Origin of the sequence: Variovorax sp. H27-G14 (assembly GCF_046156345.1) — a bacterium.
Lineage (GTDB): Bacteria > Pseudomonadota > Gammaproteobacteria > Burkholderiales > Burkholderiaceae_C > Variovorax.
Genome location: NZ_JAYLVN010000021.1, coordinates 55080 through 109791 on the forward strand (window position 1 = coordinate 55080; position 54712 = coordinate 109791).

56 protein-coding genes (2 of these 56 only partly in view) are annotated in these 54712 nt (G+C 68.8%); 25 read left to right on the forward strand and 31 right to left on the reverse strand.

The window, feature by feature from the left end; genetic code table 11:
• Positions 1-184 carry the 5' portion of an ABC transporter substrate-binding protein gene (locus VLK31_RS30875; protein WP_409172301.1) on the reverse strand. It extends 773 nt beyond the left edge of the window, so only the first 184 of its 957 coding nucleotides appear in the window; it begins with the start codon at positions 182-184; the stop codon falls past the left edge of the window.
• Positions 181-960 carry a TetR family transcriptional regulator gene (locus VLK31_RS30880; RefSeq protein WP_409172302.1) on the reverse strand — a complete coding sequence of 260 codons (780 nt, stop codon included), beginning with the start codon at positions 958-960 and terminating at the stop codon, positions 181-183. Before VLK31_RS30880 ends, VLK31_RS30875 begins: the two co-directional genes overlap by 4 nt.
• A 100-nt stretch (positions 961-1060) precedes the next feature.
• On the opposite strand from VLK31_RS30880, the gene VLK31_RS30885 reads away from it, so the two are divergent.
• Positions 1061-3091, forward strand: a complete 2031-nt coding sequence (locus tag VLK31_RS30885) for an acetoacetate--CoA ligase (protein WP_409172303.1) — start codon at positions 1061-1063, stop codon at positions 3089-3091.
• A gap of 48 nt (positions 3092-3139) precedes the next feature.
• Here the strand turns inward: VLK31_RS30885 and VLK31_RS30890 are convergent, their stop codons facing one another.
• Positions 3140-5080 carry an adenylate/guanylate cyclase domain-containing protein gene (locus tag VLK31_RS30890; RefSeq protein WP_409172304.1) on the reverse strand — a complete coding sequence of 647 codons (1941 nt, stop codon included), beginning with the start codon at positions 5078-5080 and terminating at the stop codon, positions 3140-3142.
• Between the two features lie 202 nt (positions 5081-5282).
• Positions 5283-5993, reverse strand: a complete 711-nt coding sequence (locus tag VLK31_RS30895; protein ID WP_409172305.1) for a 2OG-Fe(II) oxygenase — start codon at positions 5991-5993, stop codon at positions 5283-5285.
• An 83-nt stretch (positions 5994-6076) separates the two neighbouring features.
• On the opposite strand from VLK31_RS30895, the gene VLK31_RS30900 reads away from it, so the two are divergent.
• Positions 6077-6580, forward strand: coding sequence for a GFA family protein (locus VLK31_RS30900; RefSeq protein WP_409172306.1), 504 nt, complete (start codon positions 6077-6079; stop codon positions 6578-6580).
• Positions 6581-6684: 104 nt separating this feature from the next.
• Here the strand turns inward: VLK31_RS30900 and VLK31_RS30905 are convergent, their stop codons facing one another.
• From VLK31_RS30905 to VLK31_RS30915, 3 genes are all read right to left on the reverse strand, one after another.
• The gene (locus tag VLK31_RS30905) at positions 6685-7374 is read right to left on the reverse strand and encodes a nucleotidyl transferase AbiEii/AbiGii toxin family protein (protein ID WP_409172307.1); all 690 of its coding nucleotides are present in this window, start codon (positions 7372-7374) and stop codon (positions 6685-6687) included.
• A 19-nt stretch (positions 7375-7393) separates the two neighbouring features.
• A complete protein-coding gene (locus tag VLK31_RS30910; RefSeq protein WP_409172308.1) occupies positions 7394-7888 on the reverse strand; it encodes a helix-turn-helix domain-containing protein in 495 nt (164 codons plus the stop codon).
• A 72-nt stretch (positions 7889-7960) separates the two neighbouring features.
• Complete coding sequence (locus VLK31_RS30915) at positions 7961-8887, reverse strand: LysR substrate-binding domain-containing protein (RefSeq protein WP_409172309.1); 927 nt, start codon at positions 8885-8887, stop codon at positions 7961-7963.
• A gap of 184 nt (positions 8888-9071) precedes the next feature.
• Between VLK31_RS30915 and VLK31_RS30920 the strand changes: the two genes are divergently transcribed.
• The 5 genes from VLK31_RS30920 to VLK31_RS30940 all read left to right on the forward strand — a co-directional run bounded on the left by VLK31_RS30920 (position 9072) and on the right by VLK31_RS30940 (position 13322).
• Complete coding sequence (locus tag VLK31_RS30920; protein ID WP_409172310.1) at positions 9072-10271, forward strand: acyl-CoA dehydrogenase; 1200 nt, start codon at positions 9072-9074, stop codon at positions 10269-10271.
• A gap of 5 nt (positions 10272-10276) precedes the next feature.
• Positions 10277-11515: a CaiB/BaiF CoA transferase family protein gene (locus VLK31_RS30925; RefSeq protein ID WP_409172311.1), complete on the forward strand. Its 1239-nt coding sequence runs from the start codon at positions 10277-10279 to the stop codon at positions 11513-11515.
• 286 nt (positions 11516-11801) lie between these two features.
• On the forward strand, positions 11802-12239 hold the full coding sequence (locus tag VLK31_RS30930) for a hypothetical protein (RefSeq protein WP_409172312.1): 438 nt from the start codon (positions 11802-11804) through the stop codon (positions 12237-12239).
• Complete coding sequence (locus tag VLK31_RS30935) at positions 12236-12649, forward strand: organic hydroperoxide resistance protein (RefSeq protein WP_409172313.1); 414 nt, start codon at positions 12236-12238, stop codon at positions 12647-12649. The genes VLK31_RS30930 and VLK31_RS30935 overlap by 4 nt, the downstream gene beginning before the upstream one ends.
• Before the next feature lie 88 nt (positions 12650-12737).
• Positions 12738-13322 (forward strand): hypothetical protein, encoded by a 585-nt coding sequence (locus VLK31_RS30940; RefSeq protein ID WP_409172314.1) that lies wholly within the window; start codon positions 12738-12740, stop codon positions 13320-13322.
• A gap of 5 nt (positions 13323-13327) precedes the next feature.
• Here VLK31_RS30940 and VLK31_RS30945 read toward each other — a convergent pair whose 3' ends face one another.
• On the reverse strand, positions 13328-13786 hold the full coding sequence (locus VLK31_RS30945) for a CopD family protein (protein ID WP_409172315.1): 459 nt from the start codon (positions 13784-13786) through the stop codon (positions 13328-13330).
• A 56-nt stretch (positions 13787-13842) separates the two neighbouring features.
• Positions 13843-14814 (reverse strand): LysR family transcriptional regulator, encoded by a 972-nt coding sequence (locus VLK31_RS30950; RefSeq protein WP_409172365.1) that lies wholly within the window; start codon positions 14812-14814, stop codon positions 13843-13845.
• Positions 14815-14941: 127 nt separating this feature from the next.
• Between VLK31_RS30950 and VLK31_RS30955 the strand changes: the two genes are divergently transcribed.
• The 5 genes from VLK31_RS30955 to VLK31_RS30975 all read left to right on the forward strand — a co-directional run bounded on the left by VLK31_RS30955 (position 14942) and on the right by VLK31_RS30975 (position 20475).
• Positions 14942-16315: a DUF3100 domain-containing protein gene (locus VLK31_RS30955; protein ID WP_409172316.1), complete on the forward strand. Its 1374-nt coding sequence runs from the start codon at positions 14942-14944 to the stop codon at positions 16313-16315.
• Between the two features lie 28 nt (positions 16316-16343).
• On the forward strand, positions 16344-17522 hold the full coding sequence (locus VLK31_RS30960) for a M20 aminoacylase family protein (protein WP_409172317.1): 1179 nt from the start codon (positions 16344-16346) through the stop codon (positions 17520-17522).
• A gap of 4 nt (positions 17523-17526) precedes the next feature.
• The gene (locus tag VLK31_RS30965; RefSeq protein ID WP_409172366.1) at positions 17527-18912 is read left to right on the forward strand and encodes an L-serine ammonia-lyase; all 1386 of its coding nucleotides are present in this window, start codon (positions 17527-17529) and stop codon (positions 18910-18912) included.
• 68 nt (positions 18913-18980) lie between these two features.
• The gene (locus VLK31_RS30970) at positions 18981-19820 is read left to right on the forward strand and encodes an oxaloacetate decarboxylase (RefSeq protein WP_409172318.1); all 840 of its coding nucleotides are present in this window, start codon (positions 18981-18983) and stop codon (positions 19818-19820) included.
• On the forward strand, positions 19807-20475 hold the full coding sequence (locus VLK31_RS30975) for a uracil-DNA glycosylase family protein (protein ID WP_409172319.1): 669 nt from the start codon (positions 19807-19809) through the stop codon (positions 20473-20475). The genes VLK31_RS30970 and VLK31_RS30975 overlap by 14 nt, the downstream gene beginning before the upstream one ends.
• Here VLK31_RS30975 and VLK31_RS30980 read toward each other — a convergent pair.
• The 7 genes from VLK31_RS30980 to VLK31_RS31010 form a co-directional block, all read right to left on the reverse strand.
• Positions 20421-22097 (reverse strand): amidohydrolase, encoded by a 1677-nt coding sequence (locus VLK31_RS30980; RefSeq protein WP_409172320.1) that lies wholly within the window; start codon positions 22095-22097, stop codon positions 20421-20423. The two genes, VLK31_RS30975 and VLK31_RS30980, sit on opposite strands and share 55 nt — an antisense overlap.
• A gap of 1 nt (position 22098) precedes the next feature.
• On the reverse strand, positions 22099-23097 hold the full coding sequence (locus tag VLK31_RS30985; RefSeq protein ID WP_409172321.1) for a tripartite tricarboxylate transporter substrate binding protein: 999 nt from the start codon (positions 23095-23097) through the stop codon (positions 22099-22101).
• 63 nt (positions 23098-23160) lie between these two features.
• Positions 23161-23517: a cupin domain-containing protein gene (locus VLK31_RS30990; protein WP_409172322.1), complete on the reverse strand. Its 357-nt coding sequence runs from the start codon at positions 23515-23517 to the stop codon at positions 23161-23163.
• A 28-nt stretch (positions 23518-23545) separates the two neighbouring features.
• Positions 23546-24538, reverse strand: coding sequence for a zinc-binding alcohol dehydrogenase family protein (locus tag VLK31_RS30995; protein ID WP_409172323.1), 993 nt, complete (start codon positions 24536-24538; stop codon positions 23546-23548).
• A 341-nt stretch (positions 24539-24879) separates the two neighbouring features.
• Positions 24880-25764 (reverse strand): 3-keto-5-aminohexanoate cleavage protein, encoded by an 885-nt coding sequence (locus tag VLK31_RS31000; protein ID WP_409172324.1) that lies wholly within the window; start codon positions 25762-25764, stop codon positions 24880-24882.
• On the reverse strand, positions 25761-26525 hold the full coding sequence (locus tag VLK31_RS31005; RefSeq protein ID WP_409172325.1) for an SDR family NAD(P)-dependent oxidoreductase: 765 nt from the start codon (positions 26523-26525) through the stop codon (positions 25761-25763). Before VLK31_RS31005 ends, VLK31_RS31000 begins: the two co-directional genes overlap by 4 nt.
• Positions 26526-26545: 20 nt before the next feature.
• Entirely contained in the window at positions 26546-27412 is an 867-nt protein-coding gene (locus tag VLK31_RS31010) for a dioxygenase (protein WP_409172326.1), read from the reverse strand.
• A gap of 130 nt (positions 27413-27542) precedes the next feature.
• Between VLK31_RS31010 and VLK31_RS31015 the strand changes: the two genes are divergently transcribed.
• Positions 27543-28607 (forward strand): LacI family DNA-binding transcriptional regulator, encoded by a 1065-nt coding sequence (locus tag VLK31_RS31015; RefSeq protein WP_409172327.1) that lies wholly within the window; start codon positions 27543-27545, stop codon positions 28605-28607.
• 60 nt (positions 28608-28667) lie between these two features.
• Here the strand turns inward: VLK31_RS31015 and VLK31_RS31020 are convergent, their stop codons facing one another.
• The 3 genes from VLK31_RS31020 to VLK31_RS31030 are packed head-to-tail and all read right to left on the reverse strand — an operon-like array spanning position 28668 to position 30982.
• Entirely contained in the window at positions 28668-29024 is a 357-nt protein-coding gene (locus tag VLK31_RS31020) for a hypothetical protein (RefSeq protein ID WP_409172328.1), read from the reverse strand.
• A 14-nt stretch (positions 29025-29038) separates the two neighbouring features.
• Complete coding sequence (locus VLK31_RS31025; RefSeq protein ID WP_409172329.1) at positions 29039-30733, reverse strand: hypothetical protein; 1695 nt, start codon at positions 30731-30733, stop codon at positions 29039-29041.
• A 54-nt stretch (positions 30734-30787) separates the two neighbouring features.
• Positions 30788-30982 (reverse strand): DUF1127 domain-containing protein, encoded by a 195-nt coding sequence (locus VLK31_RS31030; RefSeq protein WP_409172330.1) that lies wholly within the window; start codon positions 30980-30982, stop codon positions 30788-30790.
• Positions 30983-31112: 130 nt separating this feature from the next.
• Between VLK31_RS31030 and VLK31_RS31035 the strand changes: the two genes are divergently transcribed.
• Positions 31113-32003 carry a LysR family transcriptional regulator gene (locus VLK31_RS31035; protein ID WP_409172331.1) on the forward strand — a complete coding sequence of 297 codons (891 nt, stop codon included), beginning with the start codon at positions 31113-31115 and terminating at the stop codon, positions 32001-32003.
• A 24-nt stretch (positions 32004-32027) separates the two neighbouring features.
• On the opposite strand, the gene VLK31_RS31040 is transcribed toward VLK31_RS31035, so the two are convergent.
• From VLK31_RS31040 to VLK31_RS31050, 3 genes are all read right to left on the reverse strand, one after another.
• Entirely contained in the window at positions 32028-33065 is a 1038-nt protein-coding gene (locus VLK31_RS31040) for an aliphatic amidase (RefSeq protein ID WP_409172332.1), read from the reverse strand.
• A 178-nt stretch (positions 33066-33243) separates the two neighbouring features.
• On the reverse strand, positions 33244-33771 hold the full coding sequence (locus VLK31_RS31045) for a hypothetical protein (protein WP_409172333.1): 528 nt from the start codon (positions 33769-33771) through the stop codon (positions 33244-33246).
• Positions 33768-34742 (reverse strand): LysR family transcriptional regulator, encoded by a 975-nt coding sequence (locus VLK31_RS31050; protein ID WP_409172334.1) that lies wholly within the window; start codon positions 34740-34742, stop codon positions 33768-33770. The genes VLK31_RS31045 and VLK31_RS31050 overlap by 4 nt, the downstream gene beginning before the upstream one ends.
• Positions 34743-34837: 95 nt before the next feature.
• Between VLK31_RS31050 and VLK31_RS31055 the strand changes: the two genes are divergently transcribed.
• Positions 34838-35839, forward strand: coding sequence for an NAD-dependent epimerase/dehydratase family protein (locus tag VLK31_RS31055; protein ID WP_409172335.1), 1002 nt, complete (start codon positions 34838-34840; stop codon positions 35837-35839).
• Positions 35840-35852: 13 nt separating this feature from the next.
• Here the strand turns inward: VLK31_RS31055 and VLK31_RS31060 are convergent, their stop codons facing one another.
• The 3 genes from VLK31_RS31060 to VLK31_RS31070 all read right to left on the reverse strand — a co-directional run bounded on the left by VLK31_RS31060 (position 35853) and on the right by VLK31_RS31070 (position 38748).
• The gene (locus VLK31_RS31060; RefSeq protein ID WP_409172336.1) at positions 35853-36806 is read right to left on the reverse strand and encodes a glutaminase; all 954 of its coding nucleotides are present in this window, start codon (positions 36804-36806) and stop codon (positions 35853-35855) included.
• Between the two features lie 5 nt (positions 36807-36811).
• Positions 36812-37720: a DMT family transporter gene (locus VLK31_RS31065; RefSeq protein WP_409172337.1), complete on the reverse strand. Its 909-nt coding sequence runs from the start codon at positions 37718-37720 to the stop codon at positions 36812-36814.
• Between the two features lie 74 nt (positions 37721-37794).
• Positions 37795-38748, reverse strand: a complete 954-nt coding sequence (locus VLK31_RS31070) for a LysR family transcriptional regulator (RefSeq protein ID WP_409172338.1) — start codon at positions 38746-38748, stop codon at positions 37795-37797.
• Between the two features lie 111 nt (positions 38749-38859).
• On the opposite strand from VLK31_RS31070, the gene VLK31_RS31075 reads away from it, so the two are divergent.
• The 5 genes from VLK31_RS31075 to VLK31_RS31095 all read left to right on the forward strand — a co-directional run bounded on the left by VLK31_RS31075 (position 38860) and on the right by VLK31_RS31095 (position 43022).
• The gene (locus VLK31_RS31075; RefSeq protein WP_409172339.1) at positions 38860-39984 is read left to right on the forward strand and encodes an aryl-sulfate sulfotransferase; all 1125 of its coding nucleotides are present in this window, start codon (positions 38860-38862) and stop codon (positions 39982-39984) included.
• Entirely contained in the window at positions 39981-40958 is a 978-nt protein-coding gene (locus tag VLK31_RS31080; RefSeq protein WP_409172340.1) for an ABC transporter substrate-binding protein, read from the forward strand. Before VLK31_RS31075 ends, VLK31_RS31080 begins: the two co-directional genes overlap by 4 nt.
• Entirely contained in the window at positions 40955-41728 is a 774-nt protein-coding gene (locus VLK31_RS31085; protein ID WP_409172341.1) for an ABC transporter ATP-binding protein, read from the forward strand. Before VLK31_RS31080 ends, VLK31_RS31085 begins: the two co-directional genes overlap by 4 nt.
• Before the next feature lie 11 nt (positions 41729-41739).
• Positions 41740-42543, forward strand: coding sequence for an ABC transporter permease (locus tag VLK31_RS31090; RefSeq protein ID WP_409172342.1), 804 nt, complete (start codon positions 41740-41742; stop codon positions 42541-42543).
• Positions 42544-42689: 146 nt separating this feature from the next.
• Positions 42690-43022 carry a DMT family transporter gene (locus VLK31_RS31095; RefSeq protein ID WP_409172343.1) on the forward strand — a complete coding sequence of 111 codons (333 nt, stop codon included), beginning with the start codon at positions 42690-42692 and terminating at the stop codon, positions 43020-43022.
• A 42-nt stretch (positions 43023-43064) separates the two neighbouring features.
• On the opposite strand, the gene VLK31_RS31100 is transcribed toward VLK31_RS31095, so the two are convergent.
• Together VLK31_RS31100 and VLK31_RS31105 are read right to left on the reverse strand one after the other, a co-directional pair.
• A complete protein-coding gene (locus tag VLK31_RS31100) occupies positions 43065-43574 on the reverse strand; it encodes a flavin reductase family protein (RefSeq protein WP_409172344.1) in 510 nt (169 codons plus the stop codon).
• A gap of 495 nt (positions 43575-44069) precedes the next feature.
• The gene (locus VLK31_RS31105) at positions 44070-45299 is read right to left on the reverse strand and encodes a nucleoside recognition domain-containing protein (RefSeq protein WP_409172345.1); all 1230 of its coding nucleotides are present in this window, start codon (positions 45297-45299) and stop codon (positions 44070-44072) included.
• Positions 45300-45371: 72 nt separating this feature from the next.
• On the opposite strand from VLK31_RS31105, the gene VLK31_RS31110 reads away from it, so the two are divergent.
• From VLK31_RS31110 to VLK31_RS31130, 5 genes are all read left to right on the forward strand, one after another.
• A complete protein-coding gene (locus VLK31_RS31110) occupies positions 45372-46955 on the forward strand; it encodes a phospholipase D family protein (RefSeq protein ID WP_409172346.1) in 1584 nt (527 codons plus the stop codon).
• Positions 46956-47066: 111 nt separating this feature from the next.
• On the forward strand, positions 47067-48641 hold the full coding sequence (locus VLK31_RS31115) for a metallophosphoesterase (RefSeq protein ID WP_409172347.1): 1575 nt from the start codon (positions 47067-47069) through the stop codon (positions 48639-48641).
• A 14-nt stretch (positions 48642-48655) separates the two neighbouring features.
• Entirely contained in the window at positions 48656-50023 is a 1368-nt protein-coding gene (locus VLK31_RS31120; RefSeq protein WP_409172367.1) for a cytochrome-c peroxidase, read from the forward strand.
• A gap of 88 nt (positions 50024-50111) precedes the next feature.
• Positions 50112-51278, forward strand: a complete 1167-nt coding sequence (locus VLK31_RS31125) for an ABC transporter substrate-binding protein (protein WP_409172348.1) — start codon at positions 50112-50114, stop codon at positions 51276-51278.
• A gap of 97 nt (positions 51279-51375) precedes the next feature.
• Entirely contained in the window at positions 51376-51753 is a 378-nt protein-coding gene (locus VLK31_RS31130; protein WP_409172349.1) for a hypothetical protein, read from the forward strand.
• Between the two features lie 49 nt (positions 51754-51802).
• On the opposite strand, the gene VLK31_RS31135 is transcribed toward VLK31_RS31130, so the two are convergent.
• From VLK31_RS31135 to VLK31_RS31150, 4 genes are all read right to left on the reverse strand, one after another.
• Entirely contained in the window at positions 51803-52537 is a 735-nt protein-coding gene (locus tag VLK31_RS31135) for an ABC transporter ATP-binding protein (protein WP_409172350.1), read from the reverse strand.
• The gene (locus VLK31_RS31140; protein ID WP_409172351.1) at positions 52530-53297 is read right to left on the reverse strand and encodes an ABC transporter ATP-binding protein; all 768 of its coding nucleotides are present in this window, start codon (positions 53295-53297) and stop codon (positions 52530-52532) included. Before VLK31_RS31140 ends, VLK31_RS31135 begins: the two co-directional genes overlap by 8 nt.
• Positions 53297-54259, reverse strand: a complete 963-nt coding sequence (locus VLK31_RS31145; RefSeq protein ID WP_409172352.1) for a branched-chain amino acid ABC transporter permease — start codon at positions 54257-54259, stop codon at positions 53297-53299. Before VLK31_RS31145 ends, VLK31_RS31140 begins: the two co-directional genes overlap by 1 nt.
• A 310-nt stretch (positions 54260-54569) precedes the next feature.
• Positions 54570-54712 carry the final stretch of a branched-chain amino acid ABC transporter permease gene (locus tag VLK31_RS31150; protein ID WP_409172353.1) on the reverse strand. Its footprint extends 718 nt past the window's final position, so 143 of the gene's 861 nt are visible here — the last part of the coding sequence; its start codon lies off the right edge, out of view; the stop codon is at positions 54570-54572.

Sequence of the window (54712 nt, forward strand, 5' to 3'; positions counted from 1 at the left end):
CCAGGTTGCGCTTCTTGAAGTAGCCCTCCTCGGCCGCCACGAACACCGACGCGAAGTCGGTCACCGCCGTGTAGCCGAACACGATTTTCGTGTTCGACTGCGCCAGCGCGGGCAACGCGGCAGCAGCCGACGCCGCGGCCAGTGCAGACAGCAAGGTGCGCCGTTTCATCGAAGTCTTCGTCATGTCTTCTGTCTCCGGGGGGTGGTTTTTGTGGGGGGTGTCTTGGTGCTCTTGGTGCCGTTGGTGCTGTTGCCGCTCTTCGGCCGCGGCAGCGCGGCGCGCAGCCCGCCGACGATGAAGTTCACCAGCATGGGCGCCACGGCCGGGTCGGCGCGCTTGTTCTCGCCGCGCGAGAGCCGTTCGATGCGGCTGTCGTTCAGGTGGTGCAGCAGTGCGCCCAGCGCGAACTGGTAGCCCCAGGCGGCCTGGCTGCGCGTGGCGTGCGGCAGGGCGACGTGCAGTGCGTCGATGTAGGCCTCCGCCAGCGGGTCGAAGTAGGCGCGCAGCACGCGGTCGGCCTCCTCGGTGGCGTGGTACAGCTCGCGCGCCACCAGCAGCGCGTAGTACTCGCCCTCCGCGCTCGCGCGCAGGGCCAGCACGGGCGCGGTGAAGGCGTCGATGATGCGCGGCAGGGTGCGCGCGTCGTCGGGGTCGATGGTTACCGCGGCCAGGCCCGCGAGCCGCGCCTCGATGCTGTGGCCCCAGTGCGCGAAGATGGCGTGAAACAGCTCGTGCTTGGCGCCGTAGTAGTAGCCCACCAGCGCCAGCGGCACGCCGGCCTCCTCGGCAATCTGGCGGATCGTGACCACGTGGTAGCCGTGGCGCGCAAAGAGTTTTTCCGCCGCCAGCAGGATGGCCTGCTTGCGGTCGGGCCGCGCCGTCTCCGTGGCGACTGCTGCGGGTGGAGGCGTGGGGGTGCGCGAGGCGCTGCGCCTTGCGGCAGGTGTGCGGGTGCTCATCGGGGGGTATTGAACGCTTGTACAAAAACATTGAACACGCGTACAAACCCTGAGGTCAACCCCCATTGAGCATGCCGGTTCGCGGCGCTACGCTCGTGCCATGCCAGTCTCCAACCTCTCTCCCGAACTCGCTCCCAACATCCCCCAGATCCGGCTTTATCAGAACTGGCTGCACGAGACGCGCGGCCTCTCGTTCGACAGCTACGACGCCCTGTGGCGCTGGTCCGTCACCGAGCTCGACGCCTTCTGGCAGAGCATCTGGGACTACGCCCGCATCGAATCGCCCACGCCCCATACCGCGGTGCTCGCCGAGTCGCGCATGCCAGGCGCGCGCTGGTTCCCCGGCGCCCAGGTCAACTACGCGCGCGAGGTGCTGCGCCACGTCGACGCGGCGCACGCGGCCGGCATGCCCGCCATGGTGAGCGACAACGAGCGCGGCGAAGTGCGCGAAATGTCGTGGCCTGAAATGCGCCGCCAGGTCGCGTCGGTGGCGCTCACGCTCAAGTCGCTCGGCGTGCAGCGTGGCGACCGCGTGGCGGCCTACCTGCCCAACGTGCCAGAGACCATGGTGGCGTTCCTGGCGTGCTCCAGCATCGGTGCCGTGTGGAGCGTGTGCGCGCCCGACATGGGCACCGCCGCCGTGGCCGACCGCTTCCGCCAGATCGAGCCCAAGGTGCTGATCGCGGTGGACGGCGTGCACTACGGCGGCAAGCCGCTCGACCGCAGCGCCGTGCTGCAGGAGCTGCGCGGGCAACTGCCCAGCGTGAAGAAGCTGCTGCTGGTGAAGTCGCCCTACGCCACGCAGGCCGTGCCGCACGACGTGGAATGGGTGCACGCCACCGACCGCTACGACGACAAGGTCGCGGCCTTCGAGCCCGAGTGGCTGCCCTTCGACCATCCGATCTGGATCGTGTATTCGAGCGGCACCACCGGCCTGCCCAAGCCCATCGTGCACGGGCAGGGCGGCATCATTCTCACCATGCATGCCTGTGGACTGCACAACGACGTGGGCGCGAGCTACGGCGCCAACAACTTCGGCGAGCGGTATCACTGGTACAGCTCCACCGGCTGGGTTATGTGGAACTCGCAGCTCTCTGGCATGGCCTTTGGCGCGACCATCTGCATCTACGACGGCAACCCGGCCGGCAGCAAGGACAAGCCCGACTGGGGCGTGCTGTGGCGCTTTGTGGCGCGCCACAAGGTCACCTTCTTCGGCGCGGGCGCGGCCTACTTCACCAACTGCATGAAGGCCGGCCTGGTGGCGAAGGACTGCGGCGACCTGTCACGCGTGCGCGCACTCGGAAGCACCGGCTCGCCGTTGCCCGAAGAGGTGCAGCGCTGGGGCTCGCGGCAGCTGCTGGAGGCCGGCGCCAAGCACGTGTGGTGGTGCAACATTTCAGGCGGCACCGACTTCTGCGGCGCCTTCGTCGGTGGCAACCGAGACCTGCCCGAAGTGCCGGGCCAGATGCAGTGCCGCGAGCTGGGCCACGCGGTCGAGGCCTGGAACGAAAGCGGCCAGCCGGTCATCGGCGAAGTGGGCGAGCTGGTCTGCACGCAGCCCATTCCGTCGATGCCGCTGTACCTGTGGGGCGACGAAGGCAACGCGCGCTACCTGTCGAGCTACTTCGACACCTACCCCGGCGTGTGGCGCCACGGCGACTGGATCAAGATCGGCACGGACGGCGGCTGCGTCATCTACGGCCGAAGCGACGCCACCATCAACCGGCAGGGCCTGCGCATGGGCACCAGCGAGATCTACAGCGCGGTCGAAGGCCTGCCCGAGGTGCTCGATTCGATGGTGGTCGATCTCGAATACCTCGGCCGCGACAGCTACATGCCGCTGTTCGTGGTGCTGCGCCCGGGCGTGGCGCTGGACGACGCGATGCGCGCAAAGCTCAACAACGCCATCAAGACCTCGCTGTCGCCGCGCTTCGTGCCCAACGATATCTTTGCGGTGGCCGAAATTCCGCGCACGCTCTCGGGCAAGAAGCAGGAGCTGCCGATCAAGAAGCTGCTGCTGGGCCAGCCGATAGAGAAGGTGGTCAACCGCGAGGCCATGGCCAACCCGGCCAGCCTCGACTGGTACGTGGCGTTCGCGGCGCAGCGCGCGGCCACGGCCGCCGCTGCATGATGCGGCGCGCACGAGGGCGCAAAGGCGCGAATGCGCTTTCGCGCCGCCTTAGGCCGTCATCAGCTCGTAGAGCACCATGCGCGTCTGCCGCCCGCGCAGCTCCACCAGCTCTTCGATGCGCCGTGCGTGCAGCCGGCCGGCCAGGCCGGCAAAGGTTTCTTCCGACATCAGCATCTGCGTGCCCAGCTGCTTGTTGATGCCTTCGATGCGGCTCGCCACGTTGATGACGTCGCCGAACGCGGTGTAAGAAAGCCGGTCGTTCGAGCCCAGCACCCCCGCGATCACCGTGCCCGTGTGAATGCCCACGCGCGTGCGGAACTCTGGCAGGCCTTCTTGCTGCCACTTGCGGTTGAGCTCGTTCATTTCCACATGCAGCTCCAGCGCGGCCAGGCAGGCCTGGTACTCGGCGTCGGGCAGGTCGGCGGGCGCGCCCCACAGCACCATGATGCCGTCGCCGATGAACTTGTCGACCACGCCGCCGTGCCGCGCGAAGATGCCGGTGGCCAGGTTGAAGTAGTCGGTCAGCATGCCCACCAGCACGTCGGTGTCGAGCGACTCCGAGATCGAGGTGAAGCCCTCCACGTCGGTGAACATCACCGTGATGCGGCGCGGCGAGCCTTTGGGCGCAATGGCATGGCCTTCCGCAATCAGCTGGTTGATCACGGCCACCGGCACGAACTTGCTGAAGGCCCGCAGGCTGCGCGCCGAGTCGTCCAGCGCCTGGTCGAGGTGCTGGATCTCCAGCACGCGGCTGGGCTCGCGCGGCAGGTTGTCCAGCTCAAGCAGGCCGATGCGCCGCGCGATGTGCGAGAGGTTCTCCACCGGCGAGGTCACCAGCCTGGACAGCTTCAGCGACATGAACAGCGCGCTCGCCAGAAAGCCCAGCGCCAGCAGCAGACCCCACAGCACCGCGCGGCGCAGGTCGCCCAGCAGCATGTCTTCGGGCACCCAGCTCACCAGCTGCCAGCCGGTGGCGGGAATGCGCGAGGTCTGCACCAGGTAGCGGCGCCCCTCGTGGGCGAACGAGAACGCGGTGTCCTCGCTGCTGCTGGCCGTGCCGTCGGCCACCATGTGCGCATGCAGCGCGCCAAGCACGCCGCTGGGCGCGTCCAGCCTGTGCAGCACGCCGGGCGTGTCGCTGCGCGCGAGCACGCGGGCATCGGCGCTCAGCAGCGCGCTGTCGCCGTAGCCGGCGCTGTTGAACTGCCGCACGAAGTCGGACAGCCGCCCCAGCGACACGTCGCCCGCCACCACCAGCGACTGCGGGCTGCTGTCGGCATAGCGGCGCTTGCTGGGCAGCGCATAGGTCACGCCCAGCTCCTGCGCGGCGGCAAACACGTAGGGCTGCGTCCAGATGGGCCCTTGCTTGCTGCTGGCCTGCAGGTACCAGCTGCGCTGCGTCGGGTTGTAGCTGCTGCGGTACGAGGCAATGCGCTGCGTGGCGTAGCGCTGCTGCACATCGGCCTCGGCGTCTGGCGGCAGCTTGTATTGCCAGGTCTCGGTGGTGAAGCTGGCGCCAAGCTCGATGTGGCGCATGGCCGGCACCGGGTAGCGCAGGGCCATCAGCATCTGGCCCTGCTCGTTGCTCACGTAGATGCTGTCGAGCTCGGGCGACTGCTGCAGCAGCGTCCACAGCAGCTCGGCCGTGCGCTCCGACTGATCGCCCGCGGGCCGCAGGGTGGGCGCCGTGCCCACCGCGTTGACGACCGATTCGGCCTTCAGCAAAAAGGCCAGCACCTTGTCCTCGGTGCGGTCGTGGCCCGACTTGTGCGCCGACACGCCGATGCGCGACACCAGCCGCTGCGAGCCCCAGTAGCCCAGCGACACCAGCAGCAGCGACTGGGCCAGGGCCACGGCGCTCACGATGGTGCCCACGTCGACCCTGAAACGGCGCGAGCGCCCGGGCGGTGGTGCCGCCGGCGCAGCGGTGGCGGGTTCGATCGGCGGCTTTCCCGCCCTGCCCGGAGGTCCGGACGAGTTCTTGTGCATACAGCTCCCTGACGTTCACGCGAACACACCCGCAACGCCAGGGCTGTGGGTCGGCCTGCGGCGGGGCTCACGGCCCTGATCGTGCGTGTCGGGGATCCGGGTGAGTGCCGAAGGCGGGCGGATTTTCGCTTGTCCAGGGTTCTTCTCGTGCGAAGGGTCTTGGGCGCGGCCCGCTCGTGGGTTGCCACATGAAGTGCCCGCGCTAGCGCGCGTCGTGAAAGATCAGCCCCAGCGTGTGCCGCTGCCCCGAGCGCAGGCGGCTCACGCCGTGGCGCATCGTCACGCGGTAGCTGCCGCGCGTGCCCGCCACCGGCCGCTGGTTGACCGCGAAGATCACCGCCTCGCCCTGGGCCAGCGACACCACCTCGGCGCGCGACTGCATGCGCGGGCGCTGCTCGGTCAGCACGAACTCCCCGCCCGTGAAGTCGCGCCCCGGCTCGCTCAGCAGCACCGTGAGCTGCAGCGGAAACTGCAGGTCGCCGTACAGGTCCTGGTGCAGGCAGTTGTAGTCGCCCTCGCCGTAGCGCAGCAGCAGCGGGGTGGGGCGCAGTTGCCCCGCCGCATGGCAGCGCGCCAGGTAGGCCGCATGGTCCGGCGGGTAGTCGCCCGGCTGGCCCATGGCGACGGCCCAGGCATTGGCCAGCGGCGCCAGGCGGGCATACAGCGCGCCGCGCCACGCGGCGAGCTTCTTCGGCAGCGGGTTCGCAAAGTACTGGTACTCGCCCTGGCCGAAGCCGTGGCGCTGCATCACCACGCGGCTGCGAAAGCGCGGGGCCTCGTCGTACATGGCGGTGAGCGCGGCGCATTCCTCGGGCGTGAAGAGCGCGCCCGTGGTGGCGCAGCCGCGTGCGGCAAGGTCGTTTTCGATGCGGGGCCAGTCGAGTGCGTCGACCTGGGAGGCGGGAGATGTCATGGCCGCAGTGTCTCGTTTTCGAATGCGAAAGACGCGCCGTTTTCGGACGTGGTTTTTCGATGCGCGCGGGTTAGATTCAACGCATGAGCACACCCGATACGTCCTTCGATTCCACCGCCGCCGACTGGCAACTCCCCTGGGAGGGCGGCTGCCGCTGCGGCCAGGTCCGCCTGCGCATCACGGCGGCGCCGCTGCTGGCCATGGCGTGCCATTGCACCGGCTGCCAGCGCATGACCGCGAGCGCCTTCTCGCTCTCGCTCGCCATCCCCACGCCGGGCTTCGAGGTGACGGCCGGCGAGCCGGTCATCGGCGGCATGCATGGTGACTCGCACCACAGCTTCTGCCCGCATTGCAAGAGCTGGCTGTTCACCCGAACCGAAGGCCTCGACTATTTCGTGAACCTTCGCGCCAGCGCGCTCGACCGTCACGAGTGGTTCGTGCCCTTCGTCGAAACCTGGACCGACGAGAAGCTGCCATGGGCCGCCACCTCGGCCAGGCACAGCTTTGGCGCCTTGCCTGCGATGGACGCCTTTCCGGCGTTGATCGAGGCGTTTGCGACGGAAGGTGCGCGGCCTGCGAAGGGCTGAAGGCTGGCCTGATTCATAGCGGCCCGTCGGTGTGCGTCAGCACTTGGTGCATGCGCCATTCGCAGTCGAAGCGGCTGTCGCGTGGCGAAGATTCTTTCGCTGACTCAGCTTTGGCGCGGCATGCGCAGTAGCAGGGCCTTGATGTGCTTGCGCAGCAAGGCCGGCGGAATCGAAGGCGACATCTGCAGCATGGCCATGCATCGCGTCATGCGGTCGGGCCGCGTCAGCAGCGCATCGGCCGCCTTTGCAAGGTCGGCGATGACGTTGTCGCCGTAGGCCAGCCGGGCCTTGTCCACGGCCCGTTGGAGCAACGCCTTGCCCGGCTGCATCAGGGCCAGATCGATCAGGTCGCGACTGAACACGCTGTCGTCGGCCCAGCGGTCGGAGTTGGCGAGCAGCTTGCTCGCTGCCATGTCGAGCGGGGTGAGGGTGGCAACCTCGCCGATGCGGTCTGTCGGCCCCGGTGCTTCGAGCGCGATGCGTGCTTCGAGCACGATCTCGAACTTGATCTCCGTCTCGTCCACGAGAACAGCGGTGCGAATGCCGTACTGGTCGGCACGCACCTCGCGCGCTTGCCGCAGTTCGGCGCCTTCCCTTGCGAGTGCATGCAGGCCTTCACGGGCGGTGGCCAACTGGCGCAGGCTGCGGTAGCCCGCCACGTCGGAAACCAGGAAATCGATGTCCACCGATTCACGGTACTCGCCATGGCGAAGCGCCATGGCCGTGTCACCGCCGAAGAGGCAGTGGTTGCTTGCCAGCAAGCTCGCGTTCAGCGCCGCCAGCACCCGTGCCACTTGGCGGTGATGCGCGCGCTCAAACATCCAGCGGCTTTCGCCCGAGCGCGCGGGCCAGGTCGGCCAGCAGTTGGCGTTCGTGGTCTTGAAGGGCGGACGGGTCGGCGTGGCGCCAGTTGCGTTCGTAGGTGCCCCAGGCCTCCTGCGGCGTGAGCTCTGCGTCCGCAGGCAACTGCCAGGCGAGGCGGCGCAACTCAGGGTAGTCGGCGAGGCGGACGGTTTCAGTTGGGGCGCGTGGTGGCGTGGGTGCCGACGCCTTGCCGCTGGCGCCCTCGGTGGGCGCCACCACTGCCACATCCAGCCCCAGTGCCGCCAGGGCGTTCATGTAGGCCCCCATGGTGACGGACGGCTCCCCGCGCTCGATCCGGTGCAGCGTCATGCGCGACATGCCCGCTGCCTCGGCCGTGGTGGTGGCGCTGATCTTCAGCGCCTTTCGACGGGCATGGATATGCCGGCCAAAGGCTTCAAGGCGTCGGCTGGCGCCTGGGGCGGTGGGAGGGGAGGTAGACGGCATTTTTGTATCTCATGTTAGACATATTCAAATAAATGTCCAGAATGAGAGACTTTGGTGCGTGTTGGCGTTGGCTCAATGAGCGCCCTGGCCCTGCCGCGCCTCCCCAAGCAACCATCCACTGAACAACTTCAAAAGCGGCCGCTGATCGGCCCGCTCCGGCGTCACCAGGTAGTAATTGCGCTCGCCCGACAGCGGCCTTGCGCAGGCCACCACCAGCTCGCCGCGCGCCAGTTCGTCCGCCACCAGCATCGTCGGCATCAGCGCCACGCCCAGGCCGTGCGATGCCGCCGCGGCGAGGATGGAGAACAGCTCGTAGCGCGGCCCGCCGCGTGCGTTGGGCGCATCGATCTGCTGCGCGTCGAACCACTGGCGCCAGCCGTCGGGCCGCGTGCTCTGCTGCAGCAGCGGCATCTTCGCGATGGCGGCGGGGGCGACGGCTTTTCCCTTGTGCTTGTGAAATTGCAGCAACGACGGGCTGCACACCGGCACCACGTCTTCGTGCATCAGCAGCAGCGCGCGCGTGCCGGCCCAGTTCTCCACCTGCGCGGGCGTGCCGGCGTACAGCGCGGCGTCGAACTCCGCGTCGGCAAACAGAAAAGGCCGCGTGCGCGTCTCGATGTGCACCACCACGTCGGGCTGCAGCGCCGCAAAGCCCTTCAGCCGCGGCATCAGCCAACGGGTGGCGAAGGTGGGCACGGCCGCCAGCGAGAGCGAACCGCCTTCGCCCTGGTGGGCCATGGCGTCGAGCGCGTCGCGCTCCATGGCCTGCAGCCGCTGGGCCGTTTGCCGCGCATAGGCCGCGCCGCTGGCAGTAAGCGCCACGCCGTGGCGCGTGCGGCGAAACAGCGACACGCCCAGAAAGGCCTCCAGCGTGCCGATCTGGCGCGACACCGCGCTCTGCGTAAGGGCCAGTTCCTGCGCGGCGCGCGTGTAGCTCTCGTGGCGCGCGGCGGCGTCGAAGCACACCAGGGTCTGCAGCGGGGGGATCTTGCGGCGCATGTATGCCTGAAAAGTAGGAATGGAGCCCGGGTTCACCAATGAAGATGCCGCCCGAACATCTTGCAAGACATTCTATGAACGCATATCTGGGTGCGCAATCGTCGTTTGCGTCAGGGTGCCTGCGTGGCTAGGATCGACCGATTCCCGTCTTTTTCTCTTTTCCCCCTCATTCCGGAGACAGCACATGGCCGCCAAAGCGCAATTCCACTGGGACGATCCCCTTCTTCTCGACCAGCAACTGACCGACGAAGAACGCATGATCCGCGACGCGGCCAATGCCTATTGCCAGGAGCGCCTGGCGCCCCGCGTCATCGAAGGCTTTCGCTCCGGTGAAACCGACCCCGCCATCTTTCGCGAAATGGGCGCGCTCGGCCTGCTCGGCCCCACGATCCCCGAAGAGTACGGCGGCCCCGGCCTCAACTACGTGGCCTACGGCCTGATTGCCCGCGAAGTCGAACGCGTCGACTCGGGCTACCGCTCGATGGCCAGCGTGCAAAGCTCGCTGGTGATGGTGCCGATCTTCGAATTCGGCACCGAAGGCCAGAAGCAGAAGTTCTTGCCCAAGCTCGCCACCGGCGAATGGATCGGCTGCTTCGGCCTGACCGAACCCGACCATGGCTCCGACCCCGGCAGCATGGCCACGCGCGCCAAGAAGGTGCCGGGCGGCTACTCGCTGAGCGGCTCGAAGATGTGGATCAGCAACTCCCCCATTGCCGATGTGTTCGTGGTGTGGGCCAAGGAAGTCAGCGAAAGCGGCGCGGTCGGCCCCATTCGCGGCTTTGTGCTCGAAAAGGGCATGAAGGGCCTGAGCGCCCCGGCCATTCACGGCAAGGTCGGCCTGCGCGCCAGCATCACCGGTGAAATCGTCATGGACGGCGTGTTCTGCCCCGAGGAAAACGCCTTCCCCGAAGTGCAAGGCCTGAAGGGCCCGTTCACCTGCCTGAACAGCGCCCGCTACGGCATCTCCTGGGGCGCCCTGGGTGCCGCCGAAGACTGCTGGCACCGCGCCCGCCAGTACACGCTGGACCGCAAGCAGTTCGGCCGCCCGCTCGCGGCCAACCAGCTCATTCAAAAGAAGCTGGCCGACATGCAGACCGAGATCACGCTGGGCCTGCAAGGCAGCCTGCGCCTGGGCCGCATGAAGGACGAAGGCACGGCCGCGGTGGAAATCACCTCGATCATGAAGCGCAACAACTGCGGCAAGTCGCTGGACATTGCCCGGATGGCGCGCGACATGATGGGCGGCAACGGCATCAGCGACGAGTTCGGCGTGGCACGCCACCTGGTGAACCTGGAAGTAGTGAACACCTACGAAGGCACGCACGACATCCACGCGCTCATCCTGGGCCGCGCCATCACGGGCATTGCAGCTTTCGCCAACTGACACGCATGACAACCAAGCCCGCAGCACTCGACGGCATCAAGGTCCTGGATCTGTCCCGCGTGCTCGCGGGCCCGTGGTGCACGCAGATCCTGGCGGACCTGGGCGCCGACGTCGTGAAGATCGAACGCCCCGGCGTCGGTGACGACACGCGCACCTGGGGACCGCCCTTCATCAAGGACGCGCACGGCAACGACACCGACCAGGCCAGCTACTTCACCGCCTGCAACCGCAACAAGCGCTCGGTCACCATCGACATGGCCACGCCCGACGGGCAGGCGCTGTTGAAGCAAATGGCGGCGCAGGCCGACATCGTGGTGGAGAACTTCAAGACCGGCGGCCTCGCGCAATACGGCCTCGACCAGGAAAGCCTGCGCGCCGCAAACCCGCGCCTCATCTATTGCAGCGTGACCGGCTTCGGCCATGATGGCCCTTATGCCGAGCGCGCCGGCTACGACCTGATGATCCAGGCCATGACCGGCATGATGAGCATCACCGGTCGCCCCGACGACGTGCCCGGCGGCGGCCCGCTGCGCGTGGGCGTGGCGCTCACCGACCTGTTCACCGGCGTCTACGCCAGCACCGCCATCCTGGCGGCGCTGCAGGTGCGCGACCGCACCGGCGAAGGCCAGCACATCGACATGGCGCTGCTCGACGTGGGCATGGCCATTCTTGCGAACCAGGCCAGCGCGTTTCTCAACACCGGCAACGCGCCCGGCCGCCAGGGCAACACGCACCCGAGCCTGGCGCCGTACCAGGACTTTCCGACGCAAGACGGCGCCATGCTGCTGGCCGTCGGCAACAACGGCCAGTTCACGCGCTTTTGCGAAGCGGCCGGCCACCCTGAGTGGGCGAGCGACGCGCGCTTTGCCACCAACACGCTGCGCGTGAAGCACCGCCTGGTGCTGATCCCGATGATGGAAGAACTCACGCGCACCCGCACCACGGCCGCATGGGTCACGCTGCTCGAAGACAAGGCCGTGCCCTGCGGCCCCATCAACGACATTGCGCAGGCCTTCGACGATGCGCAGGTGAAGGCACGCGGCCTGAAGGTGACGCTGCCGCGCGATGCGGGCGACGGCATTGCCAGCATCACCGGCGTGGCAAGCCCGCTGCGCCTGTCGGCCACGCCGCCGGTGCTGCGCCATGCACCGCCGGCACTGGGCCAGCACACGCAGCAGGTGCTGGCGGAAATGGGCATCGACGCAGCCCGCTTCGACGCCCTGCGCGCAGCCGGCGTGGTCTGACGCAGCGGCCCTGCGTTCGACGGCAACAACGCCGTCGAACGCAGGCCCCGGCTGCCTGTCAGCCGTTCGGCGACCCTTTGGTTGCCGCACCTTCTCCGCACCTTCTCCGCTCATTTGTACGCCACTGTGTCTGCATGACGCAGCGCACACACGCGCATGCAAAACCGCGGGTGGTTCGACACATCGCGGATACAGCCGGTCGATGTAATTCATGCATCGCCACCGATGCACACACGCAGGAGGCGATGGAACCCAACCAACCCCTTCCTCCTTGAAAGACATCGCCATGAAAACCACCCGCCTCCTGATGACCGCCGCCGCACTTTCCTTCGTTGCCCTCGGCGCCAGCGCAGAGAGCTACCAGGGCGTGCTGCAGTTCCAGTCGTCCGCAAGCCGCGCCGCCGTGCAGGCCGGCGCTGTCGTCGCTGCCCACGGCACCGACCCGTATGCCGAAGGCGCCTCCGCCGGCGTGCCCACGGTGGTGGCCGGTCTCGGCGACCGTGCACAGGCCCGCGCCAACGCCATTGCCGCGGCCCGTGCCGGCAACATCTACGGCGATGGCGCGGTGCCGGCCCGTCCGAGCGTTTTGCCAGCACGCAGGACCGCGCCACCGTGCGCGCCCAGGCCGTGGCCGCCGCGCACGGCATCGACCGCCTGGCGCTCTGAGCCTCGAGCGCACCAGTCACCCGTTCACGAGCCCCAGCGTTCCAAGGAATCCCCATGACCGACAAGCAAGTTCTCTACACCGGCAAGACCCACACCACCGGCGGGCGCCTGGGTGCCTCGCGCAGCAGCGACGGCCACCTCGACATTGCGCTGTCGCCGCCCGGCGGCAACGGCACGGGCACCAACCCCGAGCAGCTGTTCGCGGCGGGCTGGTCGGCCTGCTTCATCGGCGCCATGGGCAAGGCGGCCGGGGCGCTGAAGGTCAAGCTGCCGGCCGACCTGGCGGTGGATGCCGAGGTCGACCTCGCGCTGGAAGAAGGCCAGTACTTTCTGCAGGCGCGCCTGAACGTGAGCCTGCCGGGTCTGGACCGCGACACCGCGCGCAGCATCGTCCACACCGCGCACCAGACCTGCCCGTATTCCAAGCTCACGCGCGGCAACATCGAGGTCGAGCTGAACCTGGTCTGAGCACGGGAGCGGGCCTGGGCTTCGTGGAGAATCGGCGCGCGCCACCGCACACGGCGGCGCGTACAACAATTCTTCAGGGAGCTTTCCAATGTCCGAACACCCATTCGCCGCGCGCGTTGCCGCGCGGCTTTGCTTTGTCGTTTCCGCAGTGGCCGCGGCCGCATTGCTGGCCGCCTGCGGCTCGCGCCAACCCGCACCGCCCGAGCCGCCGCCGGCCACGGCCACGCCGCGCAACAGCGTGGTCATGCCCGCCATTGCCTACGGCACCACGGCCAAGGGCCTGCAACTGACGAAGGCCGACGACGCGTGCGACGTGCCCGCGTCGCTGCGCCAGGCCGTGCAGGACCAGTTGCTCGACCCCTACGAATTTGTGCTGACGCCACCGGCCCCCGCCGCGGCGCAGGCCGCGCCGCTGCTGAAACTGGAGATCACCGACCTGCTCGCGAACGCGGGCGGGCTGTACGGCGGCCCCAAGATCGTTCAGCTTCGCGGCACGCTGGAGCGCCAGGGGCAAGCGCCCGCCAGGTTCACCGCGCAGCGCCAGATGTTCATCTACTTCGGCATACCGCGCAGCACCTGCAGCATGGTCGGTGTCGTGACCTACAAGCTGGGCGAAGACATCGCGCAGTGGCTGGTGAAGCCGGTCGACGGCGCGGTGCTGGGGGAGCGCTAAGAGGGCTAACCCGCGCGGCCGATGATGGCCACGCCGAACACCAGCACCCCCAGTGCCAGGTTCACCATCACCAACTGGCGCACGGTGTTGAGCAGCGCGGCGGCCTTCGGCCACGCGCTTTCTTCCACCGCCCGCCGCATCGCCTTGAACACCGACGCGCGGATGTAGGCGTAGATCGCGGCCATCACGATCGCGATGCCCATCATGGCCTGCACGCGCCAGTGCACGCCGCGAAAGCCGCCGGTCGCCAGGATCATCACCACGCCGGTCACGAACAGCAGCGTGACCGACGCGTCCACCGCCATGAAAAAGCGCCGCAGCGTCGCGGCCATCATGCGCAGGCGCAGCGGCGGCTCCAGCGTGGCGACGGCGGAGGGGCGCACCGCAAAGTGCAGGGTGGCCATGCCGCCGACCCAGAAGGCGGCGCACAGCAGGTGAATGAAAAGTGCAATGACGTAGGACATGGGGACCGATCAGAACACCGAACGCGCGCAGCGCGCAACGTGGCTGACCAGGGGGCCTATGCCGCCACCGCGCGCTTGCGCGTGGCCGGCCGCTTCTCCAGGCCCGGCGTGGTCAGTTCGGCATAGCGCCGCATGTCCGCCACGATGCGCCGCAGCAGCTCCGCCGCGGCCGGCGACAGCATGCGTCCGTGCCGCGACACGATGTGCGAGCGGCCCTGCGACAGCAGCGGGTTCTTCATCGGCAGCTCGACCAGCGCGGGGTGCGAGGCGCTCGCCGTGAGCGCGATGCGCGTGCCCAGCGCGTAGCCCAGCCCCGCCGACACGAAGTGCCCCAGCGCGCCAAAGGAGGTGGTGGTCAGCACCGAGGGCAGGCGCACACCCTCGCTGATTTCGGCCGCCTCGATGTGCTGGCGCACGCCGAAGTTGCGGTGCAGCGTGGCGCCGGGGTAGGGCAGCAGGTCGGCCAGCTTCAGCGGGCGGCCCAACTGCGCGAGCGGGTGCGAGGCCAGCACCAGCGCCTGGATCGGCTGCGGGTGCGACTGGTGCGAGGTGAGCCGCTCGTCCTTGGGCGGCTGAAACAGCATGCCGATGTGCGCGCGCTCTTCCACCACGCGCTGCACGATCTCGTCGGTGCTGGCCACGTCCAGGTCGACGGTGATCTTCGGGTGCGTGCTCATGAAGTCGCGCAGGCTGTGGCGCATGAGCCAGTCCACATAGCCCTCGCCCGCCACCACGTCGATGTGGCCGCGCTCGATCTTGCGGATGCTGTCCATCTGCGCCATGAGGTGCTGCTTCTGGCTGTTCTGGCGGCGCACGTAGCCGGCCAGCATCTGGCCCGCGTCGGTGGGCACCACGCCGCGGCCGTGGCGCTCCAGCAGGGGCACGCCGCATTCCTGCTCCAGCAGGCCGATGGCGCGGCTCACGGCCGAGGGGTCCATGTCGAGCACGTCGGCCGCGCCGCGCACCGAGCCGCTGTCCAGCACCTGCATGAAGTAGCGCACACGGCGCGTGTCGAGCTTGTCGTCCATGGGGGTGGCGCCGGTCAGCGCTTGCGAGTGTTGCATTTCATGCATCGAATATCCCGATTTACGGTCATTGATGCAAGAGGCCTGCAAACCGAAACTCGCCGACATTCCGCCAGAAGAAGCCCCACACATGACCTCTGCCGCCTCCGCCGATCCCGTTCCTGTAGCTCCGCTTCCCGCCACCGTGCCCTCCAGTGCCGCCGGCAAGCTCAAGCTGGTGCTCGTCACGCTGGCCATCGTGGCCGTGGCCGAGCGCATCGGCCCGGTGCAGTTCAGCGTCGGCCCCGGCAAGGTGGCGCTGCTGCCGATGCTGTGGGCGCTGCTGATGGCCGCCGCCTGGGGCATCGCGCACCGCCGCATGCCGGGCGTGGTGCGCGTGGCGACCGCCGAGCAGGGCTTTGCCGGCGGCCTGCTCAACGCGGGCCTGCTGCTGTTCATCGTGAAGCTGGGCCTGACCGTGGGCGCCGCGCTGCCGCAGGTAAAGCAGGCTGGCTGGGCGCTGCTGTTCCAGGAGTTCGGCCATGCGCTGGGCACCCTGGCGCTGGGCCTGCCGCTGGCGCTGCTGCTGGGCATCAAGCGCGAGGCCGTGGGCGCCACCTTCTCGGTGGGGCGCGAGGGCAACCTGGTGATCATCGGAGAGAAGTACGGCATGGCCTCGCCCGAAGGCTGCGGCGTGCTGGCCGAGTACATCACCGGCACCGTGCTGGGCGCGCTGTTCATCGCGGTGCTGGCGGGCTTCATCGCCAGCCTGCACGTGTTCGACCCGCGCTCGCTGGCCATGGGTGCCGGCGTGGGCTCGGGCAGCCTGATGGCGGCGGCGCTGGGCGCCATTGCCGCGCAGCATCCGCCCGAGATGCTGCCCCAGCTCACCGCGATTGCCGCCGCGTCGAACCTGCTGACCACTGTGGTCGGCTTCTACTTCACGCTGTTCCTGTCGCTGCCGCTGTGTTCGTGGCTCTACGGCAAGCTGGAGCCGGTGCTGGGGCGCTTTTCGAAGCGCGGTGCGCAAGAGACAAAGGACGCGCCCGGCACCGCGTCTCTGGCGCAGGCCGGCGCGCCGCACGGCGGTGGCGCGATGGCGCTGCGCGACACCTTCATTGCCTGGGCGGTGGTGGGCGGCGGCGTGCTCATCGGCAATTCGCTGACCTACAAGGTGCCGCTGCTGGTGTCGCTGGAAGGCGTGGCCGCGGTGGTGGCCATTGCGTTGGCGGTCGAGGGCATCAAGCGCCTGCTGCCGCGCCTGCCGATGGTGCTGGTGCTGTCGGTGGTGGCCACGCTGGTGGGCATTCCGGGGCTGTTTCCGTTCTCCGACGCGCTCATCGCCATCACCGCCAAGCTCAACTTTCTGGCCTTCACCACGCCGGTGCTCGCACTGGCCGGCTTCTCGGTCGCGAAAGACCTGCCGGTGTTCCGCCAGCTGGGCTGGCGCATCGTGGTGGTGTCGCTGACCGCCACCGCCGGCACCTTTCTGGGCGCCACGCTGATCGCCGAATTCTTCCACTGACCCGACAAACCCACGAGAGACCCACGCCATGTACCGCGACCCCGACATCGACGAAGACACCCGCGCCCGCATGCTGAGCTGGCGCCGCGACATCCACGCCAACCCCGAGACCGCCTTCGAGGAACACCGAACCGCCAACGTGGTGGCCAACGCGCTCATGCTCATGGGCCTGCCGGTGCACCGCGGCCTGGCCGGCACCGGCGTGGTCGGCACGCTGAAGAACGGCGAGGGCCCGAGCATCGCGCTGCGCGCCGACCTGGACGCGCTCAACATGCAGGAGCTGGGCACGCAGGCGCACGCCTCCAGGTGCGTGGGCAAGATGCACGCCTGCGGCCATGACGGCCACACCGCCATGCTGCTGGGCGCGGCCGAGCACCTGTCGCGCCACAAGCCCTTCAAGGGCACGGTGCAGTTCATCTTTCAGCCGGCCGAAGAAAACGAAGGCGGCGGGCGCGTGATGGTGGAAGAGGGCCTGTTCGACCAGTTCCCGGCCGACGCCGTCTACGGCATGCACAACTTTCCGGGCCTGGCGCGCGGCAAGTTCGCCATCCGCAAGGGCACCATGACGGCCTTTCTCGACACCTTCGAGATCGTCGTCACCGGCAAGGGCAGCCACGGCGCCATGCCCGAGACCGGCATCGACTCGGTGGTGGTGTCGGCCCAGCTCATCAATGCGCTGCAGACCATCGTGAGCCGGCGCACCGGCGCCACCGACTCGGCCGTGGTGAGCGTCACGCAGATCCACGGCGGCGACACCTGGAACGTGATTCCCGAGACCGTGGTGCTGCGCGGCACCGTGCGCACGCTCGACGCCGCCATCCAGGACAAGACCCAGGCCGCGATGCAGCAGATCTGCGACGGCGTGGCGGCCACGCATGGCGCCAGGGTGGCGCTCGACTACCGGCGCGGCTACCCCGGCGTGGTCAACACGCCCGCCGAGACCGACGCGGCCATTGCCGCAGCCGCCAGCCTGGTCGAGCGCGCGCAGGTGCACACCGACATTCCACCGGCCATGGGCTCGGAAGACTTCGCCTTCATGCTGCAGAAGCGCCCGGGCGCGTACATCGGCATCGGCGCGGGCGAGGGCCCGAACGACCCCAACGTGCACAACCCGTACTACGACTTCAACGACAACATCCTGCCGCTGGGCGCGGCGTACTGGGTGGCGCTGGTCAAGCAGCAGCTTCCCCTGCCCGCGGGGGCATGATGCGCTGATGCTGTCCGCCTTCGACATCTTCAAGATCGGCATCGGCCCGTCCAGCTCGCACACCGTGGGGCCGATGCGCGCGGCGCTGATGTTCGCGCGGTCGCTCGAACAGCGCGGCGTGCTCGCGCGGGTGGCACGGCTGCGGGTGGACCTGTTCGGCTCGCTGGGCGCCACGGGCCATGGGCATGCGACCGACCAGGGCGTGATCCTCGGCCTGCTGGGCGACGCACCCGACACGGTGCGGCCCGAGACTGTGCAGCCCCGGCTCGACGCGCTGCGCCGCAGCGGGCTATTGAGCTTGCTGGGCACCACGACGATCGCCTTCGACCGCGTGCGCGACATCGTGTTTCGCGGCGAGGACTCGCTGCCCGAGCATCCCAACGCGATGCGCTTCACGGCCTTCACGGTCGATGAAACGGTGCTGGCCGAAGCGACGTATTTCTCCGTCGGTGGTGGCTTCGTCGTGGAAGGCGGGCAGGCGGTTGCCGAGACGGTGGCAAGCGCTGCCGCCGTGCCGCATCCGTTCTCGACCGGCGACCAACTCATGGCGCAGTGCGCGGCCACCGGCCTGTCGGTGGCCGCACTGATGCTGCGCAACGAATGCACGTGGCGGCCCGAAGCCGAGGTGCGTGGTGGCCTGCTGCGCATCTGGGGCGTGATGCAGCAGTGCGTGCAGCGCGGCTTCGGCATCGACAACCCGCTGGCCGCGCAGCCCATGCCCGGCCCGCTGCGCATGCGCCGCCGCGCGAGCGAGCTGCACCGCGAGCTGCTGGCGCAGGCCGGCGCGGCCGATCCGCTCGCGGCCATGGACTGGGTCAATGCCTTTGCCATGGCGGTGAACGAGGAAAACGCCGCGGGCGGGCGCGTGGTGACGGCGCCCACCAACGGCGCGGCTGGCGTGGTGCCCGCCGTGATGCACTACTACCAGCGCTTTGTGCCGCACGCGAGCGACGAGGGCATCGTCGACTTTCTGCTCACCGCGGCGGCCATCGGCATGCTCTACAAGACCAACGCCTCCATCTCGGGCGCCGAAGTCGGCTGCCAGGGCGAGGTGGGCGTGGCCTGTTCCATGGCGGCCGGCGCGCTGGCCGCGGTGCTGGGCGGCACGCCCGCGCAGGTCGAGAACGCGGCCGAGATCGGCATGGAGCACAACCTGGGCCTGACCTGCGACCCGGTGGGCGGCATGGTGCAGATACCGTGCGTGGAGCGCAACGCGATGGGCGCGGTGAAGGCCATCAACGCGGCGCGCCTGGCGCTGCGCGGTGACGGCAGCCACTATGTGTCGCTGGACGCCGTGATCCGCACGATGAAGCAGACCGGCGAGGACATGAAGTCGACCTACAAGGAGACCTCGCTGGGCGGGCTGGCGGTGAACGTGGTGGAGTGCTGACTGGGAGAAAAAGGAGGCCTGCGTCAGAATTCCGGCTCGTTGCCACCCACGCAGAAAGCCGAGGCCCCATGAACGCCACCATCGCCGACAAACGCGCCGCCTTCCGCGCGCTGCACCAACAAGGCTGCTTCGTCATTCCGAACCCGTGGGACACGGGCAGCGCGCGCTTTCTCGAAGGCCTGGGCTTCCAGGCGCTGGCCACCACCAGTTCGGGCTTTGCGTGGTCGCAGGGCCAGGCCGATGGGGCCTTGTCGCGTGACCGCATGCTCGTGCACCTGCGGGAGCTGGTGGAAGCCACCGACCTGCCGGTGAACGCCGACTTCGAGAACGGCTTTGCCGCCGATGCGCAGGGCGTGAGGGCCAGCGTGCGCCTGGCCATCGAGACCGGCGTGGCGGGCCTGTCGATCGAGGACTCGACCGGCAACGCCGCCGACCCGCTCTTTGCCATCGACGTGGCCGTGGAGCGCCTGCGTGCCGCGCGCCAGGCCATCGATGCATCGGGCGCCGACGTGATGCTGATAGGCCGCGCCGAGAACTTCTTTGCCGGCCGCCCCGACCTCGGCGACACCATCGCGCGGCTCCAGGCCTATGCGAATGCCGGCGCCGACTGCCTCTACGCGCCCGGCATCACCACCCGCGAGCAGATCGCGGCCGTGGTCGCCGCCGTCGCGCCCAATCCGGTCAACCTGCTGGTGGGCGCGGCCAGCGAGCTCACGATGCAGGACATTGCCGCGCTGGGCGTGCGCCGCGTCAGCGTGGGCGGCGGCATGGCGCGCGCGGCCTGGGGCGGCTTCATGCGCGCGGCGCGCACGCTGGCGCAGCAGGGCCGCTTCGACGGGTTTGCGGACGCCGCGGCGGGCAACGAACTCAATGCCTTCTTCCGTCCCTTTGCGGATGACGCCGACTGAACCGGCAGGCGTGCAGCCGAATGCCATGGACGCGCTGCTCACCGACATCCGCGCCTGCCACGCCTGCGCTGCGCACCTGCCGCTCGGCCCACGGCCGGTGGTGCAGGCCAGCGCGAGCGCGCGGCTGCTCCTGGTCGGCCAGGCGCCCAGCCTCACCGTCCACCACACCGGCGTGCCATGGGACGACAAGAGCGGCGAGCAGCTGCGGCGCTGGCTCGGCATCGACCGCGCCACCTTCTACGACGCCACCCGCGTCGCGCTCATGCCGATGGGCTATTGCTACCCGGGCCGCGGCACCAGCGGCGACCTGCCGCCGCGCAAGGAGTGCGCCGCGCTGTGGCACCACAGGCTGCTGGCGCAGATGCCGCAGGTCGAGCTGACCTTGCTCATCGGCCAGTACGCGCAGCGCCACTTTCTCGGCAAGACCGCGCGCAGCGGCGTCACCGAAACCGTCGAGGCCTTTGCCAGCTACGCGCCGCGCTTCATTCCGCTGCCGCACCCCTCGCCGCGCAACACGGGCTGGTTCAAGCACCACCCGTGGTTCGAGAGCGATGTGCTGCCGGTGCTGCGCGAGCGGGTGAAGCAGGCGCTCGCGCGCCCTCAAGGCGCCGCGGCCACCGACATGCCCGCCGCCTCGAAAGGCCGCGCCGCGTAGACCACGCGCCCGCCCACCACCGTCATCAGCGACACCGTCTTGCCGATGCGCTCCAGCGGCACCGCAAAGAAGTCCTGGTCGAGCACCGCGAAGTCCGCGAGCTTGCCGACCTCCAGCGTGCCGCGCCTGGCCTCGTCGAAGCTGAACCATGCGCTGCCCGCCGTGTACAGGCGCAGCGCCTGTTCGCGCGTGGGCGTTTCGTCGGCACTGCGCATGGCCTTGCCGCTCACCGTCTTGCCGTCGAGCATCCACTGCAGCGCAACGAAGGGGTTGTACGAGGCCACGCGATGTGCGTCGGTGCCCGCGCCCACGTGCAGGCCGCTGCGCAGCGCGGTGCCGATGGGCGGCATGCGGCGTGCCGCCTCGCCGCGCGTGGCCAGCGCGCGATCGCCCTGGAAGTACATCGCGTCCTGCATCGTCCAGCCGATGCCCAGCGCCTTCATGCGCGCGAAGGTCTCGGGCGAGGCGTCGTCCAGGTGGGCGATGGACCAGCGCAGGTCGCCGATCGGCACCTCGGCGTTCAGGCGCTCGTACAGCCCCAGCAAGTGATCGACCGAGCCGTTCTCCTGCCAGTGGATGGTGACGGCCAGCTTCTTCATGGCCGCCCATTTCACGAGCTCGTAGAACTTCGCCTTGGCGGCCTCGTCCGGGAAGTTGTTGTTGTACATCGCGAGCGTCACGCGTTCGCCCAGCCCGTTGAACTTGAGCATGTCGTCGCCGAAGCCCATGGGCAGCATCTGCGTGAGCTCGCGGAACTCCTGCAGCTCGGCGCCGGGCTTCTGCGCGAACACGCTGTAGGCCACGCGCAGCGTCAGCGCCTTCTCGCGCCACAGCGCGAACAGCGCCGCGTACTGCGACGGCGCAATGCTGAAGCCGCCCGGGTCCACCAGGCCGGTGATGCCCAGGCGGTTGAGCTCGGTGAAGAAGGCGCGCGTGCCCGCCACGTTGTCGTCGTAGGTCGGCTTGGGTAGCTTGTCGAACAGCGCGCTGATGCCGATGATGTCGCCGGTCATCCAGCCCGGCGCACCGTCGGGCGAGGCCTTCATGCCGGCAGGCAGCGTGCCGGGCGCCACACCCAGCACCTCGAGTGCCTTGGGCGTCATCACCACCGCTTCGTAGAAGAGCTGCACGTACACCGGGTTCTCGGGCGCGGCCTCCTGCAGCTCGGCCAGCGTGGGGCGGCGGCGCTCGGCAAACTGCTGCTCGGTCCAGCCACCGGCCACGATCAGCCAGCCGCCGGGGCGTGCGTTGGCGGCGGCGGTTCGGATGCGCGCCATGGCCTCTGCGATGGTGCCCGCGCCAATCCAGTTGACCTCGGTCGAATAGCTCAGCGCGGCGCGCACCGCATGCATGTGCGAGTCGATGAGGCCCGGAATGACGGTGCGCCCGCCGGCGTCCACCGTGCGCGTGGCGGGGCCGGAGAGCGCGCGCATCTGCGCCGCGTTGCCCACGGCCAGAATGCGGCCGTCGCGCACGGCCAGCGCCTGCGCGGTACTGCCGCCGGCGTCCAGCGTGGCGATCTTCGCGTTGGTGACCACCAGGTCGGCCGGTTGCGCTTGCGCGGCCACGGGCAGCAGAAGGCTGGCGGCAAGGGCCGCCGTGAAAAAGTGCGTGCGGGCCATGTCAGTCGACCTTGATGCTGGCGGCCTTGACCACCTGTTGCGCCTTCGCCGTTTCGTCGACGATGAACTTGTTGAACTGCGCGGAAGGCATCGTGAAGGCCTCTGCGCCCAGCTTCTCCAGCCGCTCCTTCAGCTCGGGCGACACCATGATCTTGGCCACCTCCGCCTGCAGGCGGTCGACCACGGGTTGCGGCGTTTTGGCGGGCGCGAACAGTCCGACCCAGAACAGGTACTCCGAGCCCGGCACGCCGGCCTCCACCGTGGTCGGCGCATCGGGCAGCGCCGACGAGCGCTTGCCCGTGCCCACCGCCAGAGCCTGCAGCTTGCCGCTCTTGATGAGCGGCAGGGCCGACACCATGGGCGCGAAGAACCAGTCGACGCGCCCGGCCATCACCTCGGTCATGGCCTCGGGCGTGCCGCGAAAGGGCACGTGCTGGGCGTCCACGCCGGCTGCCAGCCGGAACACCTCGGCGTTCATGTGCGTGGCCGATCCGTTGCCGGCCGAGCCGTAGTTCAGCATGCCGGGCTTGGCCTTGGCCTTGGCCACCAGGTCTTTCACGTCGGTGAAGTGCGCGGGCGCCGTCACCAGCACGTTGGGCAGGCTGGCCATGGGTGTGATGCCGGTGAAGTCTTTGAGGGTGTCGTACGACAGGCCCTTGTAGATCCACGGGTTCACCAGGTGGCCGGCCGAATGCACCAGCAGCGTGTAGCCGTCGGCCGGTGCCTTGGCCGTGAGCGCGGCGCCCAGCGTGCCGCCCGCGCCGGGCTTGTTGTCGACGATCACGCTGGTGCCCAGCGCGGGCCCGAGCTTTTCGGCCACCAGGCGCGCGACGATGTCGGTGCCGCTGCCCGCGGTGAAGGGCACCACCAGCTTGATGGGCAGCGTGCCCGGCCAAGGCCCCTGCGCGTGGGCGCCCTCGAGCGTGCAGGCCGCGAGGGCCACAAAGGCGGCGGCCATGGCCAGCGTGTGCCGGCGGCCTTGTTGGAATGTCTTCTTCATGCGTCTTGTCTCCGTTGATTTATTTGGTCGAGCGATGAATGACTGGCGAAAGCGTTGCGGCTGCTACGGCGGCGGTGCGTGGGGCATCACCAGCACCACCAGCACCGGCCGGTTGCCGCGGTTTTCGAGCTGGCGTTTTTCACCGGGCGCGAAGCGGCAGCTGTCGTAGGCCTCGAGCACCTCTTCCTGGTGCGCGCCGTCGATCTCGCCGACCACATGCAGCTGGCCTTCGAGCACGAGGTAGAGCTTTTCCATCGGCGAGCCGTCCAGGCCGGTGTGGCCGCCTGGCAGGATCTGGCTCATGCCCATCCACATCTGCGTGGAGGGCCCGGCTTCCTTGCCTTGCAGGCGCAGGCAGCGCATGTCGAAATGGTTGGGCGCCTCGTAGTGCGGCGCCGCGTGGAAGCGGGTGACGTGCATGGCGTGGGTTCCTTGGCAAGCGGTGGGTTCAGGGGTGCAGCACGACGCGGTCGGTGCTGCCCGAGAGCACCAGGCGGTAGGCGTCGAGCGCTTCGTCGAGCGTGAAGCTGCGTGCCACGGGAAAGGGCTTGAGCGTGCCGCGCTCGAAGCCTTGGCGCATGGCGTCGAGCTGCGCGGTGCTGGCCACGCAGTCCATGGCCAGCGAGTCGATGCCCACGAAGGTGTGCATGCCGCGGTAGAACGCGAAGATGTCGAAGGGCACGGCGCGTTCGTGCGTGGCAATGAAGATCTGCGTCGCGCCCTTGGCCATGGCCTTGTTGGCGGCCTCGAAGTAGGCGCTGCCCACGGTGTTGTAGACGATGTGCGCGCCGCGCCCGTCGGTGAGTTCGCGCACGCGCGCGCCCACGTCGGCGTGGTGGCGCGCGTCGATCACGTCGACCGGCCCGCTGGCAAAGCCTTCGAACGGGCCTTCGCGCCGTTGCACCGCAATCACGCGGGCACCGGCCTGCGAGGCCAGTTGCACGGCGGCCTGGCCGACCTTGCCGTTGGCGCCCAGCACCAGCACGGTCTGTCCAGCCTGCGGCATGCCGCTGCGTCGAAACCCTTCGTACGCGGTGACGAAGGGCACGCCCACGGCGCCGGCTTCGTCCATGGAGATGCCTTGGGGTTTGGCGCGCAGGGCTTGTTCGGGCAGCACGAGGTAGCGTGCGTGGGAGCCGTCGCGTGTGATGCCGATGTCGCCGCCGGAGCCGTACACCTCGCGGCCGACCCACTCGGTGGGGCCGTTGACGACGGTGCCGGCAAAGTCGCGGCCGGGGGTGCGGGGCCAAACGGCCTGCGGCATGATGCCGAGCGTCGCTTTGGCGTCGCTGGGGTTCACTGCGGCGGCGGCGATGCGCACGACGGCGTAGCCTGGGGGCGGTGTGGGTTCCGACTGGGTAACGGCGTGGAGCCGCAGTGCGTCTAGGTTGGCGGCTTTCTCGTTCACGCGAAGGGCGCGGGCGCTGTGGGTCGTGTGCATGGCTGCTACGTTCATCTCTGTTCCTGTTTTTTTGGGCGCTGCTGTTGTTCAGTTAGCTGCTGTTGCTGCTGTTCAGGGCGTGTGCACAGGCCGCCGGGTACTCCCCTCCGCGAATGTCCCCCGGCCTGCGGCCTCCTCCTTTATTTCGCTGCGGGGAGTACCCGACGCCCTGTGCACCTGGACGCGCTGCTGGTGCTTCGCTGATCGACGACCGCTCCGAATAACGCACACGAGGGTGGGGTGCCTTGCGCAGCGAAATAAAGGGGGAGGCCGCAGGCCGGAGGACATTCGCGGAGCAAGGTACCCCGCCCTCGTGGGCGCGCCCTGAACAACAGCGCAAATCAAACACTCACAAGCCCCAACATCGCACGCGCCTCACCTGGGTTGGCAACTTCGCCCCCCAGGCTCAAGACGATGTCGCGCGCCTTCGCCACAAGCTGGGCGTTGCTTTCCGCGAGCACGCCTTTTTCGAGGTAGATGTTGTCTTCCATGCCCACGCGTACATGGCCGCCCAACAGCCAGGCCTGCGCGACGATCGGAAACTCCATGCGGCCGATGCCGAAGGCGCTCCAGAACGCGCCGCGCGGCAACAGGTTGCGTGCGTACAGCAAGGTTTCAGGCGTGGGGGCAAAACCGTACTTCACACCGAGCACAAAGGTCCACATGGCCGGGCCGTCGAGCGTGCCGTCGGCAATCAGGTCCAGCGCCAGATGAATGTCGCCCGAATCGAAAATCTCCAACTCCGGCTTCACACCGGCCTCGCGCATCACCCTGGCCATGCGCCGCACATTCTTCGGCGTGTTGATGACCACGTCGGGCCCCGAGTTCATCGTGTTCAGGTCGAGCGAACACACGTCGGGCTTGATGAGCGCAATGTGCTCCACACGCTTTTCCGGCGGCAACAACGTGGTGCCGGGTGCGGCGACCTTCGGGTCGTCTTCGCTGGGCACGAAACGACCGCCAGGGCCGGTCGTGAGGTTGATGATCAGCGCACGGTTCTCGCGGCGAATGCGGTCCACCACCTCGCGGTACAGCTCCACCTCCATCGACGGCTTGCCCGTCTCGGGGTGACGCACATGAATGTGCACCTGGCTCGCGCCGGCCTCGGCCGCGGCCAGGCATTCGTCGGCAATCTGCACCGGGGTGATCGGCAGGTGCGGGGTCTGCTCCGGCTTCACGAGGTTGCCCGTCACGGCGCAGGTGATGAGGGTCTTGGCGGCGCTCACAGGTGACGCCCTCCGTCGACCACGATGCGCGTGCCGGTCACAAAGCGCATGGTGGTGGCCAGCGCCTCTACCGCGGCCGCCACGTCGTCGGGCTTGCCGATGCGCCCCAGCGGCGTGGTGCTGGCCATCTTGTCGGCAAACGCCGCGCCGCGACCGGGCACGAAGCCCGACTCCACCGCGCCCGGTGACACCGACACCACGCGCACCGCCGGCGCCAGCGCCTTGGCCAGCGCGTCGCCCACCACGTCCAGCCCGGCCTTGGCGGCCACGTAGGCCAGGTTGCTGCCCACACCGGTAAAGCCGGCAATGGAGGAGATGTTGGCGACGAGCCCGTCGCCGCTGGCCTTCAGCATCGGCGCAAAGGCGCGGATGGTCGCGAACACGCCGCGGAAGTTGGCGCGCACGATGTCGTCGATGAGTTCGTCGGTCAGCGCATCGAGGTCGGCGGCCGGCACGGGCTGCGTGTGGCCCGCGCTATTGACCAGGATGTCGCAGCGCCCGAGCGTGGACTGCACCTGGGCGGCGGCGGCGCTCAGGCTGGCCGTGTCGACGATGTCGGCACGAATGGCCGCATGGCGCTGGCCGTTGGGGGAGGGCAGGGCGGCGGCGCGCGTGTCGGCGTCGTCGGCCTTGCGATGCAGCAGCACGCAGGTGGCGCCCAGCGTGGCCAGCCGTGTGGCCGTGGCGTAGCCGATGGCGCCCAGGCCGCCGGTGATGACGGCGACCTTGCCGTCGAGTCGGGAGACAGGATCGAAGCTCATATGCGGTGTCTGGAGTTGGTTCAGGGAATGGGGGGGCGGGGGAACTTCATCTCGCCGGGTTCGAGTTCGAAGTCGTGATGGATGGAGGCGCTTTGGCCGTCGGGCGCCAGCGCGAAGCGGCCGATCAAACGGCGCGTCACGCCGAAGGTCGGGTCGCTTTCGAGGTTCTCGTCGTCGTCGGCGAACACCTGCGTGATCAGCACCTTGTGGCCCGGCTTGCTGACCATGAAGTGCAGGTGCGCGGGCCGGTTCGGGTGGCGCAGCTGCGCGCGCAGCAGCACGCCGCACGGCCCGTCGGTCGGCACCGGGTAGCCGGCCGGGCGCACGCTGCAAAAGTGAAAGCGGCCCTCGGCGTCGGTGCGAAAGCGCCCGCGCAGGTTCATGTCTTCCTGCGCCGGGTCCTGGTTCTCGTACAGGCCCACGGGCGAGGCCTGCCACACGTCGACCATGGCGTCGGCCACCGGCCGGCCCTGCGCGTCGCGCACGGTGCCCGTCACTTGCAGCGGAATGCCCGGCGTGCCGGAGCGCGCGATGCTGTCGCCCAGCGCGCAGGCCGGCGCATTGGCGCGCCAGAACGGGCCGAGCAGCGCCGCCGGCGACTCGCCGTGCGGGTCCTGGTTGTTCTGCAGCGCCACCACGGTCGACACGCCCAGGATGTCCGCCGCCAGCACCACCTCGTTCTTGGTCTCGCCCGTCGCGTGGCCGATGGCAACGATGAATTCGAGCGCCTGCTCGAACTCTTCCTCGCTCAGCTTCACCTCCTGCACGAAGGCATGCAGGTGGCGCGTGAGCGCGTCCATCACGGTGCGCAGGCGCGGGTCGGGCGTGCGCTTCATGGCGTCGAGCGTGAAGCCCAGCACCGAGTCGGGGGAGGTGGCAATGTTCATGGCAAGTCTCTGCAATCGTTTGCATGATGGTAGTCCAAATCGCCGAAAAGTAAAATGGCGGCATTCCGCAGGGTGTGAGTGAAGCTGGGCCACCCGAAGCCGACAGCCTGCGCGACAATCGTTTGCACCAATGAGCACCAAGCCGCCCTCCCTTCCATCACCAAGTCCCTCGCCGGCATTCCCGGTCACCATCCGCGACGTTGCCCGCGCGGCCGGCGTGCACGTGTCCACCGTCTCGCGCGCGCTCAGCCCCGAGAAGCGCTCGCTGATCAGCGACGAGGTGCTGCGCGTGGTCGAGGAGGCGGCGCAGCGCCTGGGCTATCGGCCCAACCGCGCGGCCTCGGCGCTGCGCACCGGGCGCACCCACACCATCGGCGTGCTGGTGCCCGACATCACCAACGCGGTGTTCCCGCCGATCCTTCAGGGCATCGAAGCCAGCGCGGCGGCGCGCGGGTACTTCGTGTTCGTCACCAACGTGGTCGACCCGGCGCTGGCGCGCCCGGTGCTCGAGCGCATGCTGGCGCAGCGCGTGGACGGCGTGGTGATGGCCACCGCCACGCGCGACGATCCGCTGGTCGACTTCGTCACCCAGGTCGGCATGACGGCCGTGCTGGTGAACCGCGCCGACGAAACCGGCCGGCTGCCCGCGGTGGTCAGCGACGACCGGCTCGCCATGAAGCTGGCGGTCGACCACCTTGTGGCGCTGGGCCACAAGCGCATCGCCCACCTGGCGGGGCCGCAGACCATTCCCACCGGCGTGGGCCGGCGGCTGGGCGTGGAGCAGGCGCTGCGCGACCACCGCATGAAGCCGTTTCGCGTGGTCGAGTGCGCCAGCTACAGCCGCGAGGCCGGCGCTGCCGCCATGAAGCAGATGCTGGACGCCGGCGCCGCGCCACAGGCCGTGGTGTGCTGCAACGACCTGGTGGCGCTGGGCGCCTACGACGCGCTGCGCGAGGCCGGCCTGCGCGTGCCGCAGGACATGTCGGTCACCGGCCACAACGACATGCCGCTGGTCGACATGGTCGACCCGCCGCTCACCACCATTCGCCTGCCGCACCGCGAGCTGGGCTGGCGCGCGGCGGAGATGCTGTTCGAGGAGATCGACGGGCGCTCGCTGTCTCCCTCTACCGTGGTGCTGCGCCCGGAGCTGGTGGTGCGCAAGTCGACGGGCGCGCCGGCTGCTGCCACGCGCTGACCTGCACGCTGAGCTGCACGCTGATCTGCACGCGGGCCGGAACGCAAGCCCGTACCGGGCTCACCACCAGCGCGCGATGTCGTCGCTCAGCCCCGCGAGCAGCAGCGCCACTGCCACCAGCGCCACGATGCACTTGGTGCGGCGCGACATCCCCTGCTTTGGCGCATAGGCTTCGGCGCCGCCGCTGAAGTGCACGCCGCAATGTGGGCACTGCCGCGCGTGGCCGAAGATGGGCTCGCCGCAGCGTGCGCAAGGCACTTCACCGGGGCCCGGGCCAGGGCCGGCGGAGTCGGCTGCATCGCGCGCAGCCTGCGCCGCGGCGCGTTGCCTCAGTTGCTGTTGATGCAGCCGGGCCCGGCGCTCGCGGTGCGCGTCCAGGTCGATGGGTTCTTGGGGTTTTTGGGGTTCGTCTGACATGGGCGAAAGCGGGTTCAGTGCGCGCGGGGCGCGGTCTTCTTGCGTGCGGCAGGGCGGCGCGGCGGCTTGGCCTCCAGCACCAGTTCGGCGGGCAGCGTGTCGTTCCACGACTCCGTGAAGTACGCGCGGTCGCTTGGCACCAGCTGGGGCAAGGCCTCGCGCAACAGCCCCAGCGACTGTTCGGCCGCCTTCAGGTCGCCCGCGTGCGCGGCATACCAGGCGTGCTCGAACAGCAGGCTGCAGTGCTGCAGGCCCGGGTAGCGGCGCCGCCCGGCCTGGTGGTCGGTCAGCCGCGCCTGCGCCACCTGCACCCAGCGCGCGGGCCAGTGCGCGGCATCGAAGGCATCGGCCAGCGGGCCGGCCAGTGCGGAGACGGCGGCCGGGTCCAGCGGCGACTGCGCGCGGAACTGGGCCAGCGTGGGCTGAGGCTCGGTCCGGCAATGGCCGCGCGCGATGCGCATCAGGTAAATCGCGTTCCATGCCGAGCGGCCCTGGCCGTCGGTGTGGCCGCACAGCCATTCGCTGAAGGCGATCCATTGCACCGCGCGGCGCGTGGTGTCGGCATTGCCGTCTTGCGCCAGCGTGGGCAGGTCTGAAAGCCCCACGCGGTCGAACAGCCAGGCGGCCATGCCCATGTTGGCGGCCACGTGCTGCGCGGCGTCGAAGGAGTGCGATTCGAAGGCCGCCGCCAGCGCCTCGCCGAAGCGGCGCAGCGACTCTTCGGCCAGCGCGGCGGCGGCGGGCTTGTCGTCGGCCGCGAGCGCCAGCGCGCGCGAGCGGCAGGCCAGCGCCCACAGGTTGCACCACTCGAAGCGCACGTCGGGGTGATGGCGCAGCACCAGGCCGCGCGCTGCGTCCTCGGCCATGCCGGCCAGCAGCGACTGCGCCAGCGGCAGGTCGCGCGCGGTGTAGGCGCACCAGGCCGAGACGATGCATTCCATCGCGCCCAGGTAGTCGTTGCCGGCCACGTGGTGCGCGAGCCGCTGCTTCTTCAGCGCCTGCAGCCGCCTGCGCGCCTGCTCGTTGTCACCCAGCCGGCGCCACAGCATGGCCTCGTTCAGCGTGACCAGCGCGCGCTGGAAGTCGGTGGCGGCCAGGGTGCCGGCGAGGCGGATCGATTCCAGGGCGCTGCTGCCGCTGCTGTTGCCGTTGTTGTCGCTGCCCGCCACCGGTGCCATCAGCCGGCCCTGCCGCGCTGCCTGTTGCGACGCGACCAGCTGCTTCCAGAACGCCGCGTCCTGCAGGTGCACGGCATCGGGCGGCGCGCTGCCTGCCGCTGTTGTCTTGCGCGCGCGCAGGCCCAGGAACGAGCTCACCTCCGCCGCCGTGGCCGCGCGGCCGTCGACCTGCACGCGCAGGCGTTTCGCCTCGGCGCCCGGCAGCCAGAACGGCCCCTGGCTGCGCCGCTCGGCGTTCAGGAAGCGGGGCTCGCGTTGCGTGTCTTCGCCCCAGCCGACCTCGATGTTCCAGGCCTTGAAGTCGCGGAACGCGCGGCTCACCACCATGCGCAGCGTGCTGGCGTCGGACACCTCGCCGCGCAGGTCGGCCAGCCGCACCACGCCCGCGCCGGTGTCGTGCGCATGCTGCATGCGCACCAGCAGCCAGAGCGACTGAAAGGCCGCGCGCCGGCCATTGACCGACTGCGGCGACGTCAGTTCGATGGAAAGAAGAGAGGCAGAAGAAGAGAGGGAAGAAACAGTCTTGGGCACGCCCCGGATTGAACCGCAAAACGCAGCCCGTCAGCGCAAGAAAATGCGCCGCGTTCAGTGGCGGTGGCGGTCGAGCAGCGCGGGCACTTCGCTGCGCCCGATGCCCAGGTCGCGCAGCTCGTGGTCGCTCATGCCGCGCAGGTGGCGCAGGTCGGCACGCGCACGGTGCTCGCTCACCACGCGGCGGCGCCAGCCCCGCAGGGCATGGATCAGGCGTTGATGAAAAGACGATGGCTTCGGCGCGGTCACGATGGGCTCCTTGGTTGGGAGCGCCCATCTTCTGGCGGCCGGTGCTATTGTGGAAGTTGAGAATGCTGACACCCTCGATCAGCTTTGCTGATACATAACCACAACCCCCACCTTCGGCTCCCGCCACACCATGCGACAGCTCAACCTCGACCAACTGCGCACCCTCATCGCCATTGCCGACCTGGGCACCTTCTCCGCCGCGGCCAAGGCGCTGCACCTCGCGCAGCCGACCGTGAGCCTGCACATCAGCGAGCTCGAGTCGCGGCTGGACACGCCGCTGGTGGTGCGCGGCAACCGCCGCGTCACGCCCACGGCGGCCGGCGCAGTGCTGGTGGAGCGCGGGCGCAAGCTGCTGCGCGACACCGACGACGCGGTCGATGCCGTCAAGCGCCAGACCGAAGGCCGCACCGGCCGCGTGCGGCTGGGTGCCTCCACCGGCGTGGTGGTCGACCTGCTGCCCCAGGTGCTCGAGGTGCTGGGCGAAGGCCATGCGGGCATCGACGTCGAGGTGAGCATCCTGGGCTCATACGAAACGATGGCGCGGCTGGCCGCGGGCACGCTCGACATCGGGCTGGTGGCCATGCCGCAGCCGCCGCTGCGCGACATCGTGGTCACGCCGTGGCGCGAGCAGCCGATGATGGCTTTCGTGCCGCGCCGCTGGAAGGCACCCAAGCGCGTGACGCCGGCGTGGCTGGCCACGCAGCCGCTCATCTTCAACGACGCCACCACGCACATGTACCGGCTGGCCATGGCGTGGTTTGCCGCGGCGGGCTTCGCGCCGCGGGCACGCATCGAGCTCAACTACGACGCCGCCATTCGCAGCCTGGTGGCCGCGGGCTATGGTGCCGCGCTGCTGCCCTTGCACCAGACCAAGGACGCGGCCATCGACGAGCGCGTGCAGGTGCTGCCACTGCTGCCCCGGCTCACGCGGTGGCAGGGCATTGCGCACCGGCAGCACGCCGCGCTCGACGGCGCCACGCAGAGCGTGCTGAAGGTGCTGACCACGTTCCGCCAGCGCTGATGCGTGCGCGTGGGTCGATGCCGGTCAGCGGTCGTTGACAGTGCCGTTCGGAAGGCCTTCTATCGGGCACTCGGGCGTGCCGATGGTGCTGCGCGTGAAGGCCTCCACCTGGTCGCGCGCGGCCTCGGGGTCCTTGATCCACTGCGCATAGAAGTCGAACGGGCAGGCCGCCAGGCCCTTGTCGCCATCGCCCGAGTTCACGACGCCGGTGTAGCCGCGGTGCAGCAGCTTGAACAGGTGGTTCTGCGACTGGCCGTTCTTGCGCGCATCGCGAATCAGGCCCATCGACAGCTCGGCGTAGTTGATGCCCATTTCTTCCTCGCCGCACTCGCCCAGCGTGCGCCCGTCGAAGCCGATCAGCGCCGAGTGGCCGAAGTACGAGTACACGCCGTCGAAGCCCGCCGCGTTGGCCACCGCCACGTAGGTGTTGTTCATGAAGGCCATGGCCTTGGACACCAGAATCTGCTGCTCCTTGGCCGGGTACATGTAGCCCTGGCAGCGCACGATGAGCTCGGCGCCGCGCATGGCGCAGTCGCGCCAGATCTCGGGGTAGTTGCCGTCGTCGCAGACGATGAGGCTGATCTTCATGCCCTTGGGGCCGTCGCTCACGTAGGTGCGGTCGCCCGGGTACCAGCCTTCGATGGGCGTCCACGGCATGATCTTGCGGTACTTCTGCACGATCTCGCCCTGGTTGTTCATGAGGATCAGCGTGTTGTACGGCGCCTTGCGCGGGTGCTCCTCGTGGCGCTCGCCGGTCAGCGAAAACACGCCCCACACGTTGGCACGGCGGCAGGCGTCGGCAAAGATGGCGGTCTCCTCGCCCGGCACCGTGGCGGCGGTGTCGTACATCTCCTGGGTGTCGTACATGATCCCGTGCGTCGAGTACTCCGGGAAGATCACCAGGTCCATGCCCGGCAGGCCGCGCTTCATGCCGACCAGCATCTCGCCGATCTTGCGGGCGTTGTCCAGCACCTGCGCCTTGGTGTGCAGGCGCGGCATCTTGTAGTTGACGACCGCGACGCCCACGCAATCGTTGCTGCTCGAAATATCACCGTGTCGCATGACGCTGCTCCTGAAGAGGGGTTGAGAAAAATGAAAACAAAAAAGCCCGGGCCGGTGTTCAACCGATTCGGGCTTGTTTGTCTATCGGATGGCGAGCAACGGGTGGGTGTCGTCGGAGCCGATTCTTCTCAACGCAGCGCGGGCTGCACATACGTCATTTCGCTGATTGCGGCGGGGCCTACTTGGGCCGTGCGTAGTCCGATTCGATCCATGCGGAAGCGCTGCTCGCCGTGAGCCTGAACCCTGGCGACACGCTCACGCTGCCGAGTTCCGCGTCGTCTGCATCGTCGTGCGCGGTGAGCGTGGCGGAGGGGTTGTCTTCGTCGGGCACGATGGCCAGCGTCACGCGAATGCGCTGGTCGTTGCGCGCGGTGACGGTCACGCTCTTGTTCAGCGTGGCGTGCAGATGCTGCTCGTGGCGGCGAATGATTTCGGCCGCGGTCTTCACCAGCGTGGAGAAGGCGGGGCCGTCCAGCGGCTTGGGGTTCTTCTTGTCGCGGCCCATGGTCCAGGGGCCGACGAGCGCGGGCTCGGGGTCGCCCTGGCGGGTCATCTCGACGGCCCAGCCGTCGTCTTCCTCGTTCTTGATGACGCGGGCGGTCCACAGGCCGTCGCGCCAGAGGCGGGCCTCGCGCAGGGGAAGGGCGTCGGCGTCGGCCGGGTCGTGGATGTCGCTGGTGTCGCTGGTGTTTTTGAGGTCGTTCATTCGGTGGCTTGTGTTCTTGCGCGGGCCATTTTCCCCCGAGGCGCGGGCACCTGCTGCGCGCCAACGTACTGTTGCAGTCCGTCGACCAGCGCATCGAAGGCGGCGCGGCAGCGCGGGCTGTGGCGCAGGTCCTCGTGCATGGTGACCCAGGTGTCCAACTTCAGCGAGAAAGCGCGCGGCATCAGGTGCACCAGCCCCTCGCCGCGCCGGGCCAGGCCCAACTGGCACACGCCGATGCCCGCGCCGGCGCGGATCAGCGCGAGCTGGGCCAGGTCGCTGTCGGTGCGCAGCGAGAAGGCGTCGCGGGTGTAGCCCGGCAGGGCCTTGCCTGCAGTGCGCATGTCAACCGCCTTCACCGCATTGCGCACGAAGGCCGAAGGCTGGTCGTAGCCGATCACCGCATGCGCGGCCAGTTCGTCCAGCTTGCGCGGCGTGCCGTGGCGCGCCAGGTAGTCGCGGTGCGCATGAAAGCCCAGCGCGATGTTGCCGATGCGGCGCGCCAACAGTTGCTCCTGCTTCGGGCGCACCATGCGCACCGCAATGTCGGCCTCGCGGCGCAACAGGTCTTGCACGCGGTTGGTCAGCACCAGCTCGACCTTCAGCGCCGGGTGCGCCTCGCGCAGCCGCGCCACGATGGGCGGCAGCACCTCCACGCCGATCACCTCGCTGGCCGACACCCGCACCACGCCGCGCACCCCCTCGCCCTGGCTGCTGGCCGCGCGCACCAGCGAAGCCGCCGTGCTTTCCATGGCCTCCGCGTGGGTGCGCAGCGCCAGTGCCACCTCGGTGGGCAGCAGGCCGACCTGCGAACGTGTGAAGAGCACCACGCCCAGCGCCGCTTCCAGCGCGGCCACATGGCGCCCGGCCGTGGGTTGGGTGATGCCCAGCGCACGCGCCGCACCAGAGAGAGAACCCTCGCGCAGCACGCCGAGGAAGGAGCGGTACAGCTCCCAGCCGATGTTCAGAGTCATACAGAAATGTATAGCTGCTGGTGCATGTTCGGCAATTCCAATGCAACCGGCATTTGCCCAGAATTCGTCCATCAACAACTGTTCTGGAGAATTCGATGGCACGCAACGACACGGTTCTGGTTCTGGGCGCAACCGGCGGCATCGGCGGCGAAGTCGCCCGCCAACTGCGCAACGCGGGGTGGGCGGTGCGCGCGCTGAAACGCGGTGGCGCGGAAGGCGAAACGACGAAGGACGGCATCACCTGGCTGGCCGGCGACGCGATGGACGCGCAGGCCGTGCGGCAGGCCGCCAGGGGCTGCGCGGTCATCGTGCATGCGGTCAACCCGCCGGGCTACCGCCGCTGGTCGGAGCTGGTGCTGCCGATGCTGGACAACACCATCGCCGCCGCCAAGGCCGCGGGCGCGACCATCGTGCTGCCCGGCACGGTCTACAACTTCGGCCCCGACGCCTTCCCGCTGCTGACGGAAGACTCACCGCAGCACCCGGCAACGCGCAAGGGCGCGATCCGCGTCGAGATGGAGCGGCGGCTGCAGGACGCCAGCCGCCAAGGTGCCCGCGTGCTGATCGTGCGCGCCGGCGACTTCTTCGGGCCGACGGCGGGCAACAACTGGTTCTCGCAAGGGCTGGTGAAGCCGGGGCAGCCCGTCAAGACCGTGAGCTACCCGGGCCAGGCGGGCGTCGGCCACCAGTGGTCGTACCTGCCCGACGTGGCCCGCACCATGGTCGAGCTGCTGGCCCGGCGCGCGCAACTGGAGCCCTTCGCGCGCTTTCACATGGCGGGCCACTGGGACGACGATGGCACGCGCATGAGCGGCGCCATCCGCCGGGTGGTGGCGCGGCACGCGCAGGGCACTGGCGCCGCGGTGCGCGTGTCGGCCTTCCCGTGGTGGCTGCTGGCGCTGGCCTCGCCCTTCGTCGCGACCTTTCGCGAAATGCGCGAGATGCGCTACCTCTGGCAAACGCCCGTGGGCATGGACAACGCGAAGCTGGTGGCCTTTCTGGGCCGCGAGCCGCACACGCCGCTCGATGAAGCGGTGGAGGCCGCGCTCGGCGGCATGGGCTGCCTGGCCACGGCGCCGGTGGCCGCCACGGCCTGATCCGTCGAGGCGTTCAGAACACCGACAGCCCCGTGCGCGCCACGAACATCTCCAGCGCCTTCATGCCCAGCAGCGAATTGCCGGTGGCGTCGAGCGCGGGTGACCACACGCACAGCGTGAGCGTGTCGGGCACCACCGCCACGATGCCGCCGCCCACGCCGCTCTTGCAGGGCAGGCCGATGGAAAAGGCCACGTCGCCGGCCGCGTCGTAGGTGCCGCAGGTGAGCATCAGCGCGTTGATGCGCCGCGTTTGCCGCTCGCCGGTGACCTCGGGCTCGCCGTCTTTCGGGTGGGCGCCGTCGCGGCACAGGAAGGCCGCGGCGCGCGCCAGCTGGCGGCAGCTCATGCGCAGCGAGCACTGGTGAAAGTAGGTGTCGAGCACGGTGGCGACGTCGTTGTCGATCTTGCCGAAGCTCTTCATGAAGTTGGCCAGCGCGATGTTGCGAAAGCCGGTGTCGGCCTCCGACTGCGCCACCTCGTCGTCGAAGCCGATGGGCTCACCGCACAGGCTGGCCATGAGCGCGAGGATGTCGGCCTTGGGGTTGCCACTACCGCCCCCGCTGGCCGCGGCCTGGCTCACCAGCCGGTCGGCCACCGCGATGGCGCCGGCATTGATGAACGGGTTGCGCGGCTTGCCCTGCTCGTTCTCCAGCTGCACCAGCGAGTTGAACGGGTTGCCCGAAGGCTCGCGGCCAATGCGCTCCCACAGCGCGTCGCCCATGCGCTGCATGGCCAGCGTGAGCGTGAAAAGCTTCGAGACACTCTGGATGGAAAAGGGCGTCTGGCAGTCGCCCGCCCCGGCCTCTTCGCCTGCGCAGGTGCGTAGCGCAATGCCGAACTGGCGGGCATCGACGCGCGCCAGCGCCGGGATGTAGCTGGCCACGGTGCCGCCCTGGCCGAGCTGCGGGCGCAGGGTGGCGACGATCTCGTCGAGCACCGGCTGAAATTTCACTGTCGTCTGGGTCATCGGGTTCATGCCGTGCGTTGTACCGCGGGCCGCCGGTTCACCAGCACGATGCCCAGTGCCACGCCCACCAGCGCCACCACCAGTTGCGCCGTGAGCGGCTCCTTCAGCAGCACCACGCCGCACACCAGCGCGAACACCGGCGTGAGAAAGGTGAAGGACGACATCTGCGTGGCCGGGTAGTGCCGCAGCAGCCACATCCAGGTGAGGTAGCTGGCGAAGGCGCCAATCACCGTTTGCAGGCCGATCGATCCCCAGGCCGCCGCCGAGTAGGCAAAGCCCCAGTGCTCGCCCAGTACCAGCGACAGCAGCGGGCACACCGCCGCAGTTACCGCCACTTGGTAGAACAGCGTTTTTTCGGCGCTGGCCGTGGCCAGGCGCGTGGTGCGCAGCGTGAGCGTGGTCAGGCCCCACAGCATGCCGGCGCCCAGGCCCATGGCGTCGCCGATGAGCTGCGACGAACTCATGTGGCCGAAGCCCTCGCTGAACGCCAGCACCACGCCCGCGAACGCGATGAACAGCCCCAGCCACTGGAAGCCGCGCAGCCGCTCGGCCGGCACCCAGCGCGGCAGCAGCAGCGACACCCAGAAGGGCGCCGTGTACAGAAACACCGTGAGCCGCGAGGCGCTGGTGTGCTGCAGCCCCAGGTAGATGCCGGCGAACTCGCCCGAGAACAACAGGCCGGCCAGCAGCCCGGGCCACAGCGTGCCGTCGCGCGTGAACAGCGGCACGCCGCGCACCACGCACCACAGCCACAGCAAGAAGGTGGCGCCGACCATGCGGATCGAGGCCTGCCACATCGGCGGTACCTCGGCCACGGTGGTCTTGATGAGGATCTGCTGCAGCCCCCAGAAGGCGCAGCAGGCAATGAGCAGGCCGATGGCGAGGCTGTCGAGGTGGGTCTTGCGCTGGATCATTTCGGGTCGGTGGGTTGCGGCGCGGGGCCGCCGGATTCATCCGATGATCGTATCGCGCCGGGCGCTTTTCAGGGTCACTGCGCGAAGGCGTTCAGCGCCGGCAGCGGCGCGCGCTGCTCGAAGCGCTTCTCGATGGCCAGCAGCGCCGCCTCCAGAAACTGCAGGAACATGCCCATGGCCACCGCCGTGGTCTGGCCCGCGCGCTGGTACAGGCAGCTGAACGAGCGCGCGCCCGCGTCGGCCAGGCCGGTCCACACCAGCGTGCCGCGCGCCACGTCTTCCGCCACGTTCTCCGGAATGAGAAAGCCGATGCCCGTGCCGCCGGCCACCAGCCGGCGCACCATGGCCACCGAGCTGGTTTCCACCAGCGGGCGCACCTTGCGGTGCTCGCGATGGTCGATCTGGTCGACCATGGCGCGCAGCTCGGTGTCGGGCGTCATGAGAATCAGCGGGTGGTCCAGGCAGTCGCGCAGCCGCGGCAGCTTGCCGATGGCCGTGAGCGGATGGCCCGGCGGCGTGACCAGCCCCAGGTGCTGCGGGAACGCGCGGATTTCTTCCACGCCGGGCGGCGGCTTGCGGCGCAGGCAGAAGCCGATGTCCGACTCGCCGTTGGCCACCCACTTCAAAATGTTCTCGCCGCTGCCCGAGCGCACGCTGTAGGTCACGCCGGGGTAGTGCTTCATGGCGGCCTCGATCACCTCGGGCACCAGCTGCTCGGCCGACGAGTGCGAAACCGCCAGATTGATGTGCCCGCGGCGCAGCGAGCGCAGGTCTTCCACCTGGGCCATGGCGTTGTCGAAGTCGCGCTGGCCGCGCCGCACGGCCGCCACCATGATCTCGCCCGCCGTGGTGAGCTGCATGCCGCGCGGCAGCCGGTCGAACAGCGGCGTGCCCACCTGCTCCTCGAGGTTGAGCACCTGCTGGTGCACGGCAGCCGCCGTGAGGTGCAGGGTTTCGGCCGCCTTGCGCACCGAGCCGCGGCGGGCCACTTCGTCGAAACAGCGAAAGGTCTGGGAGATGGCGCGCATGGCGGGGGAGTGTATGGAATTTCTATACGCACCGTACAAAACAAACAGATTTTCCTGACGGGGGATGCGGCCTACATTCGCGCCATTCTTCAATCTCCCGAGGTTTGCCCCGTGACCACCACCGTCGACCAGATCACCCAGCGCCGCCGCGGCACCGGCTTGATTGCCCACGACCCGGCGCTCAGCGCCGGCGGCTACACCCTGATTGCGCCGCAGACCGACGACGGCAACGTCTACCTGGTCGACATCGAAGGCCGCGTCGTGCACCAGTGGAAGATGCCGGTGCGCCCGGGCCGCGCGGCCGTGATCCTGCCCAACGGCAACCTGGGCTACAACGGCAACCACGCCGACTCGCCCGAGCTCTACGGTGCCTGGTCGCTGTGGCACGGCGGCGATTTCTACGAGGCCACGCCCGAGGGCGAGATCGTCTGGCGCTTTCAGGACCCGACGCACCACCACGACGCCCGCTGGCTCGACAACGGCCACCTGCTGTACACCGGCTGCGCGCCGGTCCCGGCCGGCTTTGCGCAGCGCGTGCCCGGCGGCACGGCCCACGGCCCCGACGAGCCGATGTACGCAGACGTGATCCGCGAGGTCGACCGCGACGGCAAGCTGGTGTGGGAATGGAAGGCCTGGGAGCACCTGGCGCCGGAAGACTTTCCCATTCACCCCGGTTTCGGGCGCAGCCACTGGCCGCTGGTGAACGGGCTGGACGTGACGCGCGAGGGCCTGGTGCTGATGAGCCTGCGCACCACCTCGGGCATCGTGGGCGTGGACAAGGCCACGGGCAACGTGCGACTGCACATACCGCCGGCGGTACTGTCGCACCAGCACGCGCCGGTGGCGCTGGCCAACGGCAACATTCTTGCTTTCGACAACGGCAACTTCCGCACCGGCAAGCATGTGGCGTTCTCTCGCGTTCTCGAAATCGACCCGGCCTCCCACGAGGTCGTGTGGCAGTACGCGGACGAACTGGTCAATGCCTTCTACACGGCCTACATGGGCAGCGCGCAGCGCCTGCCCAACGGCAACACGCATGTCACCGAGTCGGCCACGGGGCGCCTGTTCGAGGTCACGCCGGGCGGCGAGGTGGTGTGGGAGTACGTGATTCCCTGGTTCGCCGAATACCCGGACGAGGCCGCGCGCAAGTACGTGCCCGGCCGGCAGAACAGCGTGTTCCAGACCTTCCGCTACACGGCGGCGCAACTTCCCTGGCTCAAGGCTTCCGCATCATGATGACTCCCACCCTTCGCCATAGCGCGCTTGCGCTGGCCCTGGCCGCCCTGGCTGCCGTGGTGCCCCCCGGGGCGCACGCGGCCGACGCGCCCCAGCCCGTGCGCATTCTGAGCAACTGGTTCGCCCAGCCCGACCAGGCCGGCTACTGGCAGGCCCAGCAGGACAAGCTGGGCAAGGAGGCCGGCATCGAGATCAGCGTGCTGCAGGGCGGCCCGAAGATCCAGACCATTCCGCAGGTGGCCTCCGGCCAGGCCGAGTTCGGCATCGGCAATGCCGACGACGTGCTGCTGGCCCGCCTGCGCGGCGCGCCGGTACGGGCGGTCTTCGCGCACCTGGACTACGTGCCCTACACGCTGGTCTACCACGCCGACCCGGGTGTGAAGTCCATCGCCGACCTGCAGGGCCGCACCTTCGCGGTGAACCTGGGCAACGCCTACTGGGAGTGGACGAAGAAGCAGTACAAGCTCACCGGCACGCGCGAGATTCCGGTGAGCGGCGACCTGAGCCTGTTCCGCAACGACCCGAAGATGGTGCAGCAGGGCTACTCACTGTTTCTGCCCGCGCGCATGGCCGCGGCCGGCGTGCCGGTGCAGCAGATCACGCTGGCCTCGCTGGGCTACCGGCCTTACGACGTGCTGTTCACCACCGACGACATGATCCGCAAGAACCCCGCGCTGGTGAAGGCCACCCTTGCCGCGGTGCAGAAGGGCTGGGCCAACTACGTGCGCAACCCCTCGGGGCTGAAGCCGCTGATCACCGGCATGAACAAGCAGATGACGCCGGAGCTCTATGACGCGGCCAACAAGGAAATGATCGAGACGTTGATCTCGCACGACCTGGGCCGCATCGGCTGCATGAGCGACGCGCGCTGGAGCGAGCTGGCCGGCCAATTGCACAGCGTGAATTTTCTGCCGGCCAACTTCGATGCGAAGCAGGGCTATGACCGCACCCTGGTGCCGGGTTGCAACCCATGAGCGGCCAAGGCGCGGCCTTGGGCCTGCACGGCGTTTCCAAGCGATTCGACTCGGGCCTGCAGGCGCTGGGCACGGTCGACCTTGCGCTGCGCCCGGGCGAGTTCGTCTCCATCGTCGGGCCTTCGGGCTGCGGCAAATCGACGCTGCTGCGCGTCATGGCGGGGCTTGTTGCGCCCAGCACCGGGCGCTGCACGCGGCCCGAGGGCACCGGGTGCGCCTTCGTATTCCAGGAGGCCGCGCTGCTGCCGTGGCGCACCGTGGAGCGCAACGCGCAACTGCTGATGGAGCTCGAAGGCCATGCGCCCCAGAGCTACCGCGCCCGCGCGGCCGAGGCGCTGAAGCTGGTGGGGCTCGCGGGGTTCGAGAAGGCGTACCCGCACGAGCTGTCGGGCGGCATGCGCATGCGGCTGTCGCTGGCCCGCGCGCTGGCCCTGCGGCCCGGGCTGCTGCTGCTCGACGAGCCGCTGGCGGCGGTCGACGAACTGACGCGCGACGTGCTGCAGGAGGAGCTGTCGTCGCTGTGGCAGCAGGCCGGCTTCACCGGCGTGCTGGTGACGCACAACGTGCACGAGGCGGTCTACCTGTCGAACCGGGTGGTGGTGATGTCGCCGCGGCCGGGGCGCATTCTGGACGTGATCGACGTGCCGTTTGCATTTCCGCGCGCGCCCGAGCTGCGTGCCAGCGCGGGCTTTGCCGCGCTCACGGGGCAGGTGACGGCGGTGCTGCGTGCGCAGCACCCTGGGCAGGCCGTGGCACAGGCCACGGCTTGAGGGGGCGCGCCATGGCAACGAATTCACTTTCTTCTTCAGCCGCCGCCGCGGTGCGCAATGCCGCGCCGGTGCTTGTGGTGGCGCTGCTCGCCATCGGGCTCTGGTGGCTGCTGAGCGCCACCGTCTACCAGGGCAAGGGCTACCTGCTGCCGTCGCCGCCGGAAGTGGCGGCCGCCACCGCCGAGAACGCCGGCGTGCTGGTGGGCGCGACCTTGTCCACGCTGAAAGAGGCGCTGCTGGGCTATGCGCTGGCCATCGTGCTCGGCATTGCCGGCGCGGCGGTGCTGGCGCAGTCGCGGCTGCTGGAGCGCAGCCTGTACCCCTACGCGGTGTTGCTGCAAACGGTGCCGGTGGTGGCGATCGCGCCGCTCATCGTGCTCTGGTTTGGCTACAACGAGCTGTCGGTGGTGATCGTGAGCTTCATCATGTCGCTGTTCCCCATCATCAACAACACGATGCTGGGCTTGCGTTCGACCTCGCGCAACCTTGCGGAGCTGTTTGCGCTGCACCGTGCCAGCGGCCTGGTGGCGTTCTGGAAGCTGCGCCTGCCCGGCGCGCTGCCGCACATCTTTGCGGGGCTGCGCATCTCGGCGGGGCTGTCGGTGATCGGCGCCATCGTGGGCGAGTTCATCATCGGCTCGGGCAATGCAGAAGGCGGGCTGGGCGTGCAGATCGTGTTCGCGCAGGGGCGCATGTACACGGCGCTGCTGTTCGCCGAGGTGATCGCGGCGACGCTGCTGGGCTTTGTGTTCTTTCTGGTGGTGAGCGCGGTCGGGCGGCGGCTGCTGCGGCATTGGCACGAGTCGGCGCTGTAGGGTGCCGGGCTTGACCGTGACGGTCGAGGGCCGCGCGTGCGGACTTGGCACGTGAAGCCGTTAGCATCCGGCCCATCGTTTCCGGGTACCGCTTCCCATGGCTCGGCTCTGCATCCGGTACAGGTGCGGAGCCCGAGAGGTATTCAATGGGCCCGTACACGTTCTCCTGGCTGCTGCTTGCGGCCAGCGTTGCCGCGGAAGTTGCAGGAACCATCGCGCTTCGGTACGCCGACGGGTTCACGCGCCTTGTTCCGTCGCTGGTGGTCGCAGGCTCGTATGCGGCTGCAATCTGGCTGATGTCGATCTCGGTCAGGCAGCTGGAAGTGGGCCTGGCCTATGCGGTCTGGGCCGGTTGCGGCACCGCGGTGATCGCGCTGCTCGGCATCGTCTGGTTCGGCGAATCGATGACGGTCTTGCGGATGGCGGGTGTCGCCCTGATCGTGAGCGGGGTCGTGGTGCTCAACCTCGACGCGCGCTAGGCCCGCCGCGCGCAGCACGGCCCGCACCCGTGACTGCGAAGACTACAAGGGGTGTTCGGTGTAGAAGCGCCCGCCGTGGAACAGCAGCGGCGAGGCGCCGCCGTCGTGGGTGCAGCGTTCCACCTCGCCCACGAAGATGACGTGGTCGCCTTCGTCGTAGCGGCTGCGGTTGAAGCACTCGAAGCTTGCCGCGGCGCCGGCCAGTACGGGCGCGCCGCCCAGGCCTTCGGTGTAGGCGACGTCGGCCCAGCGGTCGATGTTCTTGGCGGCGAAGCGTTCGGCCAGTGCCTTCTGGTTGGCCGCCAAAATGTTCACGGTGTAGTGCGAGCCGGTGCTCAGCGCGGGCATGGAGCCGGCGGCGCGGGCCAGGCTCCAGAGCACCAGGGGCGGTGCGAGCGACACCGAGTTGAAGGAGTTGGCGGTGAGGCCGACCAGCGTGCCGTCTGCCGCGCGCGCGGTGACGACGGTGACGCCGGTGGCGAACATGCCGAGCGCTTCACGAAACTCGTCGGGCGAAAAGGAGGGCGGCTGGGCCTGGCGGGGAGTGGTCACGGAGGAGGGCAGCAAGGGCTTGGAGGGCAGAAGGCCATTTTGGCTCAGCGACCGGGGGGCTGCTTGGCGGGGCTCATCAACTCGGTCGACCAGCCGGGGATAGGCAGCGACCGCAGGGAGAGGGTACGCGCTCCTTTGGGTTGTTCTTGTAAGGCGCTTGCTCGTGGCTGCGTTGTTCAGGGCGCGCGCACAGGCCGCCGGGTACTCCCCTCCGCGAATGTCCCCCGCTTCGCTCCTCCTTTATTTCGCTGCGGGGAGTACCCGACGCCCTGTGCACCAGGGCACGCTCTGGGTGCTCGCCGATCAACGGCTGCTCTGAGCAACGCCCCTGCTGTCGGTGTGCGGCTGATCAACCGGTGCTCTGGAACACGCTCACGCCGATGGGGTGCCTTGCGCAGCGAAATAAAGGAGGAGGGCGAAGCCCGGGGGACATTCGCGGAGCAAGGTACCCCGTCGGCGTGGGCGCGTCCTGACCGGACCCTTGAACAAAAAACCTCAGCCAAAGAACCAGTAGCAAACAGCCACAGCAGCAATCACCCCAGCCAACTCGGCCAACAGCGCACAAGCCACCGCATGCCGCGCCCGCTGTATGCCGACAGCCCCGAAGTACACCGCCAGCACGTAGAACGTAGTCTCGGTGCTCCCCTGAATGGTGGCCGCCACCAGCGCGGGGAAACTGTCGACGCCCTGGGTCTTCATCGTCTCGATCAGCATCGCGCGCGCCGCGCTGCCCGAAAAAGGCTTCACCAGCGCCGTCGGCATGGCGTCGACAAAGCGTGCGTCGAAACCGCCCGCCGTCACCAGCCAACGCAGCCCGCCCAGCACGAAGTCCAGCGCGCCCGAGGCACGCAACACCCCTACGGCGCACAGCATCGCCACCAGGTACGGCAACAGACTCTTCGCAATGTCAAAGCCCTCCTTCGCCCCTTCGATAAAACACTCGTACACCTTGATGCGCCGGATCGCACCGGCCAGTAGGAATAGCAGGATCACGCCGAACAGCGTCAGGTTGCCCAGCAACGACGACAGCGACGCAATGGCCGCCGCCGACAGCGTGCCCAGCAACGCCATGAAGCCGCCCAGCAGCAACGCACCCGGCACCAGGTAGGCCAGCACCACCGGGTCCCACAGCCGCAGACGCTGCACCAGCGCCACCGTGAGCAGCCCTACCAGCGTCGATGCGCTCGTGGCCAGCAGGATCGGCAGGAACACCAGCGTCGGGTCGCCCGCGCCCTGCTGCGCGCGGTACATGAAGATGGTCACTGGCAGCAAGGTCAGCGACGAAGCGTTGAGCACCAGAAACAGGATCTGCGCGTTGGTGGCGCTCACCGGGTCGGGGTTGAGCCGCTGCAGCTCGCGCATGGCCTTCAGGCCGATGGGCGTGGCCGCGTTGTCCAGGCCCAGCGCATTGGCCGCAAAGTTCAGCGTGATGAGCCCCAGCGCCGGGTGCCCGGCGGGCACGCCCGGCATCAGGCGCTGGAACAGCGGGCCCAGCACCCGCGCGAGCCAGCCGACCAGCCCCGCGGCCTCGGCGATGCGCAAGAAGCCCAGCCACAGCGTGAGCGTGCCGAACAGCAGCACCATCACCTCCACGGCAAGGCGCGCCATGGCGAACAGGCTTTCGATGATGGCCGCGAACACCGTCGGGTCGCCGCCGATGAGCCAGCGCCCCAGCGCGGCCAGCGCCGCCATTGCGAAGAAACCCAGCCACAAGCCGTTGAGCACGCTTCTTTTCCCTTTTTCGGTGCGCGATCATAGGCCGCGCAATCCCGCCCGCCGCGAGCTACAGTTCGCTCCATGCGCGCCGCCACCCTCCGTCGAATTGCCGCCCTGGCGCTGGGCACTGCCGCCCTCTGGCTCGCGGGCTGTGCCAGCCTGCCACCGCCGCCGCCACAAGCGCCGCCCACGCTGGCATTCACCGATGTGGCACAGACCGAACTGGCACAGCTCGCCGCCAAGGGCGCCCCTGGCGGCTCCACCACGCTGTCGGGCTTTCGCCTGCTGCCCGAGGCGGCGTTTGCGTTCGACGCGCGCATCTCGCTCGCGCGGCACGCGGAGAAGTCGCTCGACGTGCAGTACTACCTGATCCAGAACGACGACGTCGGCCTGCTGTTTCTGAAGGAACTGCGCGAGGCTGCTGCGCGCGGCGTGCGCGTGCGCCTGCTGGTGGACGACCTGTACACCGCCGGCGAGGACGAGCTTTTCAGCGCGCTGTCGGCGTTCCCCAACGTCGAGGTGCGCCTGTTCAACCCGCTGCCCTCGCGCGCCAACTCGCTCACCACGCGGCTTTTGATGTCGCTGACCGACTTCGGGCGCATCAACCACCGCATGCACAACAAGATGCTGCTGGCCGACAACAGCTTTGCGGTCACGGGCGGGCGCAACATTGCCAACGAGTACTTCATGCGCAGCACGGCGGCGAATTTCATCGACATGGACGTCATCTCCAGCGGCCCGGTGGTGCGCGAAATGTCGGCCGGCTTCGACCGCTACTGGAACAGCGCGCACGTGCGCCCCATGGAGAACGTGGCGCCGCTGCGCACCACGCGCGAGGCCGCGCAGCGCCGCTTCGACGAGATCGCGCGCACCGCGGTGCCCGACGTGGCCATGCGCCCGCGCGACATCCTGAACAAGTCGCCGGTGGGCGAGCAACTGCTCACGGGCGCCATCGACCGCTACTGGGCGCCGTTCATCTTCTTCGTGGACGACCCGGACAAGATCACGCGCTCGCCCGAGCGGGCCTTTGAGGGCAGCGTGACCGAGGGCGCGCTGGGCGTGATCGATTCCGCGCGGCGCGACGTCAAGATCGCGTCGCCCTATTTCATTCCCGGCCCGCGCGGCATGGCGCAGATGAAGCGCGGCGTGGCGCACGGCACGCACATCACCGTGGTCACCAACTCGCTGGGCGCCACCGACGAGCCGCTGGCCTACGCGGGCTACGAGCGCTACCGCGCCGACATGCTGAAGATCGGCGTGAACATCTTCGAGATTGCGCCCGTGCTGACCGGGCGCTCGGGCCAGTTCGGCGACTTCGGCACCACGACGAGCCGGCTGCACGCCAAGCTGGCGATCGTGGACGACGAGCGCTTCTTCGTCGGCTCCATGAACCTGGACCACCGCTCGGCGGCGGTCAACACCGAGGTTGGCCTGGTGATCGACAGCCCCGAGCTCGTGCGTGACTACGACAAGCTCATGCGCACCACCGGGCGCGTGAACATCGGCTACCGGCTGCGCCTGGGGCCCGACGGGCGGCGTGTGCAGTGGCTGGAATACGACGACGCCGGCGGCGACATCGTTCACGAGGACGAGCCGGGCGAGTTTCTCTGGCTGCGGTTCAAGAACTGGCTGCTGCTGCCCATCGTGGGCGAAGAGCTGCTGTAGCCTCTTCGCGCTTCGCGCCTGCTGCCTGCCGTCTGCCGTCTGTAATAGGGCTTGCACATTCCCCCTCTAGATTGCGTCGTCCCACGACACAACAAACAGAGGGAGTTTCAGATGAACGCCATGTTCGACACGCCGCGAGCCCTGCCTGATCTGCGGCGCCTGCGATGGCTTGCCGCTGTCGCCGGACTGGCATCCGCCGCCTTGCTGCAGGGCTGCAACGGCGGCGACAGCGGCCAGACGGTCGTGCTGGGGCCGCCCGTCAGCACCCCGGCCCCCCCACCCGCCCCGGCCCCTGCCCCGCAGCCGGATGCCGCCTCGGCCGACGGCAACCTGCAAGCCACGTGGGTCGAGATCGGTGACGCCAACGCGGCCATCGCGCGCGTCATCACCAGCTACGTTGCACCGGCGGCCGACCTTGCCGCGGACGCCAATGCGGCGTGTCCGCAGCTTTCGGTGGACGGCAAGGTCACGCGCATGACCTTGCGTGTCGGCGCCGGCACCATGGCGCAGCGCACCACCGCCAGCGACCCGGCCGACTCCAAGCCTTCCGACTTTCCCGTGTCGACCTGCGAGGCCGTGCTGCCCGCCGGTGCAAAGCAGGCCACCGTCGCCAGCCGCACGCTGCCGCTGCCCAAGGCCGAGCCCCAGCGCGTGCTGGTGCTGGCCGACACGGGCTGCCGCATGAAGAAGGCGGACAACGCCTTTCAGCCCTGCAACGACAGCACCGTGTGGCCGTTTGCGCCCATCGCCGCCACGGGCGCCGGCTTTGCGCCCGACCTGGTGCTGCACATCGGTGACTACCACTACCGCGAGAACGCCTGCCCGGGCGACATCGCCGGCTGCAAGGGCAGCCCGTGGGGCTACGGCTGGGACACCTGGCAGGCCGACTTCTTCAAGCCCGCCGCGCCGCTGCTGGCCAAGGCGCCGTGGGTTCTGGTGCGCGGCAACCACGAGGAGTGCGCGCGGGCCGGTCAGGGCTGGGCGCGCTTTCTTGATCCGCGCCCCTATGCCGACAAGCGCTCGTGCAACGAGCCCGCCAACGACAGTGCCGGCAACTATGCCGACCCCTACGCGGTGGCGCTGGGCAGCGGCTCGCAGGTCATCGTCTTCGACTCGGCCAAGGCTGGCAAGGTGGCGCTGAAGACCGACGATGCGCAGTTCATCGCCTACCAAAAGCAGTTTCAGGCCGTGACTACGCTGGCCGCCAAGCCGGGCATGACGACGACGATCTTCACCAACCACCATCCGATCCTGGCCTTTGCGCCCATTGCCGGCGCCAACCCCGCGCCGGGCAACCTGGCGCTGCAGTCGGTGATGACCAGCGTGAACGCCACGGCCTACTACCCGCCCGGCGTGCAGGTGGCGCTGCACGGCCATGTGCACGACTTCCAGGCGCTGAACTTCTCGAGCGACCACCCCGCCACCATCGTCACCGGCAACGGCGGCGACAACCTCGACGTGGCGCTGCCCGACCCATTGCCCGGCGGTGCCACCCCCGCGCCGGGCGTGACGATCGAGCGCATCACGCACCACAACAGCTTCGGCTTCATGCTGATGGAGCGCAAGGCTGCGCCCGGCGTGGGCTGGAACTTCAAGGCCTACACGGTGGCCGGCAAGCTGCTGGCCACCTGCGCGCAGACGGGCAGGGCGCTCAGTTGCGACAAGACCGGCTTCCTGACGCCGTGAGCACGACGGCGACCGTGACCGCGGCGGCACGGCGCCGGGGCCTGGCCGGCGCGGGCCTGGCGCTGGTGGCCGCGTGCGCGGGCGCGGGCTGGGTCGGCGCCAGCATGGCCGGGCCCGATGCCCGCAGCGCGGACATCAACCCGGGCGGGCCGCCGAGCCGGGTCATCGAGCGCATCGGCAGCACGCCGAAGGTCGCCTCGCGCATCGACCCCACCGAGGCCACCTTCCGGCCAAACCCGGCGCTGGCCGCGCTGGGCAAGCGGATCTTCTTCGACACCCGGCTGTCGCAGCCGCAGGGCCTGTCGTGCGCGGGGTGCCACGATCCGCTGCGTGCCTTCACGTCGACGCTGAATGCACACTCGCTCGGCGGCTCGCACCCGCCACTCGGCGGCCCACACACCCCGCAGGGCAGCCGAGCGGGCCACTTCAGCGCGCGCACCGCGCCGTCGCTGCTGTACGTGCGCTACGTGCCGCGGCGCCACTTCTACCAGGACGACGACGCGCCCTTCGCCTCGCCGTTCGGTGGTCTGTTTGCCGACGGCCGCGCCGACACGCTGGCCGAGCAGGTGCGCGGCCCGCTGTTCGACCCCGACGAGATGAACAACGCGTCACCGCAAAGCCTGCTGCGCAAGCTGCGCGCCACCGACCTTGCGCCCGCGCTGTCGCTGGCCTTCGGCCCCCAGGCGCTGAGCGACCCGCAGCGCGCGGTGCAGGGCATCGGGCTGGCACTGCAGGCCTACCTGCAGAGCGACGAGATGGCGCCCTTCAGCTCGCGCTTCGACGATTACCTGCGTCACCGCACGCCGCTGAGCCCGCGGGAGACGCGCGGCCTGGTGCTGTTCAAGAACCCGGACAAGGGCAACTGCATGTCGTGCCACACCTTGTCCGACACAGCGAGCCGGCCGGAGCGGTCGCTGTTCACCGACTTCGGGTACGACGCCATCGCGGTGCCGCGCAACCCCGGTCTTGCGGCCAACCGCAACCCGCGCCACTTCGACAACGGCCTGTGCCGCACGGCCGCGCAACTGCACTGGCCCGAGCCCGGGCAATGGTGCGGCTACTTCCGCACGCCGGGTCTGCGCAACGTGGCGGTGCGCCAGAGCTTCATGCACAACGGCGTGTTCACCACGCTGCGCGACGCCGTGGCCTTCTACGCCACGCGCTCGACCGACCCGGCAACCTGGTACCACGGCAAGACGGTTTTCGACGACGTGCCGGCGGCCTACCGCGCCAACATCAACGTCAACTCCACGCCCATGAACCGGCGCCCGGGCACGGTGCCCGCACTGAGCGACGAGGAGATCGACGAAATCAGCGCCTTCCTGGGCACCCTGACCGACGCTCGCCATGTGGCGGCGATGCCGAAGCCGGGCGCGAAGTAGCTGCTGCTGTCATCGCCAAAGCGGGCCAGTGCGTTACATTTCTCGAAGAAATGTGAACGTTTGTGACAGCATTCTGGAGACTTGGAACATGACCGATCCTGTGCAGCGCGATTCGATTGCGCCGCTTTCCACCAGCCGCCGCCGTGCGCTGACCGGCCTGGCCGCCACCGCGGCAACCGCCGCCGCGGGCCTGGGGCTGCCGGCCTTCGCGCAGAACCGCGCGGTGCGCATTGGCACCACCTTCGACAACAGCAGCGTGGAGAAGGCCAACGGGCAGGGGCTGTTTCAGGGGTCCAGCGCGTTCTTTGCCGCGCTGAACAAGGCCGGGGGCATCAACGGCACCAAGGTCGAGCTGGTGATGGCCGACGACACCTTCAAGCCCGACGTGGCCAAGGCCAACGCACTGGCCTTCGAGAAAGACAGCGCCGTGCTGGCGCTGCTGCACCCGCTGGGCACACGCCAGACGGCCGAGGTGATGGACGCAGTGCCCGGCATGGCCGTGGTGGGCCCCATCACCGGCACCATCGCGCTGCGCAAGAAGGCCTCGCCCAATACCTTCTGGGTGCGCGCCAACTACGACCAGGAAGTCGACAAGCTCGTGAGCACGGCCGCGGTGCTGGGCCAGAGCCGCATCGGCCTCGTGCATTCGGAAGATCCGCTGGGCCAGTCGGTGCTGGCGGCCTTCAAGAACGCGCTGGCCAAGGCCAAGCTGGAGCCCGCGGTCATTGCGACCACGCCCAACACCACCAGCATGGAGGTGGGCCCCGCGGCCGCCGCCATTGCCAAGGCCAAGCCCCAGGTGGTGGTGGTCGGGCTGGCCGGCACGGCGCCGGTGTTTCTGAAGGCGCTGCGCGCGGCGGGCAACAGCAGCTCGGCCTACGGCCTGTCGATCACGGCCAGCGCGCTGTCGGCCATGGGCGACCTGGCCAAGGGCCTGGGCTTCGTGATCGTGGTGCCGTCGCCGTACTCGACCAAGTTCGAAATCGTGCGCCGCTATCAGGCCGACATGGTGGCCAGCGGCGTGAAGGACTTTTCCCTCACCAGCCTGGAGGGCTACCTGAACGCGGCCGTGCTGGCCGAAGGCATGCGCCGCGCCGGTGGCTCGCTCACGCGCGCGTCGGTGATGTCGGGGCTGGCCAGCATCGAGAACTTCGACCTGGGCGGCGTGAAGATCAACTACGGCCGCACGAACCGCGAAGGCGGTCAGTTCGTGGACGTGGCGGTGATCGGCAGCCGCGGGCAGATGCTGAGCTGAGCCTGCGCTCCCCCTGCGCTACCTTGGGGAGCGTCTGCGGCTACCTGGCTGAAGGCCCTGGTCGGCGGCAAAGGGTGCGCCGGTACAGTGCACGCCCATGGACCTCGACTTCCCGCTGTTCAACGGCCTGATTCTTCTCGGCTTCGCGGCCTGCGCGGCGCTGGCCCTGGCCACCTTTTTGCCGTGGCAGCGGGCCGTTTCGCAAGGCCGCATCGGCGCGCCGGGCGCGACCTTCGGTTATGCGCTGTGCGTTGCCGCGGTGCCGGTGGTCGTGTGGTGGGGCATTCAGACCTTTCTGGACCACCTGCCCACCAACGAGCCGTCGTTCTGGACGCACCTGGCGGACATCAGCGTGGCCTTCATCCTCTTCGGATGCCTGTGGATCTCCTGGGCCGTGGCCTTCGTTGTCTCGGGCCTGGCCGCGTGGCGCTTCGTTGTGTGCGCGAGGCGCCTGCGCCTGCAAACCCAGGCCTGAGAACAGGCCTGAGAACAGGCTTAAAACCAGGCTTGAGACCGGGGCCGTTTCAGCCGGCCACGTCCTCTGGTGCGACTTCAGCAATCCCCACGCCCAGCAGCCCTTCGAGCAGGCCCTTGTCGGCCGCCAGCTGCGCGCTCGGCCCGGCGTGCACCACGGTGCCGCGCTCCAGCACGATGGCCTTGTGCGTCATCTCCAGCGCCAACACCGGGTGCTGTTCCACCACGATAGAGGCCAGGCCTTCCGATTCGCACAGCCGACGGATGGCCGCGGCCAGCTCTTCCACGATGATCGGCGCGAGGCCTTCCATCGGCTCGTCGAGCAGCAGCAGCCGGGGGTTGGTCATCAGTGCGCGGCCGATGGCCAGCATCTGCTGCTCGCCGCCCGAGAGCTGGTTGCCGTAGTTGCCGCGCCGCTCGCGCAGGCGCGGAAAGAACTGGTACACGCGCTGCAGGTTCCATGCACCGGCGCGCGCGATGACGGTGAGGTTTTCTTCCACCGTGAGCGAAGGGAACACCTCGCGCTCCTGCGGCACCCAGCCCAGCCCCGCGCGCACGCGCTGGTGCGAGGGCCAGCGCGTGATGTCCGCGCCCTGCCAGCGAATGGCGCCCTGCATCACGCGGGTGTTGCCCATGAGCGTTTCCAGCAGCGTGGTCTTGCCCACGCCGTTGCGCCCGAGGATGGCAAGGCTCTCGCCCTGCTGCAGGGAGAAGTCGAGCCGGTCGAGCACCACGGCGTTGCCGTAGCCGGCGGTGACGCGGTCGAAAGTGAGTGCTTCAGCCATGGCGGTGTGAACTTCCCAGGTAGACCTCGCGCACCCGCGGGTCGGCGCCGATGTCGGCGGGCGTGCCCTCGGTGAGGATGCGTCCGCCCACCAGCACCGAGATGCGGCGCGAAAAGCGAAAGACGAGCTTCATGTCGTGTTCGATGAACAGCACGCTGATGTCGGCAGGCAGCGCCGCAATGGCCTCGAAGAGTTCGCCGCTCTCGTCTTCCGGCACGCCGGCAGCGGGTTCGTCGAGCAGCAGGATGCGGGGCTTGGCCGCCAGCGCCAGCGCGATCTCCAGCAGGCGCTGCTTGCCGTAGGGCAGTTCGGCCACTGGCACGTCGGCCAGGCTGTCGAGCCGCAGCGTGCCCAGCAGCGCATGCGCCTCGTCGAACACCGCCGTGCAGCCCGTGAGCGGCCGCCACCAAGTGGCGCCCAGCCCTTCGCGCTCGCTGATCGCCAGCACCACCGACAACAGCGGCGTGAGGCTGGGGAACAGCGTGTTGATTTGAAAGGTGCGTGCCAGGCCCATGCGTGCGCGCTTGTCGCAGGACAGGCGCGTGATGTCTTGATCGCCCATGTGAATCGAACCGCTGGTGGGCTTGAACACGCCCGTGAGCAGGTTGATGAGCGTGGTCTTGCCCGCGCCGTTGGGCCCGATCAGCGCCTGCCGCGCGCCGGGCTCGAGCGACAGATTGACCTCGCTCACGGCTTGGAAGGCGCCGAAGCGGATGCCCAGGTTCTGCGTGCGCAGGGTGTGGGTGCTTGGGCTGCTCATCATCGCGCCTTGCCCATGCGAACGAAGCGCGACAGCGCCCCCATGATGCCGCCCCGTCCCAGCATGACGGCCGCAATCAGGAAGATGCCAAGCCAGAACATCCAGTACTGCGGGTTCATGTCGGCGAAGCCGTCGTGCACCAGCATGTAGACGATGGCGCCGATCATTCCGCCGTACAGCCGCCCGGTGCCACCGAGCACGAGGATGATGAGCACTTCGGCCGAGCGGTTGAAGCCGATCGATTCGATGCCGACGAACTGCGTGGTCTGCGCCAGCAGCGCGCCGGCCACGCCGGCCACTGCGGCCGAGAAGGCATAGGCCATGCGCAGGCGTGCTTCCACAGGCGAGCCGATGGCGAGCATGCGTTTGCGGCTGTCGTGGATGCCGCGCAGCGTGAGGCCGAAAGGTGAGCGCAGCACGAGGCGCACGAGCAAAAACATGGCCAGCACGACGCCGAAGGCATAGCAGAAGGCGGTTTTGCCGTAGAGGTCGAAGTCGAAGAAGCCGAGCACGGGCGCGATGACCACGCCTTGCAGGCCGTCGGTGCCGCCGGTGATGCCCGACAGCCGGTTGGCGACTTCGAACAGCAGCACGCACACGCCGATGGTGATCATGAGCCGCGTGAGGTCGGCGCCGCGCACCACGAGGTAGCTGAGCAGGTAGCCCAGCAGGCCGCTGACGACGAGTGCGAACACGAGTCCGGTGAAGGGTTCGCTCCAGCCGTATTTGGCTAGCAAACCTGCCGCGTAGGCACCGGCGCCGAAGAAGGCCGCATGGCCGACGGTGAGGATGCCGGCGTAGCCCAGGGCCATGTCGAGCGACACGGCGAAGAGGCCGAAGATCATGACCTGGCTCATCAATGTGAGCTTGTCTGGGAGCAGGAAGAAGCACGACGCCAGTGCCAGCCAGAAAGCTATTTCGGCGATGCGCAGTTGCTTGGGGGTCATGGTCACGGGCTTCATGATTTTTGGCCTTGTTGTCGTGTTGGACGCCATTTTTCAGGGCGCGTGCACAGGCCGCCGGGTACTCCCCTCCGCGAATGTCCCCCGGCTTCGCCTCCTCCTTTATTTCGCTGCGTGGAGCACCCGACGCCCTGTGCACCAGGGCACGCTCTGGGTGCTCGCGCGATCAACGACTGCTCCGAATAACGCTCAGGAGGGTGGGGTGCCTTGCGCAGCGAAATAAAGGAGGAGGGCGAAGCCCGGGGGACATTCGCGGAGCAAGGTACCCCGCCCTCGTGAGCGCGCCCTGAACGACGACGCACGACGCACATCACGCGACCCCCTTCTTCGCAACGATCCCGTTCGGCCGCACCAGCAGCATGACGATCATGAACACGTAGATGAGAAACGCACCGGCTTCAGGCCAGTAGTACTTGCCCGCCACGTCCACGATGCCAACCAGCAGCGCCGCAA

What these genes read in the sequence shown, in the direction of transcription:
- VLK31_RS30880 (WP_409172302.1), bottom strand. Translation starts at nt 960, where the DNA reads ATGAGCACCCGCACACCTGCCGCAAGGCGCAGCGCCTCGCGCACCCCC.
- VLK31_RS30885 (WP_409172303.1), top strand. Translation starts at nt 1,061, where the DNA reads ATGCCAGTCTCCAACCTCTCTCCCGAACTCGCTCCCAACATCCCCCAG.
- VLK31_RS30890 (WP_409172304.1), bottom strand. Translation starts at nt 5,080, where the DNA reads ATGCACAAGAACTCGTCCGGACCTCCGGGCAGGGCGGGAAAGCCGCCG.
- VLK31_RS30895 (WP_409172305.1), bottom strand. Translation starts at nt 5,993, where the DNA reads ATGACATCTCCCGCCTCCCAGGTCGACGCACTCGACTGGCCCCGCATC.
- VLK31_RS30900 (WP_409172306.1), top strand. Translation starts at nt 6,077, where the DNA reads ATGAGCACACCCGATACGTCCTTCGATTCCACCGCCGCCGACTGGCAA.
- VLK31_RS30910 (WP_409172308.1), bottom strand. Translation starts at nt 7,888, where the DNA reads ATGCCGTCTACCTCCCCTCCCACCGCCCCAGGCGCCAGCCGACGCCTT.
- VLK31_RS30915 (WP_409172309.1), bottom strand. Translation starts at nt 8,887, where the DNA reads ATGCGCCGCAAGATCCCCCCGCTGCAGACCCTGGTGTGCTTCGACGCC.
- VLK31_RS30920 (WP_409172310.1), top strand. Translation starts at nt 9,072, where the DNA reads ATGGCCGCCAAAGCGCAATTCCACTGGGACGATCCCCTTCTTCTCGAC.
- VLK31_RS30925 (WP_409172311.1), top strand. Translation starts at nt 10,277, where the DNA reads ATGACAACCAAGCCCGCAGCACTCGACGGCATCAAGGTCCTGGATCTG.
- VLK31_RS30930 (WP_409172312.1), top strand. Translation starts at nt 11,802, where the DNA reads ATGAAAACCACCCGCCTCCTGATGACCGCCGCCGCACTTTCCTTCGTT.
- VLK31_RS30935 (WP_409172313.1), top strand. Translation starts at nt 12,236, where the DNA reads ATGACCGACAAGCAAGTTCTCTACACCGGCAAGACCCACACCACCGGC.
- VLK31_RS30940 (WP_409172314.1), top strand. Translation starts at nt 12,738, where the DNA reads ATGTCCGAACACCCATTCGCCGCGCGCGTTGCCGCGCGGCTTTGCTTT.
- VLK31_RS30945 (WP_409172315.1), bottom strand. Translation starts at nt 13,786, where the DNA reads ATGTCCTACGTCATTGCACTTTTCATTCACCTGCTGTGCGCCGCCTTC.
- VLK31_RS30950 (WP_409172365.1), bottom strand. Translation starts at nt 14,814, where the DNA reads ATGGACGACAAGCTCGACACGCGCCGTGTGCGCTACTTCATGCAGGTG.
- VLK31_RS30955 (WP_409172316.1), top strand. Translation starts at nt 14,942, where the DNA reads ATGACCTCTGCCGCCTCCGCCGATCCCGTTCCTGTAGCTCCGCTTCCC.
- VLK31_RS30960 (WP_409172317.1), top strand. Translation starts at nt 16,344, where the DNA reads ATGTACCGCGACCCCGACATCGACGAAGACACCCGCGCCCGCATGCTG.
- VLK31_RS30970 (WP_409172318.1), top strand. Translation starts at nt 18,981, where the DNA reads ATGAACGCCACCATCGCCGACAAACGCGCCGCCTTCCGCGCGCTGCAC.
- VLK31_RS30975 (WP_409172319.1), top strand. Translation starts at nt 19,807, where the DNA reads ATGACGCCGACTGAACCGGCAGGCGTGCAGCCGAATGCCATGGACGCG.
- VLK31_RS30980 (WP_409172320.1), bottom strand. Translation starts at nt 22,097, where the DNA reads ATGGCCCGCACGCACTTTTTCACGGCGGCCCTTGCCGCCAGCCTTCTG.
- VLK31_RS30985 (WP_409172321.1), bottom strand. Translation starts at nt 23,097, where the DNA reads ATGAAGAAGACATTCCAACAAGGCCGCCGGCACACGCTGGCCATGGCC.
- VLK31_RS30990 (WP_409172322.1), bottom strand. Translation starts at nt 23,517, where the DNA reads ATGCACGTCACCCGCTTCCACGCGGCGCCGCACTACGAGGCGCCCAAC.
- VLK31_RS30995 (WP_409172323.1), bottom strand. Translation starts at nt 24,538, where the DNA reads ATGCACACGACCCACAGCGCCCGCGCCCTTCGCGTGAACGAGAAAGCC.
- VLK31_RS31005 (WP_409172325.1), bottom strand. Translation starts at nt 26,525, where the DNA reads ATGAGCTTCGATCCTGTCTCCCGACTCGACGGCAAGGTCGCCGTCATC.
- VLK31_RS31010 (WP_409172326.1), bottom strand. Translation starts at nt 27,412, where the DNA reads ATGAACATTGCCACCTCCCCCGACTCGGTGCTGGGCTTCACGCTCGAC.
- VLK31_RS31015 (WP_409172327.1), top strand. Translation starts at nt 27,543, where the DNA reads ATGAGCACCAAGCCGCCCTCCCTTCCATCACCAAGTCCCTCGCCGGCA.
- VLK31_RS31020 (WP_409172328.1), bottom strand. Translation starts at nt 29,024, where the DNA reads ATGTCAGACGAACCCCAAAAACCCCAAGAACCCATCGACCTGGACGCG.
- VLK31_RS31035 (WP_409172331.1), top strand. Translation starts at nt 31,113, where the DNA reads ATGCGACAGCTCAACCTCGACCAACTGCGCACCCTCATCGCCATTGCC.
- VLK31_RS31040 (WP_409172332.1), bottom strand. Translation starts at nt 33,065, where the DNA reads ATGCGACACGGTGATATTTCGAGCAGCAACGATTGCGTGGGCGTCGCG.
- VLK31_RS31045 (WP_409172333.1), bottom strand. Translation starts at nt 33,771, where the DNA reads ATGAACGACCTCAAAAACACCAGCGACACCAGCGACATCCACGACCCG.
- VLK31_RS31050 (WP_409172334.1), bottom strand. Translation starts at nt 34,742, where the DNA reads ATGACTCTGAACATCGGCTGGGAGCTGTACCGCTCCTTCCTCGGCGTG.
- VLK31_RS31055 (WP_409172335.1), top strand. Translation starts at nt 34,838, where the DNA reads ATGGCACGCAACGACACGGTTCTGGTTCTGGGCGCAACCGGCGGCATC.
- VLK31_RS31060 (WP_409172336.1), bottom strand. Translation starts at nt 36,806, where the DNA reads ATGACCCAGACGACAGTGAAATTTCAGCCGGTGCTCGACGAGATCGTC.
- VLK31_RS31065 (WP_409172337.1), bottom strand. Translation starts at nt 37,720, where the DNA reads ATGATCCAGCGCAAGACCCACCTCGACAGCCTCGCCATCGGCCTGCTC.
- VLK31_RS31070 (WP_409172338.1), bottom strand. Translation starts at nt 38,748, where the DNA reads ATGCGCGCCATCTCCCAGACCTTTCGCTGTTTCGACGAAGTGGCCCGC.
- VLK31_RS31080 (WP_409172340.1), top strand. Translation starts at nt 39,981, where the DNA reads ATGATGACTCCCACCCTTCGCCATAGCGCGCTTGCGCTGGCCCTGGCC.
- VLK31_RS31085 (WP_409172341.1), top strand. Translation starts at nt 40,955, where the DNA reads ATGAGCGGCCAAGGCGCGGCCTTGGGCCTGCACGGCGTTTCCAAGCGA.
- VLK31_RS31090 (WP_409172342.1), top strand. Translation starts at nt 41,740, where the DNA reads ATGGCAACGAATTCACTTTCTTCTTCAGCCGCCGCCGCGGTGCGCAAT.
- VLK31_RS31095 (WP_409172343.1), top strand. Translation starts at nt 42,690, where the DNA reads ATGGGCCCGTACACGTTCTCCTGGCTGCTGCTTGCGGCCAGCGTTGCC.
- VLK31_RS31110 (WP_409172346.1), top strand. Translation starts at nt 45,372, where the DNA reads ATGCGCGCCGCCACCCTCCGTCGAATTGCCGCCCTGGCGCTGGGCACT.
- VLK31_RS31115 (WP_409172347.1), top strand. Translation starts at nt 47,067, where the DNA reads ATGAACGCCATGTTCGACACGCCGCGAGCCCTGCCTGATCTGCGGCGC.
- VLK31_RS31125 (WP_409172348.1), top strand. Translation starts at nt 50,112, where the DNA reads ATGACCGATCCTGTGCAGCGCGATTCGATTGCGCCGCTTTCCACCAGC.
- VLK31_RS31130 (WP_409172349.1), top strand. Translation starts at nt 51,376, where the DNA reads ATGGACCTCGACTTCCCGCTGTTCAACGGCCTGATTCTTCTCGGCTTC.
- VLK31_RS31135 (WP_409172350.1), bottom strand. Translation starts at nt 52,537, where the DNA reads ATGGCTGAAGCACTCACTTTCGACCGCGTCACCGCCGGCTACGGCAAC.
- VLK31_RS31140 (WP_409172351.1), bottom strand. Translation starts at nt 53,297, where the DNA reads ATGAGCAGCCCAAGCACCCACACCCTGCGCACGCAGAACCTGGGCATC.
- VLK31_RS31145 (WP_409172352.1), bottom strand. Translation starts at nt 54,259, where the DNA reads ATGAAGCCCGTGACCATGACCCCCAAGCAACTGCGCATCGCCGAAATA.